General features: G+C 72.8%; 49 protein-coding genes (1 of these 49 running past the window's edge). 26 read left to right on the top strand and 23 right to left on the bottom strand.

Annotation, left to right across the window (positions count from 1 at the left end):
* Window positions 1-185 precede the first annotated feature (185 nt).
* Window positions 186-1,514, bottom strand: a complete 1,329-nt coding sequence (locus tag ACH45N_RS03645; protein WP_397391250.1) for a LacI family DNA-binding transcriptional regulator — start codon at window positions 1,512-1,514, stop codon at window positions 186-188.
* Between the two features lie 358 nt (window positions 1,515-1,872).
* Between ACH45N_RS03645 and ACH45N_RS03650 the strand changes: the two genes are divergently transcribed.
* Window positions 1,873-3,120 carry an amidohydrolase gene (locus tag ACH45N_RS03650; RefSeq protein ID WP_397391252.1) on the top strand — a complete coding sequence of 416 codons (1,248 nt, stop codon included), beginning with the start codon at window positions 1,873-1,875 and terminating at the stop codon, window positions 3,118-3,120.
* Between the two features lie 93 nt (window positions 3,121-3,213).
* On the opposite strand, the gene ACH45N_RS03655 is transcribed toward ACH45N_RS03650, so the two are convergent.
* The 3 genes from ACH45N_RS03655 to ACH45N_RS03665 form a co-directional block, all read right to left on the bottom strand.
* Entirely contained in the window at window positions 3,214-4,419 is a 1,206-nt protein-coding gene (locus ACH45N_RS03655; RefSeq protein ID WP_397391254.1) for a glycosyltransferase, read from the bottom strand.
* A 70-nt stretch (window positions 4,420-4,489) separates the two neighbouring features.
* Window positions 4,490-5,146, bottom strand: coding sequence for a uridine kinase (locus tag ACH45N_RS03660; protein ID WP_397391256.1), 657 nt, complete (start codon window positions 5,144-5,146; stop codon window positions 4,490-4,492).
* Between the two features lie 200 nt (window positions 5,147-5,346).
* On the bottom strand, window positions 5,347-6,159 hold the full coding sequence (locus ACH45N_RS03665) for an AraC family transcriptional regulator (protein WP_397391258.1): 813 nt from the start codon (window positions 6,157-6,159) through the stop codon (window positions 5,347-5,349).
* A gap of 50 nt (window positions 6,160-6,209) precedes the next feature.
* Between ACH45N_RS03665 and ACH45N_RS03670 the strand changes: the two genes are divergently transcribed.
* Window positions 6,210-6,623, top strand: coding sequence for a DUF2000 family protein (locus ACH45N_RS03670; protein ID WP_397391260.1), 414 nt, complete (start codon window positions 6,210-6,212; stop codon window positions 6,621-6,623).
* A 25-nt stretch (window positions 6,624-6,648) separates the two neighbouring features.
* On the opposite strand, the gene ACH45N_RS03675 is transcribed toward ACH45N_RS03670, so the two are convergent.
* Genes ACH45N_RS03675 through ACH45N_RS03685 form a run of 3 tightly spaced genes read right to left on the bottom strand, consistent with a single transcriptional unit; the run spans window position 6,649 to window position 9,688 of the window.
* Window positions 6,649-7,392 (bottom strand): lactate utilization protein C, encoded by a 744-nt coding sequence (locus ACH45N_RS03675; RefSeq protein ID WP_397391262.1) that lies wholly within the window; start codon window positions 7,390-7,392, stop codon window positions 6,649-6,651.
* Window positions 7,389-8,906: a LutB/LldF family L-lactate oxidation iron-sulfur protein gene (locus ACH45N_RS03680; RefSeq protein WP_397391264.1), complete on the bottom strand. Its 1,518-nt coding sequence runs from the start codon at window positions 8,904-8,906 to the stop codon at window positions 7,389-7,391. The genes ACH45N_RS03675 and ACH45N_RS03680 overlap by 4 nt, the downstream gene beginning before the upstream one ends.
* Window positions 8,903-9,688 (bottom strand): (Fe-S)-binding protein, encoded by a 786-nt coding sequence (locus ACH45N_RS03685; protein WP_397391266.1) that lies wholly within the window; start codon window positions 9,686-9,688, stop codon window positions 8,903-8,905. The genes ACH45N_RS03680 and ACH45N_RS03685 overlap by 4 nt, the downstream gene beginning before the upstream one ends.
* A 71-nt stretch (window positions 9,689-9,759) precedes the next feature.
* On the opposite strand from ACH45N_RS03685, the gene ACH45N_RS03690 reads away from it, so the two are divergent.
* Window positions 9,760-10,458: a FadR/GntR family transcriptional regulator gene (locus ACH45N_RS03690; RefSeq protein ID WP_397391268.1), complete on the top strand. Its 699-nt coding sequence runs from the start codon at window positions 9,760-9,762 to the stop codon at window positions 10,456-10,458.
* 20 nt (window positions 10,459-10,478) lie between these two features.
* On the opposite strand, the gene ACH45N_RS03695 is transcribed toward ACH45N_RS03690, so the two are convergent.
* Entirely contained in the window at window positions 10,479-11,006 is a 528-nt protein-coding gene (locus tag ACH45N_RS03695; protein WP_397391270.1) for a MarR family winged helix-turn-helix transcriptional regulator, read from the bottom strand.
* 119 nt (window positions 11,007-11,125) lie between these two features.
* Here ACH45N_RS03695 and ACH45N_RS03700 point away from each other — a divergent pair, with 119 nt between their 5' ends.
* From ACH45N_RS03700 to ACH45N_RS03715, 4 genes are all read left to right on the top strand, one after another.
* Complete coding sequence (locus ACH45N_RS03700) at window positions 11,126-13,435, top strand: LLM class flavin-dependent oxidoreductase (protein WP_397391272.1); 2,310 nt, start codon at window positions 11,126-11,128, stop codon at window positions 13,433-13,435.
* 127 nt (window positions 13,436-13,562) lie between these two features.
* Window positions 13,563-14,177 (top strand): SprT-like domain-containing protein, encoded by a 615-nt coding sequence (locus ACH45N_RS03705; protein WP_397391274.1) that lies wholly within the window; start codon window positions 13,563-13,565, stop codon window positions 14,175-14,177.
* A 4-nt stretch (window positions 14,178-14,181) separates the two neighbouring features.
* Complete coding sequence (locus ACH45N_RS03710) at window positions 14,182-15,216, top strand: 3-oxoacyl-[acyl-carrier-protein] synthase III C-terminal domain-containing protein (RefSeq protein WP_397391276.1); 1,035 nt, start codon at window positions 14,182-14,184, stop codon at window positions 15,214-15,216.
* A 92-nt stretch (window positions 15,217-15,308) separates the two neighbouring features.
* Entirely contained in the window at window positions 15,309-16,706 is a 1,398-nt protein-coding gene (locus ACH45N_RS03715) for a Gfo/Idh/MocA family protein (protein WP_397391278.1), read from the top strand.
* A gap of 98 nt (window positions 16,707-16,804) precedes the next feature.
* On the opposite strand, the gene ACH45N_RS03720 is transcribed toward ACH45N_RS03715, so the two are convergent.
* The 3 genes from ACH45N_RS03720 to ACH45N_RS03730 are packed head-to-tail and all read right to left on the bottom strand — an operon-like array spanning window position 16,805 to window position 21,105.
* Window positions 16,805-17,848, bottom strand: a complete 1,044-nt coding sequence (locus ACH45N_RS03720) for an AEC family transporter (protein ID WP_397391280.1) — start codon at window positions 17,846-17,848, stop codon at window positions 16,805-16,807.
* A gap of 27 nt (window positions 17,849-17,875) precedes the next feature.
* Window positions 17,876-19,063: a Gfo/Idh/MocA family protein gene (locus ACH45N_RS03725; protein WP_397391282.1), complete on the bottom strand. Its 1,188-nt coding sequence runs from the start codon at window positions 19,061-19,063 to the stop codon at window positions 17,876-17,878.
* Window positions 19,060-21,105, bottom strand: coding sequence for a DUF6807 family protein (locus tag ACH45N_RS03730; protein WP_397391284.1), 2,046 nt, complete (start codon window positions 21,103-21,105; stop codon window positions 19,060-19,062). Before ACH45N_RS03730 ends, ACH45N_RS03725 begins: the two co-directional genes overlap by 4 nt.
* A gap of 281 nt (window positions 21,106-21,386) precedes the next feature.
* Between ACH45N_RS03730 and ACH45N_RS03735 the strand changes: the two genes are divergently transcribed.
* The 4 genes from ACH45N_RS03735 (at window position 21,387) to ACH45N_RS03750 (ending at window position 26,366) form a co-directional block, all read left to right on the top strand.
* Window positions 21,387-22,310 (top strand): carbohydrate ABC transporter permease, encoded by a 924-nt coding sequence (locus ACH45N_RS03735; RefSeq protein ID WP_397391286.1) that lies wholly within the window; start codon window positions 21,387-21,389, stop codon window positions 22,308-22,310.
* Window positions 22,303-23,268 carry a carbohydrate ABC transporter permease gene (locus ACH45N_RS03740; protein ID WP_397391288.1) on the top strand — a complete coding sequence of 322 codons (966 nt, stop codon included), beginning with the start codon at window positions 22,303-22,305 and terminating at the stop codon, window positions 23,266-23,268. The genes ACH45N_RS03735 and ACH45N_RS03740 overlap by 8 nt, the downstream gene beginning before the upstream one ends.
* A 49-nt stretch (window positions 23,269-23,317) precedes the next feature.
* The gene (locus ACH45N_RS03745) at window positions 23,318-24,667 is read left to right on the top strand and encodes an ABC transporter substrate-binding protein (RefSeq protein WP_397391290.1); all 1,350 of its coding nucleotides are present in this window, start codon (window positions 23,318-23,320) and stop codon (window positions 24,665-24,667) included.
* Between the two features lie 70 nt (window positions 24,668-24,737).
* Window positions 24,738-26,366, top strand: a complete 1,629-nt coding sequence (locus tag ACH45N_RS03750) for a UxaA family hydrolase (RefSeq protein ID WP_397391292.1) — start codon at window positions 24,738-24,740, stop codon at window positions 26,364-26,366.
* A gap of 68 nt (window positions 26,367-26,434) precedes the next feature.
* On the opposite strand, the gene ACH45N_RS03755 is transcribed toward ACH45N_RS03750, so the two are convergent.
* Genes ACH45N_RS03755 through ACH45N_RS03765 form a run of 3 tightly spaced genes read right to left on the bottom strand, consistent with a single transcriptional unit; the run spans window position 26,435 to window position 32,473 of the window.
* A complete protein-coding gene (locus ACH45N_RS03755; RefSeq protein ID WP_397391294.1) occupies window positions 26,435-28,678 on the bottom strand; it encodes a discoidin domain-containing protein in 2,244 nt (747 codons plus the stop codon).
* Entirely contained in the window at window positions 28,675-30,129 is a 1,455-nt protein-coding gene (locus ACH45N_RS03760; protein WP_397391296.1) for a DUF1996 domain-containing protein, read from the bottom strand. The genes ACH45N_RS03755 and ACH45N_RS03760 overlap by 4 nt, the downstream gene beginning before the upstream one ends.
* Window positions 30,130-30,178: 49 nt before the next feature.
* Window positions 30,179-32,473, bottom strand: a complete 2,295-nt coding sequence (locus ACH45N_RS03765) for a discoidin domain-containing protein (protein WP_397391298.1) — start codon at window positions 32,471-32,473, stop codon at window positions 30,179-30,181.
* 312 nt (window positions 32,474-32,785) lie between these two features.
* Between ACH45N_RS03765 and ACH45N_RS03770 the strand changes: the two genes are divergently transcribed.
* A complete protein-coding gene (locus ACH45N_RS03770; protein WP_397391300.1) occupies window positions 32,786-33,832 on the top strand; it encodes a LacI family DNA-binding transcriptional regulator in 1,047 nt (348 codons plus the stop codon).
* 71 nt (window positions 33,833-33,903) lie between these two features.
* On the opposite strand, the gene ACH45N_RS03775 is transcribed toward ACH45N_RS03770, so the two are convergent.
* On the bottom strand, window positions 33,904-35,091 hold the full coding sequence (locus tag ACH45N_RS03775; protein ID WP_397391302.1) for a Fic family protein: 1,188 nt from the start codon (window positions 35,089-35,091) through the stop codon (window positions 33,904-33,906).
* Between the two features lie 278 nt (window positions 35,092-35,369).
* On the opposite strand from ACH45N_RS03775, the gene ACH45N_RS03780 reads away from it, so the two are divergent.
* From ACH45N_RS03780 to ACH45N_RS03790, 3 genes are all read left to right on the top strand, one after another.
* Window positions 35,370-36,308 carry a glycoside hydrolase family 19 protein gene (locus ACH45N_RS03780; protein ID WP_397391304.1) on the top strand — a complete coding sequence of 313 codons (939 nt, stop codon included), beginning with the start codon at window positions 35,370-35,372 and terminating at the stop codon, window positions 36,306-36,308.
* 159 nt (window positions 36,309-36,467) lie between these two features.
* Window positions 36,468-37,523 (top strand): aldo/keto reductase, encoded by a 1,056-nt coding sequence (locus ACH45N_RS03785; RefSeq protein WP_397391306.1) that lies wholly within the window; start codon window positions 36,468-36,470, stop codon window positions 37,521-37,523.
* Between the two features lie 200 nt (window positions 37,524-37,723).
* A complete protein-coding gene (locus tag ACH45N_RS03790) occupies window positions 37,724-38,962 on the top strand; it encodes an NAD(P)/FAD-dependent oxidoreductase (protein ID WP_397391308.1) in 1,239 nt (412 codons plus the stop codon).
* Here ACH45N_RS03790 and ACH45N_RS03795 read toward each other — a convergent pair.
* Window positions 38,937-39,698: a TetR/AcrR family transcriptional regulator gene (locus tag ACH45N_RS03795; protein WP_397391310.1), complete on the bottom strand. Its 762-nt coding sequence runs from the start codon at window positions 39,696-39,698 to the stop codon at window positions 38,937-38,939. The two genes, ACH45N_RS03790 and ACH45N_RS03795, sit on opposite strands and share 26 nt — an antisense overlap.
* A 105-nt stretch (window positions 39,699-39,803) precedes the next feature.
* Here ACH45N_RS03795 and ACH45N_RS03800 point away from each other — a divergent pair, with 105 nt between their 5' ends.
* The 6 genes from ACH45N_RS03800 to ACH45N_RS03825 all read left to right on the top strand — a co-directional run bounded on the left by ACH45N_RS03800 (window position 39,804) and on the right by ACH45N_RS03825 (window position 43,488).
* Window positions 39,804-40,301, top strand: a complete 498-nt coding sequence (locus ACH45N_RS03800) for a nitroreductase family deazaflavin-dependent oxidoreductase (RefSeq protein WP_397391312.1) — start codon at window positions 39,804-39,806, stop codon at window positions 40,299-40,301.
* Entirely contained in the window at window positions 40,298-41,269 is a 972-nt protein-coding gene (locus ACH45N_RS03805; protein WP_397391314.1) for an NAD(P)-dependent alcohol dehydrogenase, read from the top strand. Before ACH45N_RS03800 ends, ACH45N_RS03805 begins: the two co-directional genes overlap by 4 nt.
* Window positions 41,270-41,397: 128 nt before the next feature.
* Window positions 41,398-42,066, top strand: a complete 669-nt coding sequence (locus ACH45N_RS03810) for a ThuA domain-containing protein (protein WP_397391316.1) — start codon at window positions 41,398-41,400, stop codon at window positions 42,064-42,066.
* Between the two features lie 67 nt (window positions 42,067-42,133).
* Entirely contained in the window at window positions 42,134-42,355 is a 222-nt protein-coding gene (locus tag ACH45N_RS03815) for an antitoxin (protein ID WP_357482094.1), read from the top strand.
* 25 nt (window positions 42,356-42,380) lie between these two features.
* Complete coding sequence (locus ACH45N_RS03820) at window positions 42,381-42,692, top strand: type II toxin-antitoxin system PemK/MazF family toxin (protein WP_397391318.1); 312 nt, start codon at window positions 42,381-42,383, stop codon at window positions 42,690-42,692.
* Window positions 42,693-42,735: 43 nt separating this feature from the next.
* A complete protein-coding gene (locus ACH45N_RS03825) occupies window positions 42,736-43,488 on the top strand; it encodes a hypothetical protein (RefSeq protein WP_397391320.1) in 753 nt (250 codons plus the stop codon).
* A gap of 12 nt (window positions 43,489-43,500) precedes the next feature.
* Here ACH45N_RS03825 and ACH45N_RS03830 read toward each other — a convergent pair whose 3' ends face one another.
* Window positions 43,501-44,379 carry an ATP-binding protein gene (locus ACH45N_RS03830; RefSeq protein WP_397391322.1) on the bottom strand — a complete coding sequence of 293 codons (879 nt, stop codon included), beginning with the start codon at window positions 44,377-44,379 and terminating at the stop codon, window positions 43,501-43,503.
* Between the two features lie 225 nt (window positions 44,380-44,604).
* On the bottom strand, window positions 44,605-45,060 hold the full coding sequence (locus ACH45N_RS03835; RefSeq protein WP_397393789.1) for a tRNA (cytidine(34)-2'-O)-methyltransferase: 456 nt from the start codon (window positions 45,058-45,060) through the stop codon (window positions 44,605-44,607).
* Window positions 45,061-45,335: 275 nt separating this feature from the next.
* Between ACH45N_RS03835 and trpS the strand changes: the two genes are divergently transcribed.
* Complete coding sequence (trpS, locus tag ACH45N_RS03840; RefSeq protein ID WP_397391324.1) at window positions 45,336-46,502, top strand: tryptophan--tRNA ligase; 1,167 nt, start codon at window positions 45,336-45,338, stop codon at window positions 46,500-46,502.
* Window positions 46,503-46,656: 154 nt separating this feature from the next.
* Here the strand turns inward: trpS and ACH45N_RS03845 are convergent, their stop codons facing one another.
* Window positions 46,657-48,579: a phosphoenolpyruvate carboxykinase (GTP) gene (locus ACH45N_RS03845; RefSeq protein WP_397391326.1), complete on the bottom strand. Its 1,923-nt coding sequence runs from the start codon at window positions 48,577-48,579 to the stop codon at window positions 46,657-46,659.
* Window positions 48,580-48,767: 188 nt separating this feature from the next.
* Here ACH45N_RS03845 and ACH45N_RS03850 point away from each other — a divergent pair, with 188 nt between their 5' ends.
* Window positions 48,768-50,258, top strand: a complete 1,491-nt coding sequence (locus tag ACH45N_RS03850) for a helix-turn-helix domain-containing protein (protein ID WP_397391328.1) — start codon at window positions 48,768-48,770, stop codon at window positions 50,256-50,258.
* A 169-nt stretch (window positions 50,259-50,427) separates the two neighbouring features.
* Complete coding sequence (locus ACH45N_RS03855) at window positions 50,428-51,039, top strand: hypothetical protein (RefSeq protein ID WP_397391330.1); 612 nt, start codon at window positions 50,428-50,430, stop codon at window positions 51,037-51,039.
* Between the two features lie 88 nt (window positions 51,040-51,127).
* Here ACH45N_RS03855 and ACH45N_RS03860 read toward each other — a convergent pair whose 3' ends face one another.
* A complete protein-coding gene (locus ACH45N_RS03860) occupies window positions 51,128-52,429 on the bottom strand; it encodes an alpha/beta fold hydrolase (RefSeq protein ID WP_397391332.1) in 1,302 nt (433 codons plus the stop codon).
* 92 nt (window positions 52,430-52,521) lie between these two features.
* On the opposite strand from ACH45N_RS03860, the gene ACH45N_RS03865 reads away from it, so the two are divergent.
* Both ACH45N_RS03865 and ACH45N_RS03870 read left to right on the top strand, forming a co-directional pair.
* Window positions 52,522-53,229: a hypothetical protein gene (locus ACH45N_RS03865; protein ID WP_397391334.1), complete on the top strand. Its 708-nt coding sequence runs from the start codon at window positions 52,522-52,524 to the stop codon at window positions 53,227-53,229.
* Window positions 53,213-53,806, top strand: coding sequence for a TetR/AcrR family transcriptional regulator (locus ACH45N_RS03870; RefSeq protein WP_397391336.1), 594 nt, complete (start codon window positions 53,213-53,215; stop codon window positions 53,804-53,806). The genes ACH45N_RS03865 and ACH45N_RS03870 overlap by 17 nt, the downstream gene beginning before the upstream one ends.
* 74 nt (window positions 53,807-53,880) lie before the next feature.
* Here the strand turns inward: ACH45N_RS03870 and glpK are convergent, their stop codons facing one another.
* The 3 genes from glpK to ACH45N_RS03885 form a co-directional block, all read right to left on the bottom strand.
* A complete protein-coding gene (glpK, locus tag ACH45N_RS03875) occupies window positions 53,881-55,395 on the bottom strand; it encodes a glycerol kinase GlpK (protein WP_397391338.1) in 1,515 nt (504 codons plus the stop codon).
* A gap of 47 nt (window positions 55,396-55,442) precedes the next feature.
* Window positions 55,443-56,171, bottom strand: a complete 729-nt coding sequence (locus ACH45N_RS03880; protein WP_397391340.1) for an MIP/aquaporin family protein — start codon at window positions 56,169-56,171, stop codon at window positions 55,443-55,445.
* Between the two features lie 105 nt (window positions 56,172-56,276).
* Window positions 56,277-57,034, bottom strand: partial view of an FAD-dependent oxidoreductase gene (locus ACH45N_RS03885; RefSeq protein WP_397391342.1) — the end only. 988 nt of this gene lie beyond the right edge of the window; the window shows 758 of its 1,746 coding nt (coding positions 989-1,746); its start codon lies beyond the right edge, outside the window; the stop codon is at window positions 56,277-56,279.

The following is a 57,034-nucleotide window of genomic DNA, read 5'->3' on the forward strand; positions in this document are numbered from 1 at the left end:
ACCGGCGGGGGCGCGCCCCCCCGCGGGGGGGGGGGGGGGGGGGGGGGGGGCCGGGGCGCGGGGGGGGGGGGGGGGGGGGCGCCCCCCCCCCCGCCCCCCCCCCCCCCCGCCAACTGCCGCCCTCACGCTCAGCGGGTAGGGGAGTGCCGAACTCGCGCCGGTGCGTTGTCGGCGGAGTACCGAACTCAGGCCCGGGGCGCCGGTGCCCCGACGGAGCGGCGCGGCGTCGAGTCGCGCAGCACCACCTCGCCGTGCACCGCGGTACGCGTCTGCTCCCCGCGGCCCAGCGCCAGCTCGGTCGCCAGCTCGCCGACCTCGGCCAGCGGGATCCGCACCGTCGTCAGCCCCGGGGACACGTCGCGGAGGGTGTGGATGTCGTCGAACCCGGCCACGGCGACGTCGTCGGGCACGCTCAGGCCCGCGTCGCGGACGGCGGCCATCGCGCCCACCGCCATGACGTCGTTAACGGCGAAGACCAGCTCGGGCAGCCCGTCGACGCCGCCGGACGACGCCGCTCCGGGTGTGGCTGCTTCGGAGGTCGCTGCTCCGGGGGCCGCCGCTCCGGACGACGCCGCTCCCGCTCCGGGTGTTGCTGCTTCGGAGGCCGCTGCTCCGGAGGTCGCTGCTTCGGAGGTCGCTGCTTCGGAGGTCGCTGCTCCGGACGTCGCTGCTTCGGAGGTCGCTGCTCCGGACGTCGCTGCCCCGGAGGTCGTCGACCCGGACGTGTCGGACGGCGCTGCCGCTCCGCCGACGGTCCCGCCGGCGCGCTCGATCAGGTCGCGCATCGCGGAGTACCCGCCGTCGCGCGTGAACGGGCAGGTCAGCACGTCGTCGGGCGCCACGGGGCTGCCCAGCTCGGCCAGTGCCCCGGTGAAGCCGCTCGTCCGGTCGGCCGCCGTGCGGTGGCCCACGGGGCCGGCCAGCACGGCGAACCGGCGGTAGCCGTGGCCGTGCAGGGCACGGGCGAGGTCGGCCGCGCCGTCCGCGTTCGCGATCTCGACCACGGGCAGCCCGCCGATCGGCTGGCCGACCAGCGCCACCCCGCCCCCGGCCTCCTGGAACGCGGTCAGGGCGGCCTCCAGCGCACCACCCTCCGCCGTCGTCCCCTCCGCCGGCTCCAGCCGGCCGCCCGCCAGGATGATCGCGCGCGACCGCTGGCGCCGCGCCAGCTCGACGAAGGCGAGCTCGCGCTCGGAGCTGTGCTCCGTGGACGCGAGCGTGACGATGAGGCCGGCCTGCTCCGCCGCGCGCGCCACGCCGGCGGCGATCGTCGAGAAGTACGGGTCGGCGATGTCGTGCACCACGAGCCCGAGCGCCGTGGTGCGGCCGCGGGCCATGGCCTGTGCGCTGGGGTCGGGCGAGTAGGCGAGGCGGCGTGCGGCCTCCAGGACGCGCTCGCGCAGGTCCTCGCGGACGCTGCGCGTGGCACTCCCGTTGATCGCGCGCGACGCCGTGGCGAGCGAGACGCCGGCCTCGCGGGCGACCTGGCTCAGGGTGACGGGGGCGTCGGACATGAGGTCATCCTGCCGTGTCCGGCCCTCTCATGGTCGCCGAGCGCCCGGCGCGGCCGCGGCACGGCCTGTGGCGAGGGCCGCGGCGAGGGCCCGGGTGGTCGGTAGAACGTCAGATGACCGGCATGACGTCAGATGATCGGCACCCCGAGCTGCCGACCACCTGACATTCCACCGACCACCTGACGTTCTACCGACCACCCCACGCCCGACACCCCGACGCCCGACGCCCGACGCCCGACACCCCGACGCCCGACGCCCCGACCACCCAGCCCCCGGCCCGCAGCACCTCATCCGGGACCCCCGCCGCGCGGGACCTCCGGTCCGCGCCTAGCGTGGGGACGGACGACGGAGGACCGCCATGACCCCACATCAGGACGTCCCGTTCGACCCGGCGCTCGCGGACCTGTACCAGGACCTGCACCGACATCCCGAGCTCGGCTTCCAGGAGCAGCGCACCGCGCGGATCGTCGCCGACCGGCTCACGGCGTCCGGGTTCGAGGTGGCGACGGGCGTCGGAAAGACGGGTGTGGTCGGCGTCCTGCGGAACGGGTCCGGCCCGACGGCGCTGCTCCGCGCCGACATGGACGCCCTGCCGGTCCGGGAGGAGACCGGCCTGGACTACGCCAGCACCGCGACGGCGACGGACGCGGCCGGGAAGACGGTCCCGGTCGACCACGCCTGTGGGCACGACCTGCACACCACGTGCCAGCTGGGCGCGGCCGACGTCCTGGCGCGCGCCCGCGAGAGCTGGGCCGGCACCCTGCTCGTGGTGTTCCAGCCCGCCGAGGAGCTGGGCCAGGGCGCCCAGGCTCTGGTCGACGACGGCCTCTACGACCGCTTCCCGACCCCCGACGTGGTGCTCGGCCAGCACGTGGCGCCGCTGCCGGCGGGCAAGATCGCGGGGCATCCCGGCGCGTCGTACGCGGGCTCCGACTCGCTCCGGGTCCGGCTCGCCGGTCGCGGGGCGCACGGCTCGATGCCCCAGGCGTCGGTCGACCCGATCGTGATGGCGGCCGAGACCGTGCTGCGCCTGCAGACGGTCGTGTCCCGCGAGATCCCGAGCACCGCGACCGCCGTCCTCACCGTGGGCTCGATCCACGCCGGCGACGCCGCCAACGTCATCCCCGGCGAGGCCGAGCTGCAGCTCAACATCCGCAGCTACGACGAGGCGGTGCGGCAGCGGATCCTCGACGCCGTCGAGCGCATCGTGCGCGGCGAGGCGATCACCGCCGGTGCGACCGAGGAGCCCACGATCACCGCGATCGAGCGGTTCCCCGTCGTCGTCAACGACGACGCCGCGCTCGCCCGGACGTTCGCCGCCTTCGGCTCGTGGCTCGGCCCCGAGAACCTGCTCGATCCCGGCGCGGGGGCGGGGAGCGAGGACGTGGGCATCCTGGCGACGAGCGCGGGCGCGCCCCTGTCGTACTGGCTGCTCGGCGGCACCGACCCGGCCCTGTTCACGACGGGCGACATGAGCGACCCCGCGCTCCTGACCGTGCCCTCCAACCACTCCCCGCACTACGCCCCGGTCCCGGACCCGACCCTGCGTCTGGGCGTCACGGCCCTGGTCACGGCGGCCCGCACGTGGCTGCCGACGGCGGCGTGAGGACGGGTGATCGGCAGAATGTCAGGTGATCGGCACCCCGGGGTACCGATCACCTGACGTCCTACCGATCACCCGGGCGGTGCCCGGGACCGGCTACACCCGCGCCATGCGTAAGCCCGCGTCGCGGTGGGTGCGCTCGATGATGCTCGAGTACCCGGCGATCATCCGGACGTGGCTGAACCGGGGCCGGACGGCGGTGCGCGCCGACTCCAGCTCCTCGCGCCGGGCGGCCGCCTCGATCCAGGTCGCGGCGATCTCGTCGGGTTCGAACGACGTCACGAACCCGATCCGCTCGACGATCGACGGTGCGTCGCCCACCGGCGTCGTGACCGGCACGGCGCCGCACATCGAGCCCTCGATGAGGCACAGCGGCGCGGCCTCGCCGAACGTCGAGGTGAGCGCGACGACGTCGGCCGTCGCGTAGACCAGCTCCATGTCGTGCCGCACGCCCAGCAGGTCCAGGCGCGCCAGCAGGTCGGGGCGGTCGCCGAAGATCCGCTCCAGGTCGGCCTGGAGCTCGGGGTTGGCCGCGGTCATGCCGGCGCCGCACATGAGCACCCGGCCCGTGGGCTCGAGCGCCAGGAACAGCCGGGCCGACCGGAGGAACAGCTCGGGGTTCTTCATCTCGTCGTACCGCGCGGCGTAGACCACGACGGTCGCGTCGGCCGGGATCCCGGCCGCGCCCCGCAGGGCGAGCCGGCGCGCGCCCTGGACCGGGCGGAACCGGGCGAGGTTGATGCCGTTGGGCACCACACGCAGCAGCTCGGCGGGCACGCCCGCCGCCCGGTACGCGTCGCGCGTGGACTCCGCGCAGCAGACGACGGCGGCGAGCCGGCCGCGCTCCGCCGCGGTCAGCAGGTCGCCGAGGGCGTCACCCTGGTGCTCCGGGTCGGACCGGTGCAGGCAGGCGATGACGGGGCGCTGCGGGAACGCGTCCTGGTTCACGAGCCGGAGCGGCTGCTCCTTGAGGGACAGGATGACGTGCGAGCCCTCGGCCTGGTGGGCCGCGGCCCGGAGCTCGGCCTCGCTGAACACCCGCGGGTCGTGGTTCGCGTCGGTGCTGCGGCCCAGGGAGCCGATCCGGACGCCCGCGGCGCGCAGCGCGCGGTAGCGGGGGTCGTCCTCCATCCGCTGGAGGGTGGCCTCGCGCCGGACCTCGTGGTGCAGACTCAGCACGGAATGCTGCTGACGACCGCCCTGATGCAGACCGGCGACCACCGTCGAGTGCAGGACACGAGCCCCGCCGCTGAAGAAGCCCTCGTAGAGCGAGAGCACACGCAAGCCGTTGCGCTGGATCACAGACACCACCTCCTGCGCCCAGAGTGAGCCCTACGGATGTGCATTACATGGCAGTTCGGTTACACGAGGATTACGTATCCGAGGACTTCTGCACAAGGAGGTTGCGGATGTCCCGTTCGGCCTGGGCGGGTGATGTTTCGCGGCAGCCCAGCGCCACCCACTGCTCGATCATGGCCGGCTCGGACCGCAGCAGCGAGGTGCCGCGGCGCAGCAGGGTGCCGAGCGGCTTGCGCGCCTCCGCGACGTCGCGCAGGAACCGGAACCAGAAGGTGACCAGGCGCGGCCGCGACAGGCAGATCGCGTCCGCGAGCAGCCCCTCGGCGCGGCACTCCTCGACGAGCTGCGCCGCGAAGATCCCCTCGGCGAGGATGAGCGGGGAGTCGCCGATGTCGAGGCGGCGCATGCCGGTGCGGCGCGACGTCGGGATGTCGTACACCGGGACTTCGGCGCGGCCCTCCGTGGCCAGCTCCTGCAGCGCGGCCAGGGCGCCCTTGCCGTCCCAGCTCGCCGGGCTGTCCCAGTCCACGCTGCCGTACCGCTGCGGCAGGCCGGGGTGGTCGATGTCGAGGTAGAAGTCGTCGAGCTGGACCACCGGCAGGCCGAGCCGCTGCGTGAGCGACGTCTTGCCCGAGCCCGACGGGCCGGTCAGCAGCACCACGCGCGCGCGGGGGCGCCGCGCACCCGGAGGCAGGTCGAAGAGGGCGGGCTCGATCACGGGGTCGGTCACGAGATCCCATTCTCCCGCACCGGACGCCGGGTCGCGGCGGGGCGCGAGGGTTCGGGGCGTGACGCTCCTCCCTTTCGAGGCCCGGCTTTCTTCGCTCTGGGGCAGCTGAAAGCGGAGAAGGCCGGGCCTCAAAGGGGAGGCGTTGCCGGGCCAGGACTGTTCGAGCCCGGACGACGGCGGCCCGCCCCGTCCCGGCCCGGTCAGCCCCGCTGGTACCGGCCCGGCGTCGTGCGCAGCAGCCGGCGGAAGTGCCGGGTCAGGTGCGCCTGGTCGTGGAACCCCGTGGCCACCGCGACGTCGGCCGCGGGCTCGCCGGCCAGCAGCCGCCGTCGGGCCAGGTCCAGACGACGTCCCACCAGGTACCGGTGGGGCGGCAGACCCAGCTCCCGGGTGAACGCGCGGACCAGGTGCGGCACGGTGACGTCCAGCGCGGCGGCGACCTCGGCGAGCCGGACGGGCCGGGTCGGGTCGGCGTCGAGCAGGTCGCGGGCACGCCGCGCGGTGGAGGCGGCGGGCGGCTCGCGCGGCGGCGTCGGGCGGCCGGAGAGGTGCCAGGCCAGACCCTCCGTGACCAGCGCGAGCAGGCTCTCGGCCGCGACGTCCTCGCGCACGGTCAGCGCCCGGTCGAGGCCCGCGAACCGCGTGCGGAGCCGATCGTCCAGGACCAGCGGGGCGTCGACCGCCCGGCCCACCAGGGCGCCGTCGAGCACCGTGGGCTCCAGGTAGACCACGCGCTTGCTGAAGCCCGTCGCGGTGACCGACCGCCCGTCGTGCACCACCCCGGGCGGCAGCACGGTCACCCCGGTGCGCCGGGCGGCGTGCTCGTGCCCGTCCAGGCCGTAGCCGATCAGGCCGCTGTCGACGATCAGCACGGTCCAGGTGTCGTGGGTGTGCGCGGGGTAGGCGTGCTCGTGCCAGGCGGCGTGCAGCACCTCGGCGACGCCGGGCACCTCGGGCCGCCAGGCGCGTACCACGTCCGGGGCAGTTCCGGCGGGGAGATCGGGCGGGCGCACATCAAGAACGTACAAGATTCCCGCCGCCGTCCGCCCGCACCCTGGGGACCATGACCTTCGAACAGCCCAAGATCGTGATCGTGCTGCGGGACGACCTGCTCGCCTGGCAGGAGAACAACGTCACCGCCTTCCTGTCGAGCGCGGTGACCGCCGCCTACCCCGAGCTCGTCGGCGACACCTACCGGGACGCCGACGGCCAGGAGTACCTCGCGATGCTCGGCACCCCGGTCATGGTCATGGTGGCCGACGGCGGCCGGCTCGCGACCTTCCGGGAGCGCGCCGCGACCCGCGGGCTGCGCATCGGCGTCTACACGGCCGACCTGTTCGCCACGGGCAACGACGTCGACAACCGCGCCGCCGTCGCGGCCGTGGCCACCGAGAAGCTCGACCTGGTCGGCCTCGCGGTGGCCGGCGAGCGGCGCGTCGTGGACAAGGTGGTCAAGGGCGCGCGGCTGCACCCCTGAGGGCCCGGGCCGGCGTCGGATGCCGTCAGGACACCAGGGCCACGTGCAGCGTCCGGGGCCCGTGCACGCCCTCGACGCGGTCGAGCTCGATGTCGCTCGTGGCGCTCGGCCCGCTGATCCAGGTCAGCGGCCGGCCGGGTTCGGCGTCGAGCAGGCGCACGGCCTCGGGCACGGTCTGCACCACCTGGTCGGTCCGGACCACGCACACGTGCACGTCGGGGACCAGGGAGATCGCGCGCCGGCCCTGGTCGGGGGCGCCGTCCAGCACGATGGTGCCGGTCTCGGCGACGGCGACCCGCGCGGCCGTCACCACGGCGTCGATCCCGTCCAGCTCGACGGCGGAGATCGGCATGCCCCGCGAGTCGACCCGGACGTCGACGCCGGCCGCCAGCTCGGAGAGCCACACGCGCTCCAGCCCGTCCGGCACGACGACGCTCCGCGCCGCCTCCCGGCCGGTCGGCACAATGTCAGACGATCGGTAGTCCGAGCTGCCGATGACCTGACGTTCTGCCGATCTCTCGGGATCGGGGTTCGGGGCATCCGGCGCCAGCAGCCGCGTGAGCAGCGTTGGCAGCTCCGCTGCCGTGACCCGGTGCACGTGGGCCTTGTAGTCCTCCAGCCGGTCGACCAGCAGGTCCAGCACCTCCGGCGACCCGGCGGCATGCCGGCCCGCGGAACGGTACGCCCGCGGGACCGCCGCGGGCGCCGGCGCAGGAGCACCCAGCGCCGTCCTGATCCGGGACAGGATCTCCGTCCTGGCGTCGCTCATCGGTCGCCCTCCCGCTCTGCCCACCAGTCACGGAACGTCTGCCGCGGCGGCTCCATCAGGTCCCGCGACCGGGTCCAGAGCGAGCCGGGGAACGGCAGCCGCCGGATCACGCCGTGCCGCGAGATCGCCCGCAGCGCCCGGGGCACGCGGGCGGCCCGGCGGAAGCGCGCGCCGTCGGCCATCGCGAAGGACGCCGCCTTCATGGCCGCCTTCCAGACGCGGTCCGCGGCGTCGGGCGAGGGGCCCGCGAGCTCGACCTCGCGGGCCCGGAGCTCGACCAGGATCGACGGGATGTCGATCTTGACGGGGCACACCTGGTAGCACGCGCCGCACAGCGTGGAGGCGTACGGCAGGTCCGACTTCTCGCCGGTGAGCTGCGGGGTGAGGATCGCGCCGATCGGGCCGGGGTAGACCGAGCCGTAGGCGTGCCCGCCCACCCGCTCGTACACGGGGCAGACGTTGAGGCACGCGGAGCAGCGGATGCAGTGCAGGGCCGAGCGTCCGGCCTCGTCGGCGAGCACCCGGGTGCGGCCGTTGTCGAGCAGCACCAGGTGGAACTCCTGGGGCCCGTCTCCCGGCGTCACACCGGTCCACATCGAGGTGTACGGGTTCATCCGCTCGCCCGTCGAGGAACGCGGCAGGAGCTGGAGGAAGACCTCCAGGTCGTCGAACGTGGGCACCAGCTTCTCGATGCCCATCACGGTGATCAGGGTCTCGGGGAGCGTGAGGCACATGCGGCCGTTGCCCTCGGACTCCACCACGGCGAGCGTGCCGCTGTCCGCGACGGCGAAGTTGGCCCCGCTGACCGCGACCTTCGCCGAGAGGAACTTGCGCCGCAGGTGCGCCCGGGCCGCCATCGCGAGCTCGCGCGGCACGTCCGTCAGGTCCGGCGGGGCGTCGGCCATGCGCTCCAGGAAGATGTCGCGGATCTCGGTACGGTTGCGGTGGATCGCGGGCACCAGGATGTGCGACGGCATGTCGTCGGCGAGCTGCACGATCAGCTCCGCCAGGTCGGTCTCGACCGCCGCGATGCCCTCCTCGGCCAGCGCCTCGTTCAGCCCGATCTCCTGGGTGGCCATGGACTTGACCTTGACCACCTCGTCCGTCTCCTTGGCACGCACCAGGCCGGCGACGATCCGGTTGGCCTCCGCGGCGTCCCGAGCCCAGTGCACGACGCCGCCCCGCGCGGTCACGTTGCGCTCGAGCTCCTCCAGGAGCTCGGGGAGCCGGGCCATGACGTCGGTCTTGATCGCGGAGCCGGCGTCGCGCAGGGCCTCCCAGTCCGGCACCTCCCCGACCACGCGTGCCCGCTTGGTGCGGATGGTCCGCGTCGCGTTGCCGAGGTTGCGGCGGAGCTGCTCGTTCTCCAGCGCGGCCTTCGCGGCGTCGGGGAAGGAGGCGCCCCAGTGCAGGGGGTCCTCCGGCCGGCCGACGCCGCCGAGCGTGCCGGGCGCGGCGTCCGGGCTGGGGCCGCGGCCGGCGCGCGTGGCCGGCATGCCGAGAAAGGTGCTCATCGGGCCACCTCCTGGCGGTCGCCGGGGTGCACGGGCGCCTCGCGGGTCGAGGCGAGGATCTCGGCCAGGTGCATGGGCCGCACGCCCGTGCCGCCGCGCGAGAGGCCGCCGCCGATGTGCATCAGGCACGACCAGTCGCCCGCGGTGAGCACCTCGGCACCCGTGCCCACCACGTCCGCGACCTTGTCGTCGAGCATCGCCGCCGACGTGTCCGCGTTCTTCAGCGAGAACGTCCCGCCGAACCCGCAGCAGCCCTCGGCCTGCTCCAGCGCCACGAGCTCCAGACCCTCGACGGCGCGCAGGAGGCGCTCGGGCTTGTCGCCCACGCCGAGCATCCGCAGCGAGTGGCACGTGGGGTGGTAGGTGACCCGGTGCGGGAACCAGGCGCCGACGTCGGTCACGCCGAGCACGTCGACCAGCAGCTCCGAGAGCTCGTAGGTGCGGTCGGCGACTGCCGTCGCCGTGCGCGCCTCGGAGGCCAGCCCCGCGCGCTCCAGGACCATCTTCTGCTGGTGCCGGATCGAGCCCGTGCACGAGCCGGACGGCACCACGACCGCGTCCCACTCGCCGTCCGCCACCGGGGCGAAGGTCCGCACGTGGTTGCGCACCACCGGCACGGCCTCGGCGAGGTAGCCGGTGTTCACGTGCATCTGGCCGCAGCACGCCTGCGCGGCCGGGAACACCACCTCGTGACCCAGGCGCTCCAGGAGCGTGACGACGGCCTTCGGGGCCTGCGGGAACATCGCGTCGGCGATACAGGTGGCGGCCAGGGCGATACGCATGGGCACTCTCCTTCGAGGTCTGTCCACACCATAGCCCACTGTGGACAGACCACTGAAGTAGCATGGCGGCCGTGCGAACCCACGAGCGCGTCCTGGCCCAGATCGAGGCGGGCCTCACCGTGGGCAGGTGGTCCATCGGCGAGCGCCTCCCGGCGGAGCGGGCGCTCGCGGAGGAGCTCGGCGTGTCCCGCCCGTCCGTGCGCGAGGCCATCCGGATCCTGGAGGCGATGGGCATCGTGCGCACCGCGGTCGGCTCCGGCCCCACGGCGGGCGCCACGGTGATCGACCGGCCCGCGGCCGGCCTGGGCGCGGCGGTGCGCCTGCACGTGGCCTCCGGCACCCTCCCCGTGTCCGACGTCGTCCGCACGCGCGTGCTGCTGGAGACCGGGGCTGTGCGCGACGCCGCCGAGGGGCGCTGGGACGAGGCGGACCTGGAGCCCCTGCGCGGGCACCTCGCCGCGATGGCCGAGGCCGGGCTGGGCGTGGCCGACTTCCTGGAGCGCGACCAGGACCTGCACCTCGGGATCGCGCGGCTCGGCGGCAACCAGCTCCTCGAGGCGATCCTGAGCGGCATGCGGGCCGCCGTCGCGTCCTACGTGGCGGCCGGCGCGGAGGCGGTCGAGGACTGGCCGCGCACCGCCGCGCGCCTGTGCGCGGAGCACGAGGGCATCGTCGCCGCCGTCGCGCGGCACGACGCCGCCGGGGCGGAACGCCTCATGCGCGAGCACATCGAGGGCTTCTACCGCGAGACGGGCCTCGGCGGGCGCTGACGCCTCGACGTGTCAGACGCTCAGGCCCCTCGGGGGACCTGAGCGTCTGACACGTCGGTCGCCTTGGTCGCCTGGACCACCGTGCGGCACGGGTCGTGGTCCGGGCCGGTGCCCGTGGCGGCCTGCTCCAGCAGCTCGCGGAGCACCGCGCGCTGCGCCGGCTCCAGTCCGGAGAGCAGCTCGTCCTCCGCGGCGGCCACGCGCGCGTCCATCGCGGCGAGCACCTCCAGCCCGCGCTCCGTCGCGACGATGCGGCGCGCGCGCCGGTCGGCCGGGTCGCGCTGCCGCTCGACCAGCCCGCAGCCCTCGAACGCGTCGAGCAGGTAGGTCATCACCGTCCGGTCGATGCCGAGCGACGCCGCGAGCGCGGCCTGGCTCGGCAGATCGCCGTGCACCACGGCCGTGAGGAGCTGGTAACCGCGCGTGCCCTGCGGCAGGTCGTCGGCGGCGGCGTCGACCCGGGCGCTCCACTCGCGCAGGAGCGCGGCGAGCGACCAGCCGAACAGGGAGTGCTGGCCCGGACGGGTCTGGGTGGGCGCGGTGCTCATGCCCTCATCCTAGGGGAATGTGCGGCGAACCAGAAGAGTTGTGAGTAATATCGTCTGCCAGACAGACGATCTGCCGTGAGGCGCGGCAGGCGCAGAGCGACACGAGGGACACCGCACGCATGACCGACTACGGGCACGACCTGCTCTTCGGCACCTTCATCACCCCGTCCAACGGCGACCCGCAGGTTCCCGTCCGGCTGGCCCAGCTCTCCGAGCAGCTGGGCCTGGACCTGGTCACGTTCCAGGACCACCCGTACCAGCCGTCGTTCCTGGACACCTGGACGCTCCTGTCGTGGGTGGCCGCGCAGACCGAGCGCATCCACCTCTCCGGGAACGTGCTCAACCTGGGCATGCGCCCGCCCGCCCACCTGGCGCGCGCCGCCGCGAGCCTCGACCTGCTCAGCGGCGGCCGCTTCGAGATGGGTGTGGGCACCGGCGGCTTCTGGGACGCGATGGTCGCGATGGGCGCCAGGCGTCTGACGCCCGGAGAGGGCGTCACCGCGCTCGAGGAGGGCATCGAGATCATGCGCGGCATCTGGGACGCCGGGAACCGCACGCCGCTGCGCGTGCCCGGGCAGTTCCACCACGTCGACGGCGCCAAGCGCGGCCCCGCCCCCGCGCACGACATCCCGATCTGGCTCGGTGCCTACAAGAAGCGCATGCTCCGGCTCACCGGCGCCCAGGCCGACGGCTGGCTGCCCTCGCTGCCCTACTTCAAGGACGACGACCTGGCGCGCGGCAACGCGACCATCGACGAGGCGGCCGAGGAGGCCGGGCGCTCGCCGAGCGAGATCCGTCGCCTGCTGAACCTCGGCGGGTCCATTACCGACCGGTCCACCGGCCCGCTGCAGGGCCCGGCCGACCAGTGGGTCGAGGAGCTCACCCTCATGGCGCTGGAGGACGGCGTCAGCGGGTTCATCGCCATGGGCGACGACCCCGACCAGATCCGCGCGTTCGCCCAGGAGGTGGCGCCCGCCGTCCGCGAGGCCGTGGCGGCGGAGCGGCGCTCCGCGGGGACGGCGCCGGCGGCGGCCCGCCGGGGCGCGACGGCGCTGGCCGCGCGCCGCGACGGGATCGACTACGACTCGCTCCCGCCGGAGCTCGCGGCGCACGCCGTCGAGCCGGGCGACCGCGAGTACGGCGCGGTGCGGCACAACTACCTCCGGTCCGGGGCGCCCGGCCTGGTGCTGCGGCCGCAGGGCGTCGACGAGGTCGCGGCCGGGCTGGCCTGGGTGCAGAAGCAGGACGTCGAGTTCGCCGTCCGCTCCGCGGGGCACGGCATCTCGGGCCGCTCCACGAACGACGGCGGCGTGGTGCTCAGCCTGAGCCGGATGCGCTCCGTCGAGGTGGTCGACGAGGCCACGCGCCGGGTGCGGATCGGCGCCGGGGCCACCTGGGGCGAGGTCGCGGAGGTCCTGGCCCCGCGCGGCTGGGCCATCACGTCGGGCGACTACGGCGGCGTGGGCGTGGGCGGGCTCGCCACCACCGGCGGCATCGGGTTCCTGGGCCGGCTCCAGGGCCTGACCGTCGACCACGTGGTGGCCGCGGAGGTCGTCACGGCCGACGGGCGGGTGCTGCACGCGTCCCGCGACGAGCACCCGGACCTGTTCTGGGCGCTGCGCGGCGCGGGCGGCAACATGGGTGTGGTCACCTGGCTGGAGATCGAGGCCGGCGCCGTCGGCGACGTGGTCTTCTCCCAGATGACGCTGGACGCCTCCGACACCGCCGGCCTGCTGGAGCGGTGGGGCGCCACGGTCGAGGCGGCGCCGCGCGGGCTCACGTCCTTCATGATCCTGGGTGGCGGACGGCGCGGGCAGACGCCGATGGCGCAGCTCCTGACCGTCTTCGCGGCCGAGGGCGCCGACGCCGACCCGGACGAGGCGATCGCCCAGCTCGAGCTGCTGGCCGACGCCGGCCCGCTGCTGGGCCACCAGGCGCAGCTCCTGCCGTACTCGGGCGTGGTGCGCAAGGAGGACGCCCACCACTCCGGCGGCGGCGACCCGTCGGCGCGGTCCGGCCTGCTGACGCACCTCGACCAGGGCACGAGCCGGGCGGTCGAACGCCTGCTGGGCACCGGGGAGTCGTACTTCACGTCGATCCGGGCCACGGGCGGCGCGGGGAACGACGTCGCCCCGGACGCGACGGCGTACGCGCACCGGCACCAGAACTTCGCGCTCTCGGCCCTGGGCTCGAACCAGGACCGGCTCAACCAGGCGTGGGACGCCGAGATCGGGTCCGTGATGGACGGCTCGTACCTGTCCTTCGACACCGACAGCCGGCCCGAGCGGCTGCTGGAGGCGTTCCCGGAGCCGACGTTCACGCGGCTGCGGGAGGTCAAGGCGGTCTACGATCCGTCGAACGTGTTCCGGACGAACTTCCCGATCCCGCCGGCCGACCCGGCCGAGGGCGCCTCGGGGAGCGATGCCTGACAGGTCCGCCTTGTGACGCCCGGTTGTGGATAACTTCACCTGCGTGTGGGTGAGAACCCGTAGGTTCGATCGCGTCCGGTGCCGCCGGACGCGATCTCACCGTCGAACCACCACCGCAGGGGTACCCATGAACCTTGTCGCCGCCTCGCGCCTCGCGCGTGACCTGATGGACCAGCACGGGCTGAAGGCCTGGACGTTCGAGTTCGACGACGCCGTCCGGCGCGCCGGGATGTGCAGCTACGGCAAACGCCGCATCAGCCTGTCCGCGCCGCTCACCCGCATCCACGACGAGCGGGAGGTGCGGGACACGATCCTGCACGAGGTGGCGCACGCGCTCGCGGGCCCCAAGGCGAAGCACGGCGCGGCGTGGCGCGAGGTGGCGGTGCGGATCGGGTGCTCGGGGCTGCGCTGCGTGGACCCGTCGGCGCCGTCGATCGACGGGCCGTGGGTGGGCACGTGCCCGTCCGGCCACCGGAGCACCCGGTTCCGGCGGCCGCCGGGCATCATGTCCTGCCGCTCGTGCGCTCCGCGGTTCGCCCTGGCCAACCTCATCGCGTGGACCTACAAGGGGCGCAACGCGGCGATGGGGGAGCGGTACGACTCCCAGCTCCGTGGGGCCTTCCGCGAGGTGGGCGAGGTGCCGGCCGCCGGACCCGGCGCCGAGGAGCGCGTGGCCCGGGCGGCGCGGGCGCTGGCCGCCGGGACCGTCATGGAGCCGTTCGACCTCGGCGCGCTACGTTGACCTCATGGCTACCGCTCTCACGCTCCCGTCCGGCGCCGCCGGCTCCCGCATCGTCGGCCTGGGGCACCACCAGCCACCGCAGACGCTGACGAACGACGACATCGCCCAGCGGGTCGAGACCAACGACGAGTGGATCCGGTCGCGCACCGGCATCGTCACGCGGCACGTGGCGGCCGACGACGTCACCGTCGCGCAGATGGCGACCGCCGCGGCGGAGCACGCGCTGGCCGACGCCGGCCTGACCGCCGACGCCGTCGACCTGGTGATCGTCGCGACCGCCACCAACGACGACCGGTCGCCCAACACGGCCGGCCGGGTGGCCTACGCGCTGCACACGGGTGTGCAGCCCGGCGCCTCCACGCCGGAGGGCGAGGAGGCGCCGGACCTGCGCGGCGTGGTGGGTCCGGCCGCGCTGGACCTCAACGTGGCGTGCTCCGGGTTCGCGCACGGGGTCGGCGTGGCCGACCAGGCGATCCGCACCGGGTCGGCGCGCACGGCGCTCGTGATCGGCGCGGAGAAGCTCACCGCGTACACCGACTGGACCGACCGCTCGACGTGCATCCTCACGGCGGACGGCGCCGGGGCGGCGGTGCTGCAGGCGGCCGACGCCCCCGCCGTCGGACCCGTGGTGTGGGGCACCGAGCCGGAGCTCACGCCCGCGGTGCGCATCGAGGCGCCCGACGTGAAGTTCCAGCAGGACGGCCGCTCGGTGTTCAAGTGGGCCATCACGCGCGCCGCGGACCGGGCGCGGGACGTCGTGGCGGCGTCCGGCCTGAGCCTCGACGACATCGAGGTGCTCGTGGCGCACCAGGCCAACCTTCGGATCATCGAGCCGCTGGCCAAGGCGCTCGGCCTGGAGGGCAAGGTCGTCGTCACGGACATCACGGAGTCGGGCAACACGTCCGCTGCGTCGATCCCGCTGGGGCTGTCCAAGTGGTGGCACGCGGGCAAGATCCCGGCGGGCGCGCCCGCGCTGCTGTTCGGGTTCGGCGGCGGGTTCGCGTGGGCCGGCCAGGTGGTGCTCACGCCGGAGCGGTGACCGGGCGGGGGCATGGACAGCGCTTTCCCGGCGTCGTATCGTTTCCATCCCGTCCACCCGACGTCGACGACGACCGAAGGAGCTCTCCACCGATGCCCGAGCCGACCACCGAGCCGATCACCGGACCGACCCACGAGCCCGCGCCGCCGTCGGGACCGCTGCCCGAGGGGCGCCGCCGCTACGCGGTGGTCGGGACGGGGCACCGCGCGTCCATGTACGTCGACGCCCTGATCGGCACCCACGCGCCCGACGGCGAGATCGTCGCCTGGGTGGAGCCCAACCCGGTGCGCGCCGCGGCGTACGAGGCGCGCGTCGCGGCCGCGTTCGGCGGCGTCCGCCCCGTGTACGGGCCGGACGACCTCGAGAAGGCGATCGCGGAGCAGTCCGTGGACCGCGTGATCGTCACGTCGGTCGACCGCACGCACGGCGACCTCGTCACCCGCGCCCTGCGGGCCGGGGCCGACGTGGTCGTGGAGAAGCCCATCGCCGCGCACCCCGACCAGGCCCGGCAGATCGTCGACGCGGTGGCCGAGACGGGCCGCGACCTCGTCACGACGTTCAACTACCGCTACTCGCCCCGCAACAGCGCGCTGCGCGAGGTGATCGCGAGCGGCGAGATCGGGCGGGTGCTGTCGGTCCACTTCGACTGGGCGCTGGACACCGTGCACGGCGCCGACTACTTCCGCCGCTGGCACCGCGAGAAGGTGAACAACGGCGGCCTGCTGGTGCACAAGTCGAGCCACCACTTCGACCTGGTCAACTGGTGGATCGACGGCGTGCCGCAGCGCGTCTTCGCCACGGGCGGGCGGCGCTTCTACGGCGACGACGGCGCGCACGAGTCCGGCTACGAGCCCACGGCCGGCGAGCGCGCCCTGAACGAGCGCGGCATCGACCCGTGGCAGCTCTCCGTGGCGGACAACGAGTGGCTGTCCACCCTCTACGGGCCCGAGGCCCAGGCGGTGGACGGCTACGTGCGCAACCGCTCGGTGTTCGACGCGGGCATCACCACGGAGGACACGCTCGGTCTGGTCGTCGAGTACGAGGGCGGCGCGCTGCTCACCTACTCGCTCACCGCGCACTCGCCCTGGGAGGGCTACCGCGTGGTGGTCAACGGCACGCGCGGCCGGGCGGAGCTGGAGGTCACCGAGCGCGGCTCGGTGGAGTTCGGCGACAAGGCCGCGATCCTCGACCCGAGCGCGACCGAGGTGTTCGAGGAGGACCTGGTGCGGCCCATCGGCGAGCGGCTCGTGGTGCAGCGGCACTGGGAGCGCGCGGAGGAGCGGCCGATCGTGCGCGGCGGCGGCGGGCACGGCGGCGGCGACGCGCTGCTGCTGGCCGACGTCTTCAAGCCGTCGGCCGAGCCTGATCCGCTGGCCCGCGCGGCCGGCTACGTCGACGGCGTCCGCGCGTCCTCGGTCGGCTACGCGGGCAACCGCTCGCTGGAGACGGGCGCCCCGGTCCCGGTCAAGGACCTCAACCTGGGCATCTGACGCCCCGTCAGGCGGTCTCCCCTTCCCTTTGAGGCCCGGGTTTCTTCGCTTTGACGCCCGTCAAAGCGAAGAAACCCGGGCCTCAAAGGGAAGAGGCGTCACACCAGCAGCGCGCCGATCACGACCAGCACCGGCACGCACAGCGCCGTCGTCCAGACGGTCGCGCGCGCCGCGACGCCGTCGAACACGCCGTACCGGGTCGCGTAGGTCGTCACGTTCACCGCCGTCGGCAGCGCGGCCATCGTCACCACGAGGGCCAGCGCGGGGGCGTCCAGCCTCACCGCCGACCCGAGCGCCCACGCCGCGAGCGGGTGCAGCAGGTTGCGCACCAGCACGGCGATCGTGATCACCCAGCCCACGAGCCGGCGGCCCCGCCCGGCGGTCACGCCGAGGTCGGCGTCCGCGGCCGGCAGGGGGACGGCGAGCGTCATGCCGAACGTGAGCAGGCCCAGCGGCGGCGCCGCGGCGCCGATCAGGTCGAACGGGAGCAGCACGACGTCGGGCAGCCGCGCGCCGGTCAGCTCGGCCGCCACCGCGACCAGCAGGCCCGCGACCGTGCCGAGCGTGATCGGGTTCCGGAACGCCGCGAGGAACACCTGCCCCATCGACCGCCAGCCCGACCGGGCGCGAGCCCCGCCGTCGGCCGACGCCGTCGCCCGGTCGAGCGCCGAGAGGGTCAGCGGCGCCAGCACCAGGAGCTGGAACAGCAGCGTGGGCACGACGGCGAGGGCGTCGTCGAAGAGGTAGACCGCCAGCGGAAGCCCGATGTTGCCGCCGTTGACGTAGACGGCGGCGAGCGTCGTGACGGCGGCGGGGCCCGCGGGCAGGCGCAGCAGCCACCGCGCGGCCGCGGCCGTCGCCAGTCCGAGCACCGCCGTCGTCACCCACGTGACCAGCGCGCCACGCGAGAGCACGTGCGCCAGGTCCGTCGAGGCCAACGTGCTGAACATCAGGGCCGGCGCGCAGATCGTGAACGACAGCGTCGCCAGCGTCTGCCGGGCGCCGGCCCCGCCGTCACCCGCCGCGGCCCGGGCGACCCCGCGGGGGAGTCCGCGGCCGGCCAGCAGGCCGGTCCGCTGGATCACCCAGCCGAGCGCGACCACGCAGGCCATGGAACCGATGGCAGTCAGGACGGGCAGCACCCGAGCACCATGTCACGCACTCCGGTTCTACCTCGCGAGTGTCCACGGGGCGCCGAGCTCCGTGAACGTGCGCTGCTCGCGCGCGGCGCGCTCGCACCACGCGGCGACGTCGTGCACCACCGGGTGCCGCGCGTCGCCCTCGGGATTTCCCTGCCCGACGCCGCCGGGCCCGCCCGGTCCGCCCGCGACCGGCGCCACGCCGTCCACCCAGTCCACGAACGCGTCGCCGATCGGTGCCGGGTCCGGCGCGGTCCGCACGGCCTCCAGCACCCGCATGAACGCGCCGGTGTCCCGCACGTCGCACAGGAGCCGCTCTCCCGTGCCGGCCCTGACCCGCAGCAGGTTCTCCAGCAGGCCGGTGCGTTCGTACCGCTTCTCGGCGACCACGCGCCCGGTGCGCAGCCGCACCAGGTCGTGCTCGTACCCGAGCTCGATCTCGCCCTCGGTGCCCTGCACGATCACGCGCGCCGGGGTGCGCTCCGCCGCGCACAGCGTGAGGCCGAAACCGTAGCGGGTCCCGTCGGTGCCGACGGCGCGCAAGGACGAGGTGTCGTCGGCCTCGATGGGGTTGGCGCGCCACAGGTCGGTGTTCACGTACGCGAGGTCCGCGGCGGTCCGGGCGCCGCCCACCCACAGGGCGGTGGCCACGGCGTGCGCCAGCGGGTTGGTCACCACGCCGTCCACCACCGCGCGGTCGCCCATGCGCCGCCGCCCCGCCCACGGCGAGCGCGCCCAGTAGGCGGCGGTCCGCACCCAGGTGCCGACGGCGCCGATGCCGGTCACCTGGCCCACCTCACCACGCGCGACCATGTCGGCGACGGCGGGCAGCGCGTGCGACCCGAAGGTCTGGAACCCGACCTGGCACAGCCGTCCGGTCCGTTCCACCACGGCGACCAGGTCGGCGTGCTCCGCCAGGGACGCCGTGGTCGGCTTCTCCAGCAGCACGTCGATCCCCGCCTCCAGCGCGGCGCGCGCGAGCGGCAGGTGCGTGTGGATGGGCGTCGCGAGCACCAGGACGTCGGGCAGCGCGTCGGCGTCGGCGGACAGCAGGTCGCCCAGGCTCGCGAACCACGGGGCCGGCTCGTCGTCGGGCTCCCGCGGGTCGACGACGGCGCTCAGCCGCGCCAGCCCTCGTTCCTCCAGGTCCGCGACCGCCCGCAGGTGCGAGCCGCCGTGGCCGTGGATGCCGACCACGGCCACCTGGGGCAGGCTCACCGCCGGCCGCCGTCGGTCAGGTCGGCGGCCAGGGCCTCGGCCGCGGCGGCCGTGAGCTCGGTGTCCAGCAGCACGGCCACGAGGTCGAGCTGCACGGAGCCGCCGTCGGGCACGAGCAGGGGCGTGTCCCAGGCCAGGGCGGGGCAGGCGCCGGGGTACTCGGCCGAACGCAGGAACCACGGCCGTACCTCGCCCGGCTGCACCAGCAGGAGGGTCGTGGACCGGCCGCCGTGCTGCTGCACGAACGCCACCCAGGGCGAGGTGCTGCCGTGCGCCCGGTTCTCGCCCGTGCCCGCCGCGGAGAGCACAGTGGCGCTCTCCGCGATCGGCAGGCGCCAGAACAGGCCGCCGTACCCCGCGCCCGGCCGCCCGTTCGTCGCGGGCGAGCGGATCTCCAGCGGGCCGTGGTCCGCGTGCAGGGTGGAGCGCCAGTCGAGCACCCAGCCCGGGGCGGCGTCGGCCCCGGGCGCCAGCGGGAGCAGACGCGCGGAGACCCGGCGCTCCTCGCGGAGCTGCGGCTCGCCGTGCTCGTCGGACCACAGCACGTCCTCGACGAGGGTCTCGCCGGCCGAACCGACAGCGCCGACGGCACCGGGAGCACCCGGCTCCACGCGGATCCCGGACGACGTCTGCCGGCCGTGGTTCTTCAGCAGCGTGGGGCCCACGTCCTCGATGAAGGTACGGCCGCCCCAGTGGCTCGTGCCGTTCACGTCGGGCACGGCGATGCCGACGCCGTAGTGGTGGCGGTGGTCCACGGGGCTCACGTCCGTGAGCGGCACCCCCGCGAGGGTGTGCACGGGGTGCAGGTAGGGCCGGCGGGCGTGCACCTTCGGCATGCGGTCGCCCGCGTCCCGGCGTACCAGCTCCAGACCGTCGCCGCAGGTCAGCACGACGGCGTCGGCCGACGGATCGGCGGGCACGGACCAGACCGGCGTGGCGGTCGGGGGCACGGTGGGCACCTCCTCCGGCTGCCCGACGACGAGGTCGTCGTCCGTGATGTGCACCCGTTCCGGGCCCTGGGGCACGGGTCCGGTGCTCCCGCGCACCTCCAGGCTGGGTGTGAACCGTGCAGAGCGTGCGGGGTGGGCGTCGTCGTCGATCACGGCGTGCAGCTCCCTCCAGGCGTGGCGGCCGAGCTCGGCCTGCGGCACCGCGACCGTCGTCAGCGCGGGTGTGGCGTAGCGGGACAGTTCGATGTCGTCGAAGCCGGCCACCGAGATGTCGGCGGGCACGGCCACCCCGGCCTCGTTCAGGCCTGCGAGCAGGCCGAACGCGACGAGGTCGTTGAAGGCCAGCGCCGCGGTGGCGCGGGTGGCGAGGACGGCGGGCGCGGCGGCGTGACCCGCCTGGATGTCCGGTCCGGCGGGCAGGTCGAGGATCTCCAGGTCGGCGTGCCGCTGCCGGGCGCGGGCCAGGCCGGCCCGGCGCAGCCCGTCGGACGCGCTGCGCACGGGTCCGCCCAGGTAGACCAGGCGGCGGTGGCCGAGCGCCACGAGGTGCTCCACCACCTGCACGGCGCCGTCCTCGTAGTCCACGACCAGGCTGGGCGCCGTCCCGCCGGTCTCGCGGTTGACCAGCACCACGGGCTCGACGTCGGCGATGAGCGCGCTGAGCTCGGCGTCCCCGATGCGAGGCGAGACGAGTACCAGCGCGTCGCACCGCATGCGCGCCTCCAGGGCGATGGCGCCCTCCTGCTGGTCGTCCTCGACCGTGTCCGCGACCAGCACGCGGTAGCCGTCCTCGGCGGCGCCGTCCATGACGCCGCGCAGGATCTGCTGGAACACGGGGTTGCCGAGGTCCGGCACCACGAGCGCCACGGTCTGCGTGCGGCCGAGCGCCAGGCTGCGCGCCGCGTTGCTCGGCCGGTAGCTGAGCTCCGCCGCGACGCCGCGCACGCGCTCGGCGATCGCGGCGTCGACCGTGCTGCGCCCGTTCATCACGCGGGACACGGTCGCCCGGGAGACCCCCGCCGCCGCCGCGACGTCGCCGATCGTGGCGACCGCACGGCGCTGACCTGCGCCTCGAACGCTGCCGCTGCCCATGTGCTCTCCGTCCGTGACCTTCTCCGACCGGATCGCGCGTGGCGCGCGCCCTCGTCGGCGTGGCCCCCGCGTTACCGGTTTCCCGATGTGACCGTACACCATGGGAAACCGGTTCCTCATGTGCTACGTTCCTCCACCAGAGACCGGTTTCTCACCGACGAGCCGGGGATCGACGACGATCCGGAGGACAACGCGATGCGCCACCCGAACCGCGAGCCCGGACCCTGGCGGTCCGAGCCCCCGCCCGCCCTGACGGGGCCCGTCCGCGCGGGGGTGAACCCATGTCAGTGATCCAGGAGCTCTCGCGCGGCAAGCAGGCCGGCGCCGTCCGCAAGAAGGGGGACGGGCGCTGGGCGCTGTTCTTCCTCGCGCCGTGGTTCGTGGGCCTCGTGCTCATCACGGCCGGCCCCATGGGCGCGTCGCTCTACCTGTCCTTCACGGACTACGACCTGCTCTCCGCGCCGCAGTGGGTGGGCCTGGAGAACTACACGCGGATGTTCGACGACCCGCGGTTCCTCCAGTCCCTCGGCGTCACGTTCACCTACGTGTTCGTCTCGGTGCCGCTCCAGCTCGCCGCGGCCCTCGGCCTGGCGCTGCTGCTCGACAAGGGCATGCGCGGGCTCGCGCTGTACCGCTCGGTGTACTACCTGCCCTCGCTGCTCGGCGGGTCCGTGGCCATCGCCATCCTGTGGCGGCAGATCTTCGGCGCGGACGGCCTGGTGAACCAGGTCCTGGCGCTCTTCGGCATCCAGGGGCAGGGCTGGGTCTCGCACCCGGACTACGCGCTCGGCACCCTGATGGCGCTCAACGTCTGGACGTTCGGCGCGCCCATGGTGATCTTCCTGGCCGGCCTGCGGCAGATCCCGCAGATGTACTACGAGGCGGCCGCGATCGACGGCGCCTCGCGGTGGCGCCAGTTCCGCAGCATCACGGTGCCGCTGCTCACGCCGATCATCTTCTTCAACCTCGTGCTCCAGCTCATCGAGGCGTTCCAGTCGTTCACGCGGGCGTTCGTCGTCAGCGGAGGCAACGGCGGCCCGTCCGACTCAACGCTGCTGTACACGCTGTACCTCTACCTCAAGGGGTTCGGCTCCCTCGACATGGGCTACGCCTCGGCGATGGCCTGGTTCCTGCTGCTGATCATCGGCGGCATGACGGTCGTCAACTTCCTCGCCTCCAAGTACTGGGTCTTCTACGATGACTGACGCCTCGACGACCGCACAGACCACGACGCCGACGGCGGTCCGCCCGCCGTCCGACACCGCACCCGGCGCCCGGCGCGCCGGGCCGGGCGACCGCCGTCCGACCACCGTCCGGCCGCGCGGCCGGCGCGTCCGGGCCCGGGTGGGGAGCGTGCTCAAGCACGCGGGCCTCATCGCCTTCGGGTTCGTGATGCTGTACCCGCTGCTCTGGATGCTGGCCAGCTCGTTCAAGCCGAACGCGCTGATCTTCCGCGAGCCGGGCCTCATCCCCACCGACATCGACCTGTCCAACTACACGGACGGGTGGAACGCGCTGCTGCACCCGTTCAGCCACTACCTGATCAACTCGGCGCTGGTGGTGCTGGGCTCGCTGCTGGGCAACCTGCTGTCCTGCTCCCTGGCGGCCTACGCGTTCGCGCGACTGGAGTTCCGGGGCAAGCGGCTGTGGTTCGCGATCATGCTGATGTCGATCATGCTGCCGATCCACGTGGTGATCGTGCCGCAGTACGTGCTGTTCTCCCAGCTCGAGTGGATCAACACGTTCCTGCCGCTGATCGTGCCCAAGCTGCTGGCGACCGACGCGTTCTTCATCTTCCTGATGGTCCAGTTCTTCCGCGGCATCCCGCGCGAGCTGGACGAGGCCGCGACCCTCGACGGCTGCAACCACCTGCGGATCTACCTGCAGATCATGCTGCCGCTGTCCATGCCGGCCCTCGCCACCACCGCGATCTTCACGTTCATCTGGACGTGGAACGACTTCTTCAGCCAGCTGATCTTCCTGACCCGGCCGGAGATGTACACCGTGCCGATCGCGCTGCGCACCTTTGTCGACTCCACGGGCGAGAGCTCGTGGGGCTCGCTGTTCGCGATGTCGATCGTCTCCCTGATCCCCGTCTTCATCGCCTTCCTGTTCGGACAGAAGTACCTGGTCAAGGGCATTGCGACCACCGGGATCAAGTAGCTCCACCCGCGATGCGACAACGACGTCAACGTCACCGAAGGAGAAAGACATGAGCACCACCGGCAACCCACGACCCACGAGGCGCGGCAAGCGGCTCGCCGGCTCGGCCGCGGGCATCGCGGCCGTGGCCCTGACCCTCGCGGCCTGCGGGGGCGGCGACTCGGGCATCGGCGGGGGCGGCGACGACGCCCCGGCCGCCGCCGAGGAGTGCCCCTGCGAGATCCGCTTCTCGTGGTGGGGCTCGGACAGCCGCCACGAGTCGACGCAGCAGATCATCGAGGCGTTCGAGGCGGAGAACCCGGACATCACCGTGGTCCCCGACTTCACCGACTGGGACGGCTACTGGGACAAGCTCGCCACCTCCGTGGCCGCGGGCGACACCCCGGACGTCATCACCCAGGAGGAGCGCTACATCTCCGACTACTCCACCAAGAACGTGCTCGCCGACCTGGGCACGCTCGACATCGACACCTCCAAGGTGGACGACGGCGTGCTGGCCGGCGGCCAGATCGACGGGACCCAGTACGGCATCCCGACCGGCATCAACGCCTACGCGCTCGTCGCCGACCCGGAGCTCTTCGCCGACGCCGGCGTCGACATGCCGGACGACACCACCTGGACGTGGGAGGACTACGTCACCACGGCGAACGCCGTCGCGGAGGGTTCGGGCGACAAGGTCTGGGGCACGCAGGACTACGGCTTCAACGAGGCCGGCCTCAACGTGATGGCGCGCCAGCGCGGCGAGACCCTGTTCACGCCCGAGGGCGAGCTCGGCGTCTCCGAGGAGACCGTCGCGGACTTCTTCCAGGTCTCCCTCGACCTGGTCGAGGGCGGCGGTCAGCCCGACGCCGCCCGCACGGTCGAGTACCAGGCGGCCGGCCCCGAGGGCGGTCTGCTCGGCACCAACAAGGGCGCCATGGGCGTCTGGTGGACCAACCAGCTCGGCGCGCTGTCCGACTCGTCGGGCCACGAGCTCGAGCTGCTGCGGCTCCCGGGCGAGTCGGAGGGCGAGCGCACCGGCATGTACTACAAGCCGGCGATGTTCTACTCCGTCTCCGCGGACACGGAATACCCGGAGTCGTCCGCGAAGTTCGTCGACTTCCTGCTCAACTCCGAGGAGGCGGCCAAGATCATGCTGACCGACCGCGGCCTCCCGGCGAACACCGACGTGCGCGAGGCGATCCTGGACGACCTGTCGCCCACGGACCAGAAGGTCGCCGACTTCATGGCGGACATCGAGGACGAGATCGTCGACAACCCGCCGGTCCCGCCGCACGGCAGCGCCGAGCTCGCGGACATCATGGAGCGCATCAACACGGAGGTCCTCTTCGAGCGCATCACCCCGGACGAGGCGGCCGCCCAGTTCCTGGACGAGGTCAACGCGGCGATCGCCGACTGACCCACGACGTGTCAGACGTACAGGTCACCCGGGTGACCTGTACGTCTGACACGTTCTTGCGCTGGGTAGGATGAAACGGTTCAGAGGAGAGGTGCCACAGGTGTCACATGATCTGCTCGTGCTGCGGGAGGGCGACGACGTCGCCGTCGCCACGCGGGACCTGAGCCCGGGGGATGCCGTCGTGGCTGCCGGCGCAGACCCGGTGGGTGTGCGGCAACCGGTGCCGCGCGGGCACAAGATCGCGCTCCGCCCCGTGCCGGTGGGCGGCCACGTGCGCAAGTACGGGCAGGTCATCGGGGTCGCCACCGCTCCCATCACCCCGGGCGATCACGTGCACTCCCACAACCTCGGCTTCGAGGACGGGTCACGGGAGACGCCGCTGGGCGGCACGCACCACGACCTTCCCGTGCCGGACGACGAGCCGCGGCCCACCTTCCGTGGTTACCGCCGGGCCGACGGGCGCGTGGGCACCCGGAACTTCATCGCGATCCTGACCAGCGTGAACTGCTCGGCCTCGACCGCGAAGATGATCGCGGACCAGTTCCGCGGCGCCGCGCTGGACGAGTTCGAGAACGTCGACGGCGTGATCGCCCTGACCCACACCTCCGGCTGCGGCCTCGTCCCCGACTCCGAGGGCGGGCAGGTCCTGCTGCGCACCCTGCGCGGGTACGCCGCCCACCCCAACGTCGCCGGCCTGCTCGTGCTCGGGCTGGGCTGCGAGATGGTGCCCGGCGCCGCCCTGTCCGCCCGGTCGGGGCAGGTCGCCGACCTCGGCATGCCCGGCATCGGCGCCCCGGACGAGACCCGCTCCGGGCTGCTGGCCGCCATCGCGGACGACACCGTGGTGCGGTCCCTGACGATCCAGGAGACCGGCGGCGTTCGCGCCTCGGTCCGGGCCGGGGTCGCCGCCGTCCGGGAGATGCTGCCCCTGGTCAACCAGCGGGAACGGGTCGAGTGCGACGTGTCCGAGCTGGTCCTGGCGCTGAACTGCGGCGGGTCGGACGGCTACTCCGGCATCACCGCCAACCCGGCCCTCGGCTGGGCGTCCGACCACCTGGTCGCCTACGGCGCGACGTCCGTGCTCGCGGAGACCCCCGAGGTCTACGGCGCCGAGCACCTCCTGACCGCCCGCGCCACCGAGCCCGCCGTCGCGAAGAAGCTGCTGGACCGGATCGACTGGTGGCGTTCCTACGTCAAAGCCGGGGGCGGCACCCTGGACAACAACCCGTCCCCGGGCAACAAGGCGGGCGGCCTGACCACCATCCTGGAGAAGTCCCTGGGGGCCGTCGCCAAGGGCGGGCAGGCCGACCTGGCCGCGGTCTACGAGTACGCCGAGCCGATCACGCAGCGCGGGTTCGGGTTCATGGACACCCCGGGCTACGACCCGGTCTCGGTGACGGGCCTGGTCGCGGGCGGCGCCAACGTCGTCGTCTTCACCACCGGCCGCGGGTCGGTGTTCGGGTGCCGGCCCACGCCGTCCATCAAGGTCGCGACCAACACCCCGATGTACTCCGTGATGGCCGAGGACATGGACCTCAACGCGGGCGTGATCGTCGACGGCACCGCGACCGTGGCCGAGGTCGGCCGGCAGATCTTCGACCGCATCCTCGCCGTCGCCTCCGGGCAGCGGACCGTCAGCGAGGAGCTGGAGATCGGCGCCGAGGAGTTCATCCCCTGGCACCTGGGCGCCGTCACCTGACCCACACGGAACGTGTCAGACGCTCAGGTCCCCCGAGGGACCTGAGCGTCTGACACGTGCGAGGTGGGTTACGGGTAGCTCACCACCTTCGCCGGGATCGTCTCCGTGCCCGCCGCGCGCGGGCCCACGCCGTTGATGACGTGCTCGTACGTGCCCACGCCGCCGAGCGACACGGTGAGCAGCGAGTGCATGCGCACGCCCGGCGTGACCGGCACCTCGAAGCCGTTGTCCGAGGTGATCGACGCGTCCGACGTGAACACGCAGTACGAGCCCAGACCCCACGCCTCGTGCTGCGTCACGCCGTCCGCGACCTTGTACGCCGCCCAGCCCCGGACGCCGTCGTGGTTCCACGCCGCCTGGTTCGGCGGGTCGTACGGCAGCTCGTTCTGGTAGAAGATCGTGCGGCCGCGCTCCCCGCTCCACAGGGTGTTGTACTCCTGGTAGTGCTCCACGAAGAGCCCGTACCCGTCCACGTCGTCGCCGGTGACCACCAGGCCGTTGCGCGCGGTGTTCACGTCCCAGCCCACGCCGTCGCCGTGGTCGCCGCGCCACGACCAGATGTGGTCCACGATCGTGTCGTCCGCGTTCACGACGATCGCCTGGTCCACGCGCCCTGCGTGCGCGCCGCCCACGCGGACGAACACGTCGTGCAGCGAGATCGGGTCGTCGGCGTGGTCCGCCGTCGACCCCGCGGTGCCGACGGTGAGCATGGACGGCGACTCGGCCGCGCCGGCGTCGAACAGCACGCCCGCCACGCGGACGCCGTCCACGTCACCGACCCGCATCGCCGTCTGCCCGGCGGTCGGCACGATCGTGGCGTACCCGAGACCGAGCACGACGGTGTCGGCGCGGTCCACCTCGATCGTCCCCGTCGTCTCGTAGATGCCGGGCGTGAGCAGCAGGTGCAGGCCCTGGTCGAGCGCCTGGTTGATCCGTGCGGCCGAGTCGCCGGGGCGCGCCACGTAGAACCGGTCCAGCGGGATCGAGATGCCCGACGTCGTCCCGCCGTCCCACGTCGCGCCGCGCGTGCCCGTCCGGACCGACGGTACGAACACCGCGTAGTCGTCCCCGTCGAGGTAGAGGTACGGCTTCTCGCGGATGGTGCCCGTGGTGTCCAGGGTGGTCACCGCGGGTTCGGGGAACGACGTCGGCGGGGCGTTCTCGACGCCGGAGAACACCATGTTCCACAGCGTCCCGGCCCAGCCGCCCGTGAGCGTCGAGTCGCGGGTGTACCACTGCTGCTGGGTCCAGGCGCGGACCTGCCCGTCGACCACGGAGTCGGCGATGTACCCGCCCGACGCCCAGCCGTACCGCGACGAGTGCAGCATGAGGTTGCCCTTGACGTGCACGCGCCGCATGGGCGCGGCCTGCGAGACGGCCCACCGCATGTCCCCGCCCGACGGCGTCACGGCCAGGTTCTCGACCGAACGCCAGAAGTTCTGCGTGGCGTTGCCCTCGAACCATTCCGCGTCGGCCCAGACGCCGCCGGTGATGTTCACGTCGTCCGGCCTCGTCCCCAGGCCGGAGATCGAGGTGTGGAATCCGGCGTTGACGTGCACCGGGTAGGTGCCCGGCTCGAAGAGGAACTGGTGCCTCCCGTCGCCGAACTGGTCCGCCTCCTGCTGGTCGTAGACGGCGTCCACGGCCGCCTGGACCTGGGCCGTCGGGGTGTCCGGGCCGAAGACGTGCACGTTCGGCCCGAGGTCGCCGCCGCCCGGGATCGGGTCGCCGGGCGCGGTGCCGGCGTCGCCGGTGAACACCTTCAGCTCCCAGAGCGAGTAGCCGTACCCGGTGCCGCGCTCCGTGCCCGTGAGCCGGACGTACCGGCCCGACCCGGCGACGTCCAGCGACTGGTTGCCGCCGGTCCCGTCCGTGACGGTCGTCAGCGTGCGCCAGGTCGTGCCGTCGTCGGAGGCCTCGATCCGGAAGTCCCGGCCGTAGGCCGTCTCCCAGGCGAGCTCGACGCGGCACAGGTCCGCGACCGTGCCGAGGTCCACGCGGATCCACTGCGGGTCGGCGGCCGCGCTGCTCCAGCGGGTGCCGGGGTCGCCGTCCACGGCCGAGGCCGCGCCGAACGGCCCCTCGGTGGACGACGCCGTCGCCGTCCGACCGAGGGCCGCGTTCGTGGTGCCGCAGGCCGCGGCGGCGGCCCGGTCGGGGCCGGTCGCTGGAGCGGACGCCGGCCGCGCCCCCGCCGCTGCCGCCCCGGCCGCTGCCGCCCCGGCCGGTGCCGGAGCGGCCGCCGCCGTCAGCGGCGCCGCCACGCAGGCCGCGACCGCCGCGGCCGCGAGCCAGACCCGGCCCGCTCTCACGAGGCCACCTCCTCGCGTGCGGCCGTGGTCTCGGGCACCAGCTCGTAGTTCTCGTCGAGCACGGTGCCGCGGTGCGGCTTGTAGAGGTCGTACCCGCGCGGGTTGCACTGCAGGCCGCCGTTGATGCAGTGCTCCACGAGCCGCCGCAGCACCTCGGGGTCCCAGGCGTTCACGAAGTCGTAGTGCCACGACTGGTCGGACCCGCTGACCAGCGCGACGTCGGACATGTCGCCGCTGACGGGCCACGCGATCTTGAACTCCAGCATCGGCACCGCGACCGGGTGGCTCATGGGGCACTGGCCCGCCTCGGGGTACGCCATGTGCGAGCCGTGGCCCATGTGCGCCGACTCCTCCGGCGTCAGGTGCATCCCGTCCCAGCAGCTCGGCGCCTGGTACCGGATGTTGAGCTGCGTGCCGTCGGGGCAGCGGGCCGGGATCTCCCAGCTCTTGGAGATGTCGCCGCACTCCCAGCCCTCGACGGCGCCCGGCGCGGTGCGGAACGCGTCGACCGTGGCCATCATGTCGCCGGTCACGAACTGGAGGCCCTCCGGGAACGGCACCACGTCCTCGTAGTCGTCGATGCCCGACTTGTAGTAGACGGTCATCGGGATGTTCGGCTCGACCGGCACGCCGCCCTTGGTGAGGGCGGGGAACCAGTAGGCCGAGTGGTCCTGCGGCACCGTGCAGGTGCTCTCCGGCATCGCGTTCAGGCTGGTCGGCGTGGTGAACGCGTCCGTCGAGCGGTTGCCGATGAACGTGTGCAGGTGCGACCGCCCCGGCTGGTTCGGGTACACGATCGAGTCGTCCGGCAGGAAGTGCGAGAAGGTGCAGTTCGCCTGGAACTCGTGGTGCGTCACCTCGTCGCCGGGGAACGGCGGCGGGTCCTCCGGCCCGCCGGCCTCGCCGTCGCCGAACACCTGGAACTCCAGGAGCGAGTAGCCGTACCCGGTGCCGCGGGCCGTGCCGACGAGCTGCACGTAGCGGCCGGTCGCGGTGATGTCGTAGACCTCGGTGCCGCCGGTCCCGGCGCCCTCGGTCACGACCGTGGTCCAGGTCTGGGCGTCGGCGGAGACCTGGAGCGTGAACGCCGCGCCGTACGCGGCCTCCCACTCCAGGGCGACGTGGTCCAGCGCGTACGAGCGACCCAGGTCGATCCGGATCCACTCGTCGTCCGTGGGCGCGCTGGCCCAGCGGGTGGTGCGGTCGCCGTCGACCGCGAACCGCGGCCCGAGGCCGCCGGACTCCGAGCTGGACGCCGCCGTGAGCGCGCCCTGCGAGAGCAGGGTGTTGGGATCGGCGACGGCGGTGGTGGCGCCGATGGCGCCCGCCGCGCTCAGGGTCGAGGCGAGCAGGGCCGTGGCGGCCAGGCCGCCCAGGACACGAGGTCTGAGGTCGCGGGGTGTGCGGACGCGGGGTGCGCGGCCGCGTGGCGTGCGGAGTGCTGTGCGCATGGTTCCTCCTTCGATGGTGGTGTGCCTTGCTGACCCGTCACTGCCGTGCTCACTGCTGGTAGACGCCGACCTCGTACAGGGAGTAGCCCCACTCCGTGCCGCGCTCGGTGAGGTTGAGCCGCACGTACCGGCCGGTCCCGGCCACGTCCAGGCTGTCGACGCCGCCGTTGCCGCCCGTCACCGTGCGGACCGTGGTCCAGGTGTTCCCGTCGTTCGACGTCTGCACCTGGTAGGACTTGCCGTACGCCGTCTCCCAGACGAGCTGCACGTGGTCGAACGACTGCACCGAGCCCAGGTCCACCTGGTACCAGGCGGTCGGGCCCCACTCGCTCGCCCAGCGCGTCGTGGCGTCGCCGTCGACGGCGCGGCCCGGCGTCCAGTCGCCGTTCCACGGGTCGAAGCTCGACGCCGTGGCAGTCTTGCCGCGCGCGATGTTCGTCCCGTCCACCGGGGGCGCGACGACGCGGAACGACCGCGTCTCCACGCCCACGTTGCCGTGGCCGTCCTCGGCGAACACGTAGACCTTCCAGACGCCGAGCATCTCGGGCGCCGTGACCCGGAACGTGCCGGGCGCCGTCTGCTCGAAGTCCGCCTGCGCGATGCCGCCCGCGTTGTTGACGTACTTGCTGTTCAGCATCACGTTGGCGTCGATCGCGTCACCGTCGGGGTCGGTCACGTCCACGTTCACCGTGAACTCCTCGCCGGCGGCGACCGCCGTCGAACCCGGCACGTTCATCGCGGTGATGCGCGGCGGGGTGTTCATGCCGGAGGTGTCGACGCCCCAGGCCCGCGCGATCGAGTAGTAGCCCAGGCGCCTGTTGTCGCCCGGGAGGACGTTGAACCACACGCCGCCGAAGTCGCCCTCGATGCCGTAGTGGAAGAACGTGGCGCCCAGCGCGACGCCGTCGTGCTCCCGCAGGCAGCGCCACGAGTCCACGTACGCCTGCTCCTTCTCCAGGTCGGTGGGCTCGTCGGGGACGCCGTTCGCGTCATCCGGCACCTCCCACTCCCCGGCCGCGCCGCCCTCCGTGATGATGTACGGCCGGTCGTAGCCGCCGGCCGCCCAGGCCGCCGGCACGTTGCACAGGTCGCCGTACGCGTTGACCGAGAGCAGGTCCAGGTCCGGGGCGTTGCGCTCGATGTACGGCCAGGCGCCGACCCACGCGTCGGTGCTGGTGGTCGGGTGCTTCGGGTCGGCCTGGTGGACGGCCACGCTCACCTCGTTGACGAAGGCCGCGTACGCGTTGCGGATCGCCTCCAGCTCGGTGCCCGAGTAGCAGTTCTGCAGGCCCAGGAGCGACTCGTTGCCGATGTTCCACATGAGCACGCCCGGGTGGTCCTTGTACGCCGCGACCTGGCTGAGGATGTCGGCCTTCGTGTTCGCCTTGTAGGTCGTGTCGCTGCGGTAGTCGATGCAGCCACCGGACCCCGGCCCGCCGCCGGGGAGCAGCCAGAAGCCCATCACCACGCGGACGTCGTGCGCCGCCGCCGAGTCGAGGAGCTGGCGCGTGTCCGCCCCGGTGCCCCACGTGCGGATCGTGTTGGCGCCCATGGCCGTCAGTGTCGGCATGTAGTGGTCGGCGGTGCTGAACGCCGGACCCCACGTGAAGCCGCGGACCGTGTACGGCTGCCCGTCCACCTCCAGGTCCCAGTCACCGTTCCCGCCCACCACCTCGACGGTGCTCGCCCCCGCGTCCCGCACCGGGACGTTCGGGTGGCCGGGGTTCACGTAGGCCGGGTCGCCGGGGTCGGTGCTGCCGCCCGCCTCGCCGAAGACGCGCAGCTCCCACAGCGAGTTGCCGTACCCGCCCGAGCGCGCCGTCGAGAGCAGCCGCACGTAGCGAGCGGTGCCGTCCACGTCGAAGGTGTCGGTGCCGCCGTCGCCCGAGGTGGTCGAGTACACCGTGGACCAGGACGACCCGTCGGCCGAGACCTGGAACTGGTACTTCGTCGAGTACGCCGACTCCCAGACCAGCTCCACGTGGTCGAGCGCGGCGGACCGGCCCAGGTCCACCCGGATCCACTGCGGGTCGCTGAACTCGCTGGCCCAGCGCGTGCCCAGGTCGCCGTCGACGGCGGCGCTCGCGGGCGTGTAGTCGGGGTTCTCCACGGAGGAGGCGGTGGCGGGGCGGCCCTGCGACAGCAGGACCGGCGCCGCCGGTGCGGCGGCGGCCGCGGGCGCTGCGGGCGCGGGCGCGGCGGGTGCTGGAGCCGCGGGCGCCGAGGCGGCGGGCGCGACGAGTGCCGCCGCGGCCAGCAGGCCGGTCGCCAGGGCGGCGGCCCCGGCGCGTGCGCCACGCCTGAGCCTGGTCGCACGTGCGCCGGATGATCCGGTGGTGGTCATGGGTGTTCCTCTCCGTCCGCTCGTCGGCGGCCAGGTGCGGCGGCCGGGGCGCGGTTCGTCGTTGAGCCTGCGCTCGCGACGCTCCGGTGCGCCGCGAGTTGGGAGAGCGCTCTTACGCCGCCCATCCTTGACCCGTCCTTGGCGGAGCGTCAAGGCCTGGCACGCGAGACTTCACCTGCTCTTTTCGGCTCTTTCTTCCTGCTTGGGCAGCAATAGTTAATGTTGACGGCGACGCCGGGCGGCGCGAGATCCGTCGCATCTCATCCGCACGGGCTCCCTCGGAGAGCGCTCTTACTCTGTTACCGTCGGCCTGTGAGCAAGGATCTGCGGCGCGCGGCGCCCACCCTGGAGGACGTGGCGAAGGTCGCCGGCGTCTCGCGCGCGACCGTGTCCCGGGTCATCAACGGCAAGCGCAAGGTGGCGCCGGCCGTCCAGGAGGTGGTCCTGGAGGCGGTCGCCGAGACCGGCTACGTGCCCAACCGGGCCGCGCGGTCCCTGGTCACGCGCCGGACGGGCACGGTGGCCGTCGTCATCTCGGGTGCGGACGCCGATCCCGAGGGCGAGCTCGACCTGTCGGGCGTCTTCTCCGATCCGTTCTTCGGCCGGGTGGTGGGGTCGCTCGTGCGGACGCTCCGGCCGCACGACGTGCACCCGGTGCTGATGTTCGCCGACGACGCGCAGACCCGCGGGCAGGTCACCTCCTACCTGCGGTTCGGCAATGCGGACGGCGCCCTGCTGGTCTCGACCTACGCGGACGACCCGCTCCCCGAGGAGCTCATCGGCACCGGCCGGCCCATCGTGCTGTTCGCGCGGCCCGGCCACGCGATCCCGGCGAGCTACGTGGACCTGGCCAACGCCGACGGCGCCCGGATGGCCGCGAACCACCTGCTCGACCGCGGCTGCCGCACGCTCGGCGTGATCTCGGGACCGCTCGACGTCCCCTCCGCGCGGGACCGGCTCGAGGGCTTCCGTGATGCCGCCGCCCGGCGCGGGCACGCCTTCGTGCCCAGCGTGGCGGGTTCGTTCACCTTCGAGAGCGGGGAGTCGGCCATGACCGAGCTGCTCGCCTCCGCACCGGACCTTGACGGGGTCTTCGTCTCCAACGACCTGATGGCCCAGGGCGCCATCCACGTGCTCCGGTCCCACGGGCGGCGCGTCCCCGACGACGTCGCGATCGTGGGGTTCGACGACAGCCCCGTGGCCGTGCAGACCCGCCCCCGGCTGACGACGGTGCGGCAGCCCGTGGAGAAGATGGCGGAGGAGATGGCGCGGATGCTGCTGGAGCAGATCGACGCCGACGAGCCGGCCGTCCGGTCGGCGATCTTCGAGCCCATCCTGGTGGTCCGCGACTCGGCGTGAGTCGAACTGTCCATGCCCGCACGGGGGCGCGCACGGGCGACCCGCAAGAGCCCGGCGATCAACGAAACTGGTCACGCCTCCAGTGGTGCGGTGATCGCTTCGAGGATGTCGCGGGCGATGAACCGGCGGTTGTAGGTGCCGATCGGTCCGTCCAGGATGCCGAGACCGACGAGCTTCTCGAATGCCTGGTTTACACCCTGGAGCGATTTGCCGAGTCGCCTTGCGACACCTGGTGCGGTCACGATCGGAACCTCGATGAGCAGATCGACGATGTCACGAACGATCGCGCCGCGCACATTCGCGTCTTTCAGCTTCTCGATGTGTTCACCCCTGATCTTGAGCATCCGGTCGACGCGTTGTGCGGTGTCGGTTGCGGACGCTTCGAGCCCGGTGCTGAAGAAACGGATCCACGGAACCCAGTCTCCGGTCGCGGAGACGTGCGCAAGGTGGTCCTGGTATTCGCTGCGGCGGGCTTCGAACCACGGCGACACGGTGAGGAGCGGTTCGTCGATCACTCCGTCGATCATGAGTTGCAGGACGATGAGGAGTCGGCCGATCCGCCCGTTCCCATCATTGAAGGGGTGGATCGTCTCGAACTGGTAGTGGGCCATCGCGGCGGAGATCACCGGCTCACGTGACTTCCCGTTGTTGATCCAGTCGGACAGGTCACGGAGTGCTGGTTCTATCCCGTAGTCGGGTGGCATGGGAATGAAGCGCGCATCTTCGACGCGTCCACTTGGGCTTCCGATGACCACCTGGGTGGTTCGAACGCTTCCGGCGTCGTGTGTATCGGCGCTCGTGCCTCGGACCAGTGTCTTCTGTGTCTCCGCGAAGAGGGCGACCGAAACCTGGCGATGCTGGTGTACCCAGCGGAACGCCGGGTCGGCAGCCTCCACGTAGTTCATGACCTCGCGAAGCTCGGCGCTCCCGGACGGTTGTGCCGCGGCTTCAGCGGCGAGGACCTCTTCGATCGGAGCGTAGGTACCTTCGAGAGCTGAGGTGCTCTGGGCTTCCCTCCGGAGCGTCGGTCGACGCAGGATCCCCGGGTCGGGGATCTGACGTGATGCCTGATCGAGCCTGGCAAGCGCTCGGCCGGCATTGGCGACCATCTTCCAGGTCGCACCATCGAGCTCCGGCTCCTGGTCAAGTGGGTTGGCGACGAACGCGTGATGTTCGAAGGCGCGGTTGTGGCGACGATCGTGCCCTGAGATCGGTACGAGGCGTCCGACGGGGCTGGAGCTGAAGCTCGTGATCTTCACCCCAGAAGCCTAGGCGACTAGTTATGCCGTCGCAGTGGGAAGTCAGCGGTAACTGAGTTCTCCGGCAAGATATCAGCGGAAGGTCCGTTCCGCTGATGTTCGCGTGGGAGGCCCGACCCTGGCCGGTGTTCCCCGTCGAGGTCGAGCCTGACCCATCACGTACGGGTCGCCCGTGTGGGAATCCCTCACGACCGGGCTGGACGTACCTTGCTAGGTTCCTGAACAAATCGGTCGTCGGTGTCGACGACGGCCCAGGACCCGAAGCGAGGTGGTTCCCCGTGAGAGCTCGTCGTGTACCGCTCTTTGTCGCAACCCTTGTCGCCGCACTCCTGACGACCGGGGTCGTCGCAGTCCCCGGCTCGGCGGCCACCGCGGGCAGCTCGGCCGCACCCGCCGCGGTCGCCGACTGCAGCGCGCCCGCCTGGAGCGCCGGCGCCGTCTACGTCGGCGGCAACCTCGTCACGCACGCCGGCGCCTCGTGGCGCGCCAAGTGGTGGACCCAGGGCGAGACGCCCGGCACCACCGGTGAGTGGGGCGTCTGGGAGCGGGTCGGTACCTGCGACGGCGGCGAGCCGCCCGTCGACCCGCCCGGCACCGACGACTTCCCGGTCAGCCAGGCCCAGTTCAACTCGTTCTTCCCGAACCGGAACTCGTTCTACACGTACGCGGGCCTCGTCGACGCGCTCAGCGCGTACCCGGGTTTCGCCAACAGCGGCAGCGAGACCGTCCAGAAGCGTGAGGCGGCGGCGTTCCTCGCCAACGTCTCGCACGAGACCGGCGGGCTCGTCTACATCGTCGAGCAGAACACCGCGAACTACCCGCACTACTGCGACCGGAACCAGCCCTACGGCTGCCCGGCCGGCACCGACCAGTACTACGGCCGCGGACCCGTCCAGCTCAGCTGGAACTTCAACTACAAGGCCGCGGGCGACGCCCTCGGCATCGACCTGCTGAACAACCCCAGCCTGGTCTCGACCAACTCGGCCATCGCCTGGAAGACCGGCCTCTGGTACTGGAACACCCAGAACGGCCCGGGCACCATGACGCCGCACAACGCCATCGTGAACGGCGCCGGCTTTGGCGAGACGATCCGCAGCATCAACGGCTCCATCGAGTGCAACGGCGGCAACCCGGCCCAGGTCCAGGGCCGCGTGGACACCTACCTGCGGTTCACGAGCGCCCTGGGCGTCGACCCGGGCGGCAACCTCTACTGCTGACCCCCTGACCCACCCGGGCCAGATCCGTTGACCACAGCAGTTGCTGCCAGGAGCACGCCCGTCCTGGCAGCAGCTGCTGTGGTCAACACCGGTGGACGACGGCGGGCCAGCACGGAACCGTGGTCCGGGAGGAGAGGTTTCCCGTGCCACGATGACCGTATGCCTCTCGCATCCCGGTACCTCGCAGCAGAGGACCGTTACGACACCATGCAGTACCGCCGCACCGGCCGCTCGGGTCTGGACCTGCCCGCGCTGTCGTTGGGGCTATGGCACAACTTCGGCGACACCAGCCCGTTCGACACGCAGCGCGCCATCCTGCGCCGCGCCCTCGACCTGGGCGTCACGCACTTCGACCTCGCGAACAACTACGGCCCGTCCTACGGCGCGGCCGAGGCGAACTTCGGCCGGCACCTCGCCGCCGACCTCAAGCCGTACCGCCACGAGCTGGTCCTGTCCACGAAGGCCGGCTACGACATGTGGCCGGGCCCCTACGGCGACCACGGCTCGCGCAAGTACCTGCTGGCCAGCCTCGACCAGTCGCTGACCCGGATGGGTGTCGACTACGTCGACGTCTTCTACCACCACCGCCCCGACCCCTCGACGCCGCTCGAGGAGACCATGGGCGCGCTCGCCTCGGCGGTCCAGCAGGGCAAGGCGCTGTACGTGGGCGTCTCCAACTACTCGCCGGCGCGCACCCGTGACGCCGCCCGCATCCTCGGCGAGCTGGGCGTGCCGCTGCTCATCCACCAGCCGTCCTACTCGATGTTCAACCGGCACATCGAGAACCCCGCCCACGAGGACGGGTACGACGGCGTCCAGAGCGAGTCGCTGCTCGACGTCGTCGGCGAGCTCGGCGTCGGGACCATCGTGTTCTCCCCGCTGCAGCAGGGCCTGCTGACCAGCAAGTACCTCGCCGGCGCCGCCCCGGCCGGGTCGCGCGCGGCCCGCTCCGACTCGCCGTTCCTCTCGGATCGCGCCCTCACCGAGGACTACCTGGGCCGCGCCAAGGCCCTCAACGACATCGCCGCGGGCCGCGGGCAGACGCTCGCGCAGCTCGCGCTCGCCTGGGTGCTCCGGGACGAGCGCGTGACGTCGGCGCTCATCGGCGCGTCGTCGGTGGCGCAGCTCGAGGACAACGTCGCGGCGCTCGCGGCGGGGCCTCTGACCGCGGACGAGATCGCGGCGATCGAGCCCCTGGCGCGTCCCCTCGGCTGACGCTCCGGCACGGCCGCTCGACCGCCGTCCGCCCCGGGCGACCCGCCCGGGGCGGACGGCGTCGGCTGCTCCACACCCCCCGTTCCACCGCACTTCACGAGGCCGTCGCGCCGAATCGACCGGTGCGGCAGAGGATGGGGGAGCACGCCGCTCGACGGGGAGGGGTACCGGGGTACTGCACTCGTGAGAAGGAGCAGAACGTGACCGACACCAAGTCCGCGATCGTCGTCGGGGCCGGCATGGTCGGCCTGTCCACCGCCTGGCACCTGCAGGAACGCGGTGTGGAGGTGACCGTCCTCGACCGGCACGGCGTCGCCGCCGGCTCCTCGTGGGGCAACGCCGGCTGGCTCACCCCCGGCATGGCTATGCCGCTGGCCGACCCGTCGCTGTGGGCCTACGGGCCGAAGGCGCTGCTCGACCCCGACGCCGCCCTCAGCGTCCCCTTCCGCTTCGACCGGGCGCTCTGGGGCTTCCTCGCCCGGTTCATGTCCCATGCGACGCCCGGCGCCTGGCAGCGCGCGATGGCCGCGCTCACGCCGATCGACCGCATGGCGCTCGAGGCGTACGACGAGCTGGAGGCCGGCGGCGTGCACGCGACGTCGTACGCCCGGCCCTGGGTGGTCGGGTTCGAGCGGGAGCGGGAGTCGCGCCCGTTCGTCCACGAGCTGCGGGCGGTCGCGAAGGCCGGCCAGGACATCAAGCTGTCCCGGGTGCCCGACGGCGTCCGCGTCCCGCACCTCTCCCGTGCGGTCCGGTCGGCCTGGACCCTGGAGGGCCAGCGGTACATCGAGCCGGGGCCGTACGTGGAGGCGCTGGCGACGTCGGTCAGCGCGCGGGGTGCGAAGGTGCTGACGGACGCCCGGGTCACCGCCGTCCGGCCGACGCCGGGCGGCGGTGCCGAGGTCGAGGTGGCCGGCCGGGACGCGCTGCGGGCGGACGCCGTCGTGGTCGCCACGGGCGCGTGGCTCCCGGACCTGACCCGGCGGCTCGGCATGCGCACCCGGGTGCAGGCGGGGCGGGGGTACTCGTTCAGCGTGCCGGTGTCCGGCCCGCCGATCGACCACCCGGTCTACTTCCCGGCCCGCCGCGTGGCCTGCACCCCGTACCAGGGGCGGCTGCGGGTCGCCGGGACCATGGAGTTCCGCGGCCCCGACGAGCCGTTCCAGCCGCGCCGGATCGAGGCGATCGTGAACTCGGTCCGCGGCCTCTTCGAGGGCGTCGACCTGGACTCCCGCGAGGACGAGTGGGTGGGCTCCCGGCCGGTCACGCCGGACGGGCTGCCGCTCGTGGGCCGGACGGCGGCGCCCGGCGTCTACGTGGCGGGCGGTCACGGCATGTGGGGCATGGTGCTCGGCCCGGCCACCGGCCGCGCCCTCGCGGCGCAGATCACGACGGGGGAGACCCCGGAGGAGATCAGGCCGTTCGACCCGCTGCGCTGACCCGGAGTCGTTCCAGGCCGTCGAGCACGAGGTCGAGCCCGAACTCGAACTCGCTCTGGTCGTCGCACCAGCCCAGGGTGGACTCCGGGCCCTCGTGGGCCACCTCGGCCAGCATCTGGGTCATGTACGGCAGCTGGTCGGCCATCTGCTCCAGCATCGCGACGGTGGCGTCGTCGGCGCCCTCAGCGGGGCCGCCGCCGGTCGCGAAGCCGGCCACGGCGCCGTCGGGCTCGAAGAGCTCCTGCGTGAAGCCGAGCGCTCGGCTGCCCAGGGCGTGCATCGCGTGGTGGATCAGGTCGTAGGAGAGACCGCCGCGGCGCATCAGCCCGACCAGGGAGTCGTAGTACTGCACGACGTGCAGGCTGAACGACGTCCGGGTCTGCAGGGCCTGCGACGCCCAGGGGTGGCGCAGCAGCACCGCGCGCGCCGCGAGGATCTGCCGCCGCACCGCCGGTTTCCAGGCGGACGGCGGCGCGTCGTCGGGCGGCGGCTCCAGCCCGGCGACGGCGTCCTCGATCTCCGCCGCGACGAGGTCGACCACGCCGTCCAGCAGGTTCTCCTTGCTGGAGACGTGGTGGTAGAGCGACATGGCCTCGATGCCGAGCTCGCGGGCGAGGCTGCGCATGGTCAGCGAGCCGAGCCCGTCCCGGTCCGCCAGGGCCACCGCCGACTCCAGCACCCGGGCACGGGTGAGCGTGCTCCGCGGCGCGGGTGCTGCTCTCTGCGGGGAAGTCATGGTCTCGCGATCCTACGTCGGTCTCACCCTTGACGGACCGGCGCCCCGGTTCTACCTTACAACGTAAGCCTTACGTTGTAAGGCAGAACAGGAAGGCGGTGTGTCATGTGGAGCTGGCTGCTCTGGACGGTCCTCGGGCTGGTGGTGCTCGCGCTGGCCTTCTTCCTCGCGATCGTGCTGGTCATGCGCTACAAGAACCCGCGCGGGCTCGCCCTCGTGCGCCGGTTCAACCGGAGCTTCACCAACCGGCGAGCGATGCGGCACGCGGGGGAGCCGGGCTCGGGCTACGCGGTCATCCGGCACGTGGGGCGCAGGTCGGGCAAGCCGTACGCGACCCCCATCGGGGTCTCCCCGGCGGGTGACGGCTTCCTCGTCTTCCTCCCGTACGGGGCCGACGCCGACTGGGTGCGGAACATCCGCGCGGCGGGCTCCGCGGAGCTGGTCACCGACGGGCGCACGCACCAGGTGACGCCGCGGGTCGTGGACCGGGCGGAGGCGCTGCCCCACCTGTCCGGCGGCGACCGCCGGGTCGCGCGGCTCTTCCGCGTCACCGACTACCTCGTGCTGCAGCCGGCCCCGGCGATCGCGGGTGGCGCCGGGTGAGGGCCGTCGTCCGCGACCGCTACGGCCCGGCCGACGTGCTCCGGCTGACGACGCTCGACGCGCCCGAGCCGGGCCCGGGCGAGGCGGTCGTCCGGGTCGAGGCCGCCTCGCTGAACATGGCCGACGTCGACCACCTGCTGGGCCGGCCACGGCTCGCCCGTCTGGCGACGGGCCTGGTGCGCCCGGCGAACCCCCGGGTCGGGCTCGACGTGGCCGGGACCGTCGAGCGCGCCGGCGCGGACGTGACCGGCCTGCGCCCGGGTGACCGCGTCTGGGCCGACCTCTTCGACAGCGGGCACGGGTCGCTGGCCGACCGGGCGTGCGTCCCGGCGTCGGCCCTCGCCCCGCTCCCGGAGCAGGTCTCGTTCGACGACGCCGCCACGGTGCCGCACTCGGGCTCGCTCGCGCTCCAGGGACTGCGCGCCGCGGGGCCGGTCCGGGCCGGCGAGCGCGTGCTGGTCAACGGCGCGGGCGGCTGCGTGGGGCCGTTCGCGGTGCAGATCGCCAAGGCGCGCGGCGCCGTGGTCACCGCCGTCGACCACGAGGACAAGCTGGATCTGCTCCGCGAGGTGGGCGCGGACGAGGTGATCGACTACACCCGGCACGACGTGACGCGCTCCGGCCGCCGGTTCGACGTGGTCCTGGACATCGCCGACACCCGGTCCCTCCTCGCGATGCGCCGCTGCCTGGCCCCTGGCGGTCGGTACGTGCTGATCGCGCGGCGGATCGGGTCCTTCGCGGAGAAGGCGCTGCTCGGCCCGGTGGTCGGCGGGCTGACGGGGGCCCGGATGGGCACGTTCGCCTGGCACCCGAACCGGCGGGCCGACCTGGACGAGCTCGCGACGCTGCTCGTCTCGGGCGCGGTGCGCCCCGTCGTCGACCGCCGCTACGGCCTCGGCGACGCCGCGGAGGCGTTCGACCGCCTTGCCACGGGCGCGGCCCGCGGCAAGCTCTTGTTCATACCGTAGGCGCCGTCGAACGTAGGTCTGGTCGCTCCAAGAGCGCTGTTCGCGCGACCAACCCTACGTTCGACGCCCGCCGCGCACGCGGCGCCGCCGGGCAAGGCGCCCGCCGGGCAGGTGGCAGGATCGGGCTCATGACGCAACGCCGCATCCTGATCCTCTCCGGCCGTGGACGCTACGAGGACCCCTGGCACGACCACGCGGCGACGTCGCACGTGGCGGCCGGGGTGCTCGGCGAGCTGGGCGCGGTCGAGGTGCGCGGGCTGTTCCGCGACGCGCTGGACGACCTGGACTCCGTGGACCTGCTGGTCGTCAACGGCGGCACGGGCCGCCGGGACGCAGACTTCGACGGGTCCGACGACGACTGGCGCGGCTTCCATGACCGGCTGGCCGGCTGGGCGCGGGCCGGGGGCGCGGTGCTCGGGCTGCACCAGGCCGCGAACACCTTCTACGACGCGCCCGACTGGGAGGCGGTGCTGGGCGGCCGCTGGGTCCCCGGCGAGTCGATGCACCCGCCGATCGGTACCGCCCGCTTCGAGCTGACGATCGGCCACCCGATGACCGAGGGCCTGAGCGTGGTCGAGGCATTCGACGAGCGGTACTGCCGGCTCCGTGTCGCCTCGGGCACGCGCGTGCTCGGCACCACCCTGGACGACGACGGCGCCCCGCACCCGGTCCTGTGGATCAACGAGGCGCACGGCGGCCGCAGCGTGTTCTCGGGGCTGGGCCACGACGTCCGGTCGTTCGCCTCGGAGGGGCACCAGGAGCTCCTGCGCCGCGCCGCCTCCTGGCTGCTGGCGTAGCACGGGCAGTGCTACCTCTGGTCCAGGAGTTGCCCCCCAGGGTAGGATCAAGGGTATGAAGGTGAGTGTGAGCATTCCGGAACAGGACCTGCGGTTCCTGGACGACTACGTGGTGGACAACGGGCTCGGCTCGCGGTCCGCCGGTGTCCACGAGGCGATCGGCGCCCTGCGGCAGATGGCGCTCACGCTGGAGGCCGAGCAGGCGATCTCGGAGTGGTACGACTCGGGTGAGGCCGAGGTCTGGGACGTGACGGTCGCCGACGGCCTCGAGTCCGATGTATCGCGGTGAGGTCTGGTACGCGGATCTTGACCCGGTGCGCGGTTCCGAGGCGAACAAGGTCCGGCCCGTCGTCATCGTGTCGAACGACGCCTACAACGCGGCGGCCCGTCGGCTGGGCCGTGGCGTCCTGACCGTCGTGCCGCTGACGAGCAAGGTGAAGCGCGTGCTCTCGTTCCAGGTGCTCGTCTCGAAGCGGGGCTCCGGGCTCGCGGTCGACTCCAAGGCGCAGGCGGAGCAGGTGCGGGCGGTCGACATGGGGCGCCTGGTCAACCGTGTCGGCAAGCTGTCCTCCGAGGAGTCGGCGGCGCTCGACGACGCCCTGCTGGTGCACCTCGGGATCTCCTGACCCGCTTGACCTCAACCGTTGTTGAGGTTGTTGGCTGGGCCGCATGGAGATCCTCAGCGTCGACACGGTGACCCGCTCGACCGCGGAGACCGCCGCGTACTACGAGTCGGTCCTCGGCCTGCCGGTCAGCAAGGAGATCGGCGCGGTCGAGGTCACCGTCGGCCGCACGGTCCTGCGCTTCCACGAGGACGCCGACGCCGCGGGCGACCAGCACTACGCCTTCCTGGTCGACGACGCCCGGTTCGACGCCGCCCGCGCCTTCCTGGCGGCGGGACCCGGTCTGCTGAGCGACGGCGAGCGCACGGAGTTCGAGGCGCAGGACGCCTGGAACGCGCGGTCGCTGTACTTCCCCGGGCCGGACCGCTCCGTCCTGGAGGTCATCGCGCGCCGTGATCTCCCCCGAGACCTGGGTGCCGGGGGCGGTGCGGGGGCGAAGGCCTCGAGCCCGCCCGTGCCCGGCACCCAGCCCAGCCCGTCGGCGCCGTTCGGGCCGGGCGACCTGCTGTCCGTGAGCGAGGTGGGCATCGCCGTGCCCGACGTCGTGGGCACCGCCGACCGGCTCGCCGACGCCGGGATCGGCCGCTACCCGAGCGGGTCGGCGACGTTCAGCCCGGCCGGGCACATCGACGGCATGCTCATCCTGGTCAGCGTGGGCCGCACCTGGTTCCCGACGTCGGACCGCGTGGTGGGCGAGCCTCCCGTGACCGTGGTCGCGCAGTCGGGACCGTCGAGCCCGGGCGTCGTGCCTGGGCGGTACGAGCTGGCCCCGGGCCGGGTGCTGGTGGTGCGGGCGTAGGTCATTCGCGCGTCAGTCGGCGCCGAGGTGTCCGAGCGCGACGACGTTGACGCCGTCGGGGCGCGTGTAGCTGGTGTTGCCGGCTGTGAGGATGTTGAGTGATGCGAGCTGGCTCGAGCGCTTCTCGGAAACCTTGGTCTCGAGAGCCTTCAGGTTGCGGGCGGCGAGCTCGAGGTTCTTGGCGCCGCCCATCTTGACCTCGAATGCAGCCCAGCGACCGTCGTGGAGCTCGACGATTGCATCGACCTCCAGGCCGACCTCATCGCGGTAGTGGTACACGGAGCCAGCGAGTTGCTCGGCGTAGACCCGCAGGTCCCGGATGCACAGCGACTCGAACAACAAGCCCAGGGTGTTCAGGTCATTGAGAAGCGCTTCCCGGCCTGCCCCCATCGCGGCCGCTGCGAGCGACGGGTCGATGAAGTGCCACTTGGGCTGAGTGCGTAGGCGGACCTTGGAGCGGAGGTGCGTTGCCCACGCTGGTTGTTCCTCGACGACGAAGACCCGAGTCAGGGCATCGAGGTACTTGCGGACTGTCTGGGCAGAGACCTCGGTGTCCGAGTCTCCGATCTCGGACTCTCTGCTCAGTTTCGATGCGGATATCTCTGTGGAGACGTTGCGTGCCAGTGCGCGGATGAGGGCACGCATGCGCATCGGATCGGCTCGAAGGTCGGCATGGGGCAGGTCGACACGAGCGACGTCGTCGAGATAGCTGCTGAGGTATTCCCGGGCCGAACGGCTGGGTTGGGCGACGAGGGCGGGCCAGCCGCCACGCACCAGAAGGTCGGTGTACTCCTCGACGGTGGGACCACCGACCCCGCCGATCTTTGCGTTGTCGAACAGGTCGGCGAGGGTGAAAGCTTCTATGCTTTCGCCGCTCTCGGCCAGCGTCATGGGACGGAGGGTTACCCGGAGGAAGCGACCAGCGCCGCTGTGGCGGGTGATGTCATCAGCGGGTGTGGCCGAGCCGGTCAGGATGAACTGACCCGGGAGTGCACGCGCGTCTGATATCACTTCTGCGAGATTCTCGATATCACTTCTGCGAGCGCTCGAGGTGCTGGGAGGGCAGGGACTCCCAGTTCCCGGGCCGGGTGCTGGTGGTGCGGGCGTAGCCGGACCTCACGCCCCCTCGGTGAATCCCGCCTGGCGCCACACCTCGTAGACCGCGATCGACGCCGCGTTGGTCAGGTTGAGCGACCGGCGGCCGGGAAGCATCGGGATGCGCAGCTCGTCGGTGACCCGGGGGTGCTTCAGGGCCTCGGGCGGCAGGCCCGTGGGTTCCGGGCCGAAGAGCAGCACGTCGCCCGGCCGGTACTCGACGTCGGTGAATCGTGTGGTCGCGCGGGTCGTGAACGCGAACACCCGCGCCTCCGGCAGCGCGTCGAGGGCGGCGTCGAGCGACGGGTGCACGTCCATCACGGCGAGGTCGTGGTAGTCGAGGCCGGCGCGCTTCAGCTTGGCCTCCGAGAGGTCGAAGCCCAGCGGCTCCACGAGGTGCAGCCGCGCGCCCGTGACGGCGGCGAGCCGGATCGCGGACCCGGTGTTCCCGGGGATGCGGGGCTCGAAGTAGACGATGTGGGCGAGGGGGTTCTCGGGCGGGGCGGGGGCGTCAGACGGGTGCGGCACGGGACCATTCTCGCTGCCGGACGGCGGGGCGTCGTCCTTGCCGCCGCCGGGCGCCCCCGCCTACCCTGGCCACATGACGCACGGGCTCAACTGGTGGCGGCTGCACCCGCAGCCGTGACCTGACGCGCCCACCCGCACAGAAGTCCCGAGCTGCTCGCCGCAGCCCGGGACTCTTCTGTGCCCGACGTCGTGCGCGGGCGGCTCCCTGACCCAGGAGACCCATCATGTCCATGACCCTGCCGCCCGAGGCGGCCCCGACGTCGTCCGCCCCGCACGACACCGCCACCCTGCACGACCTCGGCGCCGCCCGCGAGAAGCGTGCCACCACCCGTTCGGCCGTCGCGGCGCGCGAGCGCACCACCGTGCTGGAGGGCCGGATCGCCCGGAACCCGGGGGAGTACCGCGTGCTGACCGGCGACCGCCCCACCGGGGCCCTGCACCTGGGGCACCTGCTGGGCACCGTCGCGAACCGCGTGCGCCTGCAGGACCTGGGCGTCGAGGTGTTCCTCATCGTCGCCGACTACCAGGTCATCACCGACCGGGACGACGCCGGCGACCTGCCCGCCACCGTCCGCGAGGTGGTGCTCGACTACCTCGCGGCGGGCCTGGACCCGGAGCGCAGCACGGTCTTCACGCACTCGGCGGTGCCCGCGCTGAACCAGCTCCTGCTGCCGTTCCTGTCGCTGGTCACGGTGGCCGAGCTGGAGCGCAACCCCACGGTGAAGTCCGAGGCGGAGGCAGCCCTGCTGCGGCAGAAGCGGGGCATCTCGGGCCTGCTGCTCACCTACCCGGTGCACCAGGCCGCCGACATCCTGTTCTGCCACGGCAATCTCGTGCCGGTCGGCGTGGACCAGCTCCCGCACCTGGAGATCACCCGGACCGTGGCGCGGCGGTTCAACCAGCGGTACTCGGCCGCGCGCCCGTACTTCCCCGAGCCGGATGCGCTCATCGCGCCCTCCACCACCGTGCTCGGCAGCGACGGCCGCCGGATGTCCAAGTCGCGGGGCAACGCGCTGGAGCTGCGGGCCTCGGAGGACGACACGGCGACGTTCTTCCGGCGTGCCCGGACCGACGCGGAGCGCACCATCACCTACGAGCCGGAGCGTCGGCCGGAGATCGCCAACCTGCTCCAGATCGGTGCGTACTTCACCGGGACGTCGCCCGAGGCGCTCGCCGACGAGGTGGGTGCGGCGGGCGCGGGGCGCCTCAAGGCGGTGGTCACCGAGGCGGTCGTGGAGGGTCTGCGTCCGCTCCGTGCCCGACGCCGGGAGCTCGCCTCCGCCGGCCCGCGGTACCTCGACGAGGTGCTCGCGCGGGGCAACGCACGGGCGAACGAGATCGCGGACCGCACGCTGGACGACGTCCGCGGGCTGATGGGGATGCGCTACTGACCGGGCGCGTCCGCCCAGGCTGGGTCCACAGGCCTGTGGACAAAGAAGATCCCCGGCCGGGATGCCTCAATAACCCGGCCGGGGAAATCTGTTCGGACGGCCGACGGCGCGACGGGTAGCCACCCGAGAAGGTCGCGCCGTCAGCCGCCCGAGATCATCGGGCCAGACGCTCCCGCAGGGCGTCGAGCTGGGCGCGGAGCGCCGCCGGCGTGTGGTCGCCGAACCGGTCGAAGAACTCCTCGGTCAGGTCGGCCTCGGCCTGCCACGGGGCGGTCGGCACGTCGAAGAGCGCGGCCAGGTCGGCGTCCGGCACGTCGATGCCGTCCAGGTTCAGCGTGCCGGGCGCGGGCAGGCTGCCCACGGGCGTGGCCACGGAGGTGTCCTCGCGCAGGCCGCGGGCGGCCTCGACCTGGCCCACGATCCACTCGATCACGCGCGAGTTCTCGCCGAACCCGGGCCACAGGAAGCGGCCGTCCTCGCCGCGGCGGAACCAGTTGACCTGGAAGATCCGCGGGCGCTTCGACTCCTCGATGCCCGCGCCGACCTCCAGCCAGTGCGCCCAGTGGTCCGCCATGTTGTAGCCGCAGAACGGGAGCATCGCGAAGGGGTCGCGGCGCAGCTCGCCGAGCGCGCCCTCGGCGGCGGCCGTGCGCTCGGAGGAGATGGTGGCGCCCATGAACACGCCGTGCTCCCAGCCGAACGACTCCGCCACGAGCGGCACGTTGCTGGCGCGGCGGCCGCCGAAGACGATCGCGTCGACCGGAACGCCCGCCGGGTCCTCCCAGGTGTCCGCGATGGTCGGGCACTGTGCGGCGGACACGGTGAAGCGGGAGTTCGGGTGCGCCGCGGGGGTCTCGGAGTCCGGCGTCCAGTCGTTGCCCTGCCAGTCGGTCAGGTGCGCCGGCGGCTCGGCCGTGAGGCCCTCCCACCAGACGTCGCCGTCGTCGGTCAGCGCGACGTTCGTGAAGATGGTGTCGCGGTCGAACGTCGCGACGGCGGTCGGGTTGGTGTCGACACCGGTGCCGGGCGCGACGCCGAAGAAGCCGGCCTCGGGGTTGATGGCGCGCAGCGTCCCGTCCGGGCCGGGGCGCATCCACACGATGTCGTCGCCGAGGGTCTCGACCTTCCAGCCCGGGATGGTGGGCTGCAGCATCGCCAGGTTCGTCTTGCCGCAGGCGCTCGGGAAGGCGGCGGCCAGGTGGTACTGGCGCTGCTCGGGCGAGGTGATGCGGATCAGCAGCATGTGCTCGGCGAGCCAGCCCTCGTCGCGCGCCATCGCCGAGGCGATCCGCAGCGCGAAGCACTTCTTGCCGAGCAGCGCGTTGCCGCCGTAGCCGGAGCCGTACGACCAGATCTCGCGGCTCTCCGGGAAGTGCACGATGTACTTGGTGTCGCTGCACGGCCAGGGCACGTCCGCCTCGCCCTCGGCCAGGGGCGCGCCCACGGAGTGCACGGCGGGGACCCACTGCTGGCCGGCGTCGATCAGGCGCAGGATCTCGTCCGAGACGCGCGTCATGACGTGCATGGAGACGACGACGTAGGGCGAGTCGGTGAGCTCGATGCCCACCTGGGAGATGGGGCCGCCCACGGGGCCCATCGAGAAGGGCACCACGTACATGGTGCGGCCCTTCATCGAGCCCTCGAAGACGCCTTTCAGCTCGGTCCGCATGTCGGCGGGCGCCACCCAGTTGTTCGTGGGGCCGGCGTCCTCCTCGTCCTGCGAGCAGATGAAGGTGCGCGACTCGACGCGGGCGACGTCGGCCGGGTTGGAGCGCGCCAGGTACGAGCCCGGGCGCTTCTCCTGGTTGAGCGCGACGAGCGTGCCGGCGGCAAGCATCTGGTCGATGAGGCGCTGCTTCTCGTCGGCGGAGCCGTCGCACCAGACGATCTCGTCCGGCTGGGTGAGCTCGGCGACGCGGGCGACCCAGTCGCGCACGTCCAGGTCTCCGGCGGCGGGGATGCCGTTCGCGGCCGTGGACGCCGAGGTGTCTGCCGTGGTGGAGTCCTGACCGATGGTCACGTCGGCCACGAGCTCGGCGACGAGCCGGGTTCGGCGGGGGTTCGCGAGGACGGACATGTGCGCTCCGATCGTCAGACTGCGGGCCACGGTGGCGGGCTTGTTTCCACCCTCACGTGCGGATCGCCCCGAATTCCAGCCCACGAGCTGTCAAGAATCGCCGATCTTCACGTAGTGTGAAGGAGCGGGTTCCTGCTGGCCCGTCCCGGGCAGCGGACCGGGTGAAGCGACCACGATCGGAGGGCGACATGCCTGCCGGAGGCGAGCCGACGTCGTCGGGCGGCGAGACGGACCTGATCACCCTGGGCCGCCGGATCCGGCACCTGCGCACCGCGCAGGGGCTCACGCTGGACGCGCTCGGCGAGAAGGTGGGCTCGGCGCCGAGCCTGCTGTCGCTCGTGGAGAACGGCCGGCGCGAACCGCGGCTCGGGCTCCTGCGGTCGATCGCGGAGGCGCTCGGCGTGCCGATGGGCGAGCTGCTCAGCGCCGAGCCGCCGTCGCGCCGAGCGGCCCTGGAGATCGCGCTCGACCGGGCGCAGCGCGGCCAGCTGTTCACCACCCTGGGCGTGCCCGCGGTCAAGCCGAGCCAGAAGCTGCCGATGCCGGTCCTGGAGCAGCTCGTGGGCCTGCACGACGAGCTGGCCCGGCGCGAGCAGATGGCCATCGCCACGCCCGAGGAGGCGCGGCGGGCCAACACGGAGCTGCGCCTGGAGCGGGAGGCCCGCGACAACCACTACCCGCAGTTCGAGGCCGTCGCCGAGCAGATGGTCAAGGCCGCCGGGTACACGGGCGGCGCGCTGACGCACCGCACCGTGGCGCGGATGGCGGAGCAGATGGGCTTCACGCTGCTGCACGTGGGCGACCTGCCCCGGTCCGCCCGGTCGGTGACGGACCTGCGCAACGGGCGCATCTACCTGCCCCCGGCGTCGACCCCGGGCGGGCACGGCCTGCGCTCGCTCGCGCTGCAGGCGCTGGCGCACCGCGTGCTGGAGCACGACCGGCCTCGGTCCTACGGCGAGTTCCTGCGGCAGCGCGTCGAGATCACGTACTTCGCCGCCGCGTGCCTGGTGCCGCAGTTCGTGGCCGTGCCGTTCCTCCAGGAGCGCAAGCGGGAGCACGACCTCGCGGTCGAGGACTTCCGCGACGCCTTCGGCATCACGCACGAGGCGGCGGCGATGCGCCTCACCAACCTCGCGACGCACCACCTCGGCATCCCGCTGCACTTCCTGCGCGTGGGGGCCGACGGCGCGCTGTTCCGGGGCTACGCGAACGACGGCCTGCCGTTCCCGCAGGACGTCACGGGCGCCATCGAGGGGCAGCTCATCTGCCGGCGCTGGGCGGCGCGCGAGGCGTTCGAGCGCCGTGACCGCGCCACCGAGTTCTACCAGTACACCGACACCCCGGCCGGGACGTTCTGGTGCTCCACCCAGACCGGGTCGACGTCGCCCGCGGGCGGACCCGACGGCGGCTCGGGCGCCTTCTCGATCACCGTGGGCGTGCCGTACGCGCACGCCAAGTGGTTCCGGGGGCGGGACACCCAGGTGCGCCGCGTCTCGACCTGCCCGGACCCGGCCTGCTGCCAGCGCCCGTCGCCGGAGCTCACCGAGCGTTGGTCGGGCGAGGCCTGGCCGTCGGGGCGCATGCACCAGCAGATCCTCGCGGCCCTGCCGCGGGGTGCGTTCCCCGGCGTGGACGACGCCGAGGTGTACGCGTTCCTGGACAAGCACGCCCCGGACTGACCCCCGTGTCGGACGTACGGGTCCCTCGGGTGGCCCGTGCGTCCGACACGCACGTATGACCTTCCCGTCAGGACCCTGGCGCGGCGTCGGGTTAGCGTAGGCGACCGTGGCATCGAACCTGGCTTGCATCGGACTGGACGTCTGGCGACGGAGCGAATTTCGCGACCTGGTGGCCTCGGCACGCGCCGAGGCGGAGACCATCGCCAAGGACGGCGAGGTCGGCGTGCACATCTGGACCGACGCGTCCGGTGCCCGCCTGATCATCACCACGGAGGGCGACCTCGTGCGGGTCGTCACGCCCACGTTCTACGCCGCGCCCGGCGCCATCCTCTCCGAGCCGCAGGCGGTCGACGGCGGCCTGGTGCTCGCCGAGCTCGTGAACCAGCACGACGAGGTCATCACCGAGATCGCCTGCCAGCTCGAGGAGCTCGCCCTGCTGGGCTCCGCGGAGGCCCCCGTCACGGGCCCGGCGTCGATCGTGGTGCTCGGCAACTCCGTCCAGGTGATCGGGCGGGCCGACGCCGCCGTGTCCGGCCTGGTCTTCGAGCCCACCGGCGCGTACGCCGCGTCGACCGACGCCGTCGCGCACCTGACCGGCGTGGTGCTCGCGATCGAGCAGCGCTCTGTCTCCCGCACCGGCCAGGACTTCACCGCCGCGCGCGTGCAGACCGACGGCTTCCAGGTGACCCTCTGCCACCCGGCCGGTCGGCCGGCGCTCACCGTCGGCGACGTCGTCGAGGTGGACGGGTACGTGGTGGCGTCACTGCCGGAGCTGCGCTGACTCCTGCGGGACGCACCTCCTCTTTGAGGCCCGGGTTTCTTCGCTCTGCGGCGGCTGAAAGCGAAGAAACCCGGGCCTCGAAGGGGAGCTACTCGGCAGGGAGCGGGCCGCCCCGGGCGTCCAGGCGGTCCAGCAGCTTCGGCAGGACGTCGCCCAGCCGCAGCCCGTCGTGCTCGAACTCGTTGGTGACCCACGGCTCGACGTTGCCCACGTGCGCCGCGGTCTCCAGCGAGAGGGACGAGTCCACGAACATGTCGTCGAAGTACACGGCGGCCTCGACCGGGATCTCGTTGTCCGCGAGCCGGTGCAGGTCGTACAGGTCGCCCCAGTCCTGCCGCTGGGCGAGGGCGTCGGCCGCGGCCTCGAACGGCCGCAGGGCGCTGATCTCGGAGAACATCCAGGGGTAGATCATCTCGCCGGTCAGCAGCAGCGGCCGGGCGTCCTCGCCGAACGCGGGGTCGGCATCGCGCACGGACTGGGCCGCCCACGCGGTGGGGCCGGTGTGGGACTGGGCGTAGATCGACTCGTGGAGCAGGGCGTACAGCGGGTTCGTCGCGAACGACGTCTCGGCCGCGACCGTGGCGCGGAACGTGTCGCTGAGCGGGCCCCCGTGCGGGGAGTCGAACGCCTCGTCGACGATCCAGTGCACGCGCTCGAACCCGGGCTGCATGCCGAAGTCCATGCCGAGCGTCTGGAACCGCCGCACGGTGAGGGGGTCGCCGCCGGGCTCCGTCACGCCGCCGGCCGCGAGCCGGTCGGCGATGCGCCCGAGGGTCTTGGCGACGTGCGGGTACCGCGCGCGGAACCGCTCGTTCTTGGCCACCACGCGCGGCTGGGTGCGCTCGTAGACCTCCCGGGCCGACGCCGTCAGGCCCGGCAGGCCGCCGGTCACGAGGCTCGCGTTGAGGCCCTCGGGTGCGAACGACAGGTATGTCATGGTGATGAAGCCGCCGTACGACTGGCCCAGCGAGGTCCAGCGCCGGCCGCCGAAGAGCGTCGTCCGGATGTGCTCGGCGTCGCGCACGATGTTGTCGGCGCGGAAGTGCGTCAGGTACTCCGCCTGCTCCGCGGGGGTGCCGAGGGCGTTCAGCGCCTCCGCGCGGACGGCGCTGGAGCGCCCGGTGCCGCGCTGGTCGAGGAGCACCACGCGGAACCGCTCGAGCGCCGCGCCCACCCAGCCGTCCGGGCCGGTGGGGCGGGGACCCTTGCCGCCGGGGCCGCCCTGGAGGAAGACGAGGAGCGGCAGGTCCTCGGTGCGGCGCGTGGGGTCGACGAGCTCGCGCGCGAACACGGAGATCGAGGGGGACCCGTCGGGCTGGGACCAGTCGAGCGGGACGTCGACGGAGTGGTCGGTGACATGGACACCGGGAAGCGTGTAGCTGATGGGCACGGGCCGAGCCTACGACCGCACGCCGGGACACGGCAGTGCCCCGGTCGCGATATTCGTTGCATTAATGGAGTGGCTGCTCTGATAATGGGACCATGACGACCACCGAGGTACGCCAGCCGCCCGCGCTCCCCACCGTGCTCGGCCTGGCCGTGCTCGCGCTCGGCCTCCTGCTCGGCTGGTTCGCCGCGCCGCTGGCGGGCGGCATCGCCGGCCTGATCGGCGCGACGCCGCTGCCCGTGCCGCGGCTGCTCACGCTGATCGAGTCGCTGCCCCTGCCCTGGACGCTCGGCATCCTGGGCGGGCTCGGCCTCGTGGGCGGCGCCTTCGTCGCCTTCGTCACCGTGGGTGAGGCGCCGCAGCTCACCGTCGCGGACGACCACCTCGAGCACCGGCAGGAGGAGCGCGAGATGTGGGTCGAGCGGTCCGCCGTCGGCGCGGCGTTCCGCGACAAGGAGGACCTGGTGCTGCTGCGGCCCGACGGCGGCCTGCGTGCCCGCCTCGACACCGACACCCTCTCGGCCGCGCAGGTGCAGGAGGCGCTGACCCGGCACGGCTGGCCCTGGCACGACGCCGACCCGCACGAGCAGCAGTACGAGCGCTGGGTGGACGGCCGGCCGGGCTTCACGGCCGCGGAGCACGAGGCGCTCCGCCGTCGGCTGGAGGAGCGCAAGGACGCCGCCGCCCGCCGCCAGGCGGACGCGGACCTGGCCGCGCTCGGCCTCGTGGCGCGCGTCCGGGACAACCGGATCCAGGTGCGCCGCGCGGCCGCGACCGAGGACGCACGTGGCACGGACCGTTGACCCCGCGCGGCACGAGGCGCGCCGGCTGGTCATCATCGACGCGGCGCTCACCGTCTTCGCGGAGCGCGGCTACGACGGCGCCACCACCGCGGCGATCTGCCGGCAGGCGGGCATCGGGTCGGGCACGTTCTTCCACTACTTCCCGACCAAGCTGGAGCTCCTGCTCGCGATCCTGGCGCTCGGCATCCAGGAGGTGCGCGACGCCGAGGCGGTGTACGCGGGGCGGACCGACGCCCTCGGCGTCGTGCTCGACATCGTCCGGCAGGGCGCCGACGACGCCGCGGAACCCCGGATGCCCGGGTTCGTGCGCGCGGTGGGCGGCGTCATGCACCTGCCGGACGTCGCGGCGCGGCTCGACGAGGACACGCGGGCACAGCACGACCTGATCCGGCCCTGGGTCGAGCGGGCCCAGCGGGCCGGCGAGATCCGGACGGACCTGACCCCGGACCGGATCACCTCGTGGCTGTACCTCCTGACCGACGGGTTCCTCGGACGCGTCGCGGTCGACGAGGGGTTCACGGCGGAGGGCGAGAAGGAGACGCTCGTGGAGACGGCGCGCCGGTTCCTGGCGCCCTGACGCCGCACCTCCCAGGACGTGTCAGACGCTCAGGCCCCCCGGGGGACCTGAGCGTCTGACACGTGGTCGCGCGCTCAGCCGATGTCCGCGTCCACCCAGTCGAAGGTCTTGGTCACCGCCTTCTTCCAGCTCCGGTACAGCCGGTCCCGCTCGCCCGCGTCCATGTCGGGCGACCACCGCCGGTCCTCGGCCCAGTTGGCCTCGACGTCCGACTCACCCTTCCAGAAGCCGACGGCGATGCCCGCCGCGTACGCGGCGCCGAGTGCGGTCGTCTCCGCGACGACGGGCCGCACTACGTCGACACCGAGCTGGTCGGCCTGGAACTGCATGAGCAGCTCGTTGTAGACCATGCCGCCGTCGACCTTGAGCTCGGTGAGCTCCACCCCCGAGTCCGCCCGCATCGCGTCCATGACCTCGCGGGTCTGGTAGGCCGTGGCCTCCAGCGCGGCCCGGGCGATGTGGTTCCGGTTGACGTACCGGGTCAGACCCACCAGCGCCCCGCGCGCGTCGGGCCGCCAGTACGGCGCGAACAGGCCGGAGAAGGCGGGCACGAAGTACGCGCCGCCGTTGTCCTCCACCTTGCGGGCGAGCCACTCGACGTCGGGGGAGTCGGTGAACATGCCCAGGTTGTCGCGGAGCCACTGGACCAGCGAGCCCGTGACGGCGATGGAGCCCTCCAGCGCGTAGATCGGCGCGTTGCCGCCGATCTTGTAGCAGACCGTGGTGAGCAGGCCGTTCTCCGACGGCACCTTCTCCGTGCCCGTGTTGAGCAGCATGAAGTTGCCGGTGCCGTACGTGTTCTTGGCCGTACCGACCTCGAAGCACGCCTGTCCGAACGTCGCGGCCTGCTGGTCGCCGAGGATGCCCGCGATGGGCACGCCGGGCACCATGCCGCGGGGGCGTCCGGTGCCGTACACCTCGGAGGAGGAGCGGATCTCGGGGAGCATGGAGAGCGGGATGCCCATGTCTGCCGCGATGTCCTCACGCCACGAAAGGGTGTCCAGGTCCATGAGCATGGTGCGGGACGCGTTCGTGACGTCGGTGACGTGCACACCGCCGTCGACGCCGCCCGTCATGTTCCACAGGACCCACGCGTCCGTGTTGCCGAACAGCAGGTCACCGCGGTCGGCCGCCTCGCGGGCGCCCTCCACGTTGTCGAGGATCCACTTCACCTTGGGGCCGGAGAAGTAGGTGGCGAGCGGCAGGCCGACGATCGCCTTGTACTTGTCGGCGCCCTCGGACCCGCCGAGCTCGTCGACGATCGCCTGCGTGCGCGTGTCCTGCCAGACGATCGCGTTGTAGACCGGCTTGCCCGTCGTCTTGTCCCACACCACTGTGGTCTCACGCTGGTTGGTGATGCCCACGGCCGCCAGGTCGGTGTGGTTGAGGTTCGCCTTGGTCAGCGCGAGGCCCACGACCTGGCGGGTGTTGTCCCAGATCTGGTCCGGCTTGTGCTCCACCCAGCCGGCCTTGGGGAAGATCTGGTCGTGCTCGATCTGGCCGGTGGACACGATGGTCCCGGCGTGGTTGAACACGATCGCCCGGGTGCTCGTGGTGCCCTGGTCGATCGCGAGTACGTAGTCAGCCATCGGAGTTGACTCCCTTGTCTGTGTCGAGGTCTGCCTGGGGGTTCGGCTCAGAGGGCCGCGATGAGCAGGCCGCCCAGCGCGCCGCCGGCCAGGGGGCCGAGCACCGGGACCCACGAGTACGCCCAGTCGCTCCCGCCCTTGCCCGGGATGGGCAGCACGAAGTGGGCGATGCGCGGCCCGAAGTCACGGGCCGGGTTGATGGCGTACCCGGTCGGGCCACCGAGGCTGGCACCGATGCCGAGCACGAGGAGCGCTGCGGCCAGCGGGCCCATGTCGCCCGGCCAGTTCGCGAAGGACAGGATGACGAAGACCAGCATGAACGTGCCGATGAGCTCGGTGATGAAGTTCCACGTGTACGAGCGGATCGCCGGGCCCGTGGAGAAGACGCCCAGCTTCACGGCCGGGTCGGCGTCCTCGTCGAAGTGCTGCTTGTACGCCAGGTACGCGAGGACGGCGCCCACGAAGGCGCCGCAGAGCTGCGCCACCCAGTAGATGAGCATGTTGCCGAAGTCGGCGGCGACACCCGGGGCGAACTCCTCGGCGCCGCTGGCCAGGATGCCGAGGGTGACGGCCGGGTTGATGTGCGCGCCGGACTTCAGCGACACGAAGACACCCGCGAACACCGCGAGGCCCCACCCGAAGTTGATCATCAGCCAGCCGCCGTTGAAGCCCTTGTTCTTGGGCAGGATGGCGTTCGCCACCACACCGGCACCGCCGAGGAGCAGGATCATCGTGCCGAGGAACTCCGGCACGATGATGTCCGTGAATGCGTTCATCGCTGACTCGCTTTCTGCCGACAGCTCTGTCGGCGTACGGAGGTAGTCCCGGCGGTCCCTTGGGGCGACCCGTCGGCTTGTGAGTAGGTGTGGTCCTTCGCTCTCCTAGTTGCGGAGCGGCTGCATGGCCGCCACGTCCGGTGTGGTCAGGCGCGCGCGCTCGGCGCCCTCGTCGTCAGGCTCCTGCGCGGCCTGGCGTTCTGCGTCGATCCGCGCCTGCCAGGCACTGATCTCGCGCTCGGTGTCCGCCGCGTCCCAGCCGAGCAGCGGGCCGACGACGGCGGCGATCTCGTCGGCCGCCGCCGTGCCGCTGTCCGCCACCTCGTAGACCAGGCGCGTGCGGTGCGAGAGCACGTCCTCCAGGTGGAGGGCGCCCTCGTGGCTCACCGCGTAGTGCACCTCGGCGCGCAGGTAGGCGGAGGCGTGCTCGAGCGGCTTGGCCAGCGACGGGTCGGCGTCGCACAGCTCCACGATCTCGGCGAGGTTGGCGCCGTACCGGTGCAGCAGGTGGTCCAGCATCGGGGGCGACCAGCCGAACCGCTTGCCCCAGGTGCGCGCCTGGCGCTGGACGGCGCGCAGCCCGACGGCGCCCGTGAGCGGGATCTGGTGCGTGATCGACGGGAGCGCGGCGGCGCGCTGCCCGATCGCGAAGTCCACGGCGTCCTTGGCCATGATCCGGTACGTCGTGAGCTTGCCGCCCGCGACGACGGTGAGGCCCGGCGTCGGAGATGCGACCGTGTGCTCGCGGCTGACCTTCGCGCTGCTCGTGCCCTCCTTGGTGCCCGGCTGCAGCAGCGGGCGCAGGCCCGCGTACGTGCCGATGACGTCTTCCCTGGTCAGCGGGTGCGCGAGCACCGCGTTCG

Source organism: Promicromonospora sp. NPDC019610, from assembly GCF_044389365.1.
In the GTDB taxonomy this organism is placed as follows: domain Bacteria; phylum Actinomycetota; class Actinomycetes; order Actinomycetales; family Cellulomonadaceae; genus Promicromonospora.

Bases quoted from the DNA above. Each gene is read 5' to 3' on its own strand.
- ACH45N_RS03645 (WP_397391250.1), bottom strand. From the start codon at position 1,514: ATGTCCGACGCCCCCGTCACCCTGAGCCAGGTCGCCCGCGAGGCCGGC.
- ACH45N_RS03650 (WP_397391252.1), top strand. From the start codon at position 1,873: ATGACCCCACATCAGGACGTCCCGTTCGACCCGGCGCTCGCGGACCTG.
- ACH45N_RS03670 (WP_397391260.1), top strand. From the start codon at position 6,210: ATGACCTTCGAACAGCCCAAGATCGTGATCGTGCTGCGGGACGACCTG.
- ACH45N_RS03675 (WP_397391262.1), bottom strand. From the start codon at position 7,392: ATGAGCGACGCCAGGACGGAGATCCTGTCCCGGATCAGGACGGCGCTG.
- ACH45N_RS03680 (WP_397391264.1), bottom strand. From the start codon at position 8,906: ATGAGCACCTTTCTCGGCATGCCGGCCACGCGCGCCGGCCGCGGCCCC.
- ACH45N_RS03685 (WP_397391266.1), bottom strand. From the start codon at position 9,688: ATGCGTATCGCCCTGGCCGCCACCTGTATCGCCGACGCGATGTTCCCG.
- ACH45N_RS03695 (WP_397391270.1), bottom strand. From the start codon at position 11,006: ATGAGCACCGCGCCCACCCAGACCCGTCCGGGCCAGCACTCCCTGTTC.
- ACH45N_RS03700 (WP_397391272.1), top strand. From the start codon at position 11,126: ATGACCGACTACGGGCACGACCTGCTCTTCGGCACCTTCATCACCCCG.
- ACH45N_RS03705 (WP_397391274.1), top strand. From the start codon at position 13,563: ATGAACCTTGTCGCCGCCTCGCGCCTCGCGCGTGACCTGATGGACCAG.
- ACH45N_RS03710 (WP_397391276.1), top strand. From the start codon at position 14,182: ATGGCTACCGCTCTCACGCTCCCGTCCGGCGCCGCCGGCTCCCGCATC.
- ACH45N_RS03715 (WP_397391278.1), top strand. From the start codon at position 15,309: ATGCCCGAGCCGACCACCGAGCCGATCACCGGACCGACCCACGAGCCC.
- ACH45N_RS03730 (WP_397391284.1), bottom strand. From the start codon at position 21,105: ATGGGCAGCGGCAGCGTTCGAGGCGCAGGTCAGCGCCGTGCGGTCGCC.
- ACH45N_RS03735 (WP_397391286.1), top strand. From the start codon at position 21,387: ATGTCAGTGATCCAGGAGCTCTCGCGCGGCAAGCAGGCCGGCGCCGTC.
- ACH45N_RS03740 (WP_397391288.1), top strand. From the start codon at position 22,303: ATGACTGACGCCTCGACGACCGCACAGACCACGACGCCGACGGCGGTC.
- ACH45N_RS03745 (WP_397391290.1), top strand. From the start codon at position 23,318: ATGAGCACCACCGGCAACCCACGACCCACGAGGCGCGGCAAGCGGCTC.
- ACH45N_RS03750 (WP_397391292.1), top strand. From the start codon at position 24,738: ATGAAACGGTTCAGAGGAGAGGTGCCACAGGTGTCACATGATCTGCTC.
- ACH45N_RS03760 (WP_397391296.1), bottom strand. From the start codon at position 30,129: ATGCGCACAGCACTCCGCACGCCACGCGGCCGCGCACCCCGCGTCCGC.
- ACH45N_RS03765 (WP_397391298.1), bottom strand. From the start codon at position 32,473: ATGACCACCACCGGATCATCCGGCGCACGTGCGACCAGGCTCAGGCGT.
- ACH45N_RS03785 (WP_397391306.1), top strand. From the start codon at position 36,468: ATGCCTCTCGCATCCCGGTACCTCGCAGCAGAGGACCGTTACGACACC.
- ACH45N_RS03795 (WP_397391310.1), bottom strand. From the start codon at position 39,698: ATGACTTCCCCGCAGAGAGCAGCACCCGCGCCGCGGAGCACGCTCACC.
- ACH45N_RS03800 (WP_397391312.1), top strand. From the start codon at position 39,804: ATGTGGAGCTGGCTGCTCTGGACGGTCCTCGGGCTGGTGGTGCTCGCG.
- ACH45N_RS03810 (WP_397391316.1), top strand. From the start codon at position 41,398: ATGACGCAACGCCGCATCCTGATCCTCTCCGGCCGTGGACGCTACGAG.
- ACH45N_RS03825 (WP_397391320.1), top strand. From the start codon at position 42,736: ATGGAGATCCTCAGCGTCGACACGGTGACCCGCTCGACCGCGGAGACC.
- ACH45N_RS03830 (WP_397391322.1), bottom strand. From the start codon at position 44,379: ATGACGCTGGCCGAGAGCGGCGAAAGCATAGAAGCTTTCACCCTCGCC.
- trpS (WP_397391324.1), top strand. From the start codon at position 45,336: ATGTCCATGACCCTGCCGCCCGAGGCGGCCCCGACGTCGTCCGCCCCG.
- ACH45N_RS03845 (WP_397391326.1), bottom strand. From the start codon at position 48,579: ATGTCCGTCCTCGCGAACCCCCGCCGAACCCGGCTCGTCGCCGAGCTC.
- ACH45N_RS03850 (WP_397391328.1), top strand. From the start codon at position 48,768: ATGCCTGCCGGAGGCGAGCCGACGTCGTCGGGCGGCGAGACGGACCTG.
- ACH45N_RS03865 (WP_397391334.1), top strand. From the start codon at position 52,522: ATGACGACCACCGAGGTACGCCAGCCGCCCGCGCTCCCCACCGTGCTC.
- glpK (WP_397391338.1), bottom strand. From the start codon at position 55,395: ATGGCTGACTACGTACTCGCGATCGACCAGGGCACCACGAGCACCCGG.
- ACH45N_RS03880 (WP_397391340.1), bottom strand. From the start codon at position 56,171: ATGAACGCATTCACGGACATCATCGTGCCGGAGTTCCTCGGCACGATG.